Below are 55,554 nucleotides of genomic sequence, written 5' to 3' on the forward strand. Positions count from 1 at the left end.
ATAGGAGAGGTGGTGGAAGTGCGGGAGAAAGCCAGTAAGTCGAGCTTATCCCCCCCTTTCGCTTAGTCAAATCTATTATCAACCTACTAACATTCTCCTAGGGTTTTATGCATGAATCTCTTCTTTTAACCATAAAAATAGACAGACTATTACACTATTTTATTAAAGGGAAAGATAAAGAAAAAATGGTAAGTAAAGTAAAAAAATCAAATAAATTGTAGTCATTTTCCAAAACCTGTGACATAATAAATCATAATATTTTAATAATTTATATTACTCAAATAATAATACATAATGTGCAGGAGGGAATTGTTTGGGGGACTCTGTGGTTTTAGATGTAAGAGAATTGACTATCTCATTTCGGACAGATGGTAAAGAGGTTCCTGCGGTTGAGAAGGTTGATTTTCAGCTAAAAAAAGGAGAAATCCTCGGGATTGTTGGAGAATCAGGGAGCGGGAAGAGTCTGACGTCCCTATCAATTATGGGACTATTGCCTAAGCCGCCGGCAATCGTTGATTCTGCTTCTTCAGTCATATTTAACGGTGAGGATTTGCTTAAATTGCCGGAGACGAAGATGAGAAAGATTCGGGGAAACCAAATTTCAATGATTTTTCAGGAGCCGATGACTTCCTTGAATCCGTTGTTTACGGTTGGACAGCAGATGACAGAAGCATATCGGCTCCATCATGATACGAATAAGAAAAAGGCATTTGCTGAATGTGTGGCGATGTTAAAGCAGGTTGGTTTGCCAAGGGCTGAGAGTATGATGAAAAATTATCCCCATGAGCTTTCAGGCGGGATGAGACAGAGGGTTATGATTGCGATGTCCATGGTGTGCCGGCCGAATATATTGATTGCCGATGAGCCGACGACAGCACTTGATGTGACGATTCAGGCGCAAATTTTGAAATTGATGAAGGATTTAAATGAAAAGACCGATACATCGATTATTCTTATCACGCATGATCTTGGGGTTGTTGCAGAGGTATGCGACCGAGTGCTCGTCATGTATGCAGGCAAGATTGTGGAGAAGGGGAATGTCAGGGATATATTTAAGAACCCGAAACATCCATATACAAAGGGGCTGCTAAAGTCTGTGCCTGATATTCGTCAAAAGGACAGCAAGCTGTATTCCATACCGGGCAATGTGCCTAAGCCAGGTACCATTGATAATGGCTGTGTGTTTGCACCGCGCTGTGAATATGCCATGCCGGCATGCGGTACCGTGTCTCCATCCTTGCAGAAGATATCAAATGAGGGGCAGATGGTAAGATGCCTGTTATATCAAGGAGAGGGAGGGGAAGCGGCTCATGACGGAGCAGTTATTAAAGGTTAATGGCCTGAAGAAGTATTTCCCAATCAATGGAGGAATCCTCAGCCGCAAGCAAGGCGAGGTGAAGGCAGTAGATGATGTTTCCTTTTACGTGAAAAAGGGAGAAACACTAGGGATTGTTGGGGAGAGCGGCTGCGGCAAGTCGACGACAGGACGGCTCCTGATGAGATTGATGGATCCGACCGAAGGAAGTATCGTCTTTGAGGACAAGGAAATTATGAAGATGTCCAAAAGTGAGCTGAAGGCTGTTAGACGTGATATCCAAATGGTGTTCCAAGATCCCTATGCATCCTTGAATCCGCGCCATACGGTGAAGAAGATTTTAGAGGAGCCGCTAATTGTCCATGGAGTCGGTAATAAAGAGGAACGCAGAAAACGCATCCGGGAAATGATGGATGTCGTTGGATTAAGTACATATCATTTGGACCGCTATCCGCATCAATTCAGCGGCGGACAGCGTCAGAGAATTGGAATTGCCCGTGCCTTGATGACAAAGCCGAAATTAATTATCGCCGATGAACCTGTTTCAGCACTCGATGTTTCGATTCAGGCACAGGTTTTGAATTTACTTAAGGATATCCAGGCTGAATTTGGCCTGACCTATATATTTATCGCGCATGACCTTGGAGTTGTTCGGCATATCAGCGACCGCGTTGGTGTTATGTATCTCGGGAAATTGGTTGAATTGGCTGATAGTGAAGAGGTGTATACAAATCCGCTCCATCCGTATACGAAAGCTCTTCTTTCCTCCGTTCCCATTCCTGACCCGGATATTAAGAGGGAGAGAATTGAATTGACTGGTGATATTCCGAGCGCTTCAAATCCGCCAAGCGGCTGTGCGTTCCATACTCGCTGTGTCTATGCAATGGATGCCTGTAAATCCATTCATCCGGTCTATCAGGATGTTGAGAAGGGTCATTATGCTGCATGTCATCTATATGATGATGCCATCAGCAATGATAATAAAATCAAAAAATAGGGGGTTACACGTTTGATGAAAAAGAAGCTATTGCTAGCCATGGTAAGTATTATGATTGCCAGTTTGTTTCTAGCAGCCTGTAGTTCAGGAGATGAGGAAACAAAAGGAAAATCAGGCGAAAGCGGCGATAAGAAGGATACACTTGTATATGGCCGCGGCGGGGATTCTACCTCTTTAGATCCAATCACAACAACAGAAGGGGAATCTTATAAAGTAACCATTAACGTATTTGAAACGCTATTGACGTATGGAGAGCAGGATACGACTCTTCATCCTGGACTTGCAGAGGAGTGGACTCCGTCAGAGGATGGACTGAAGTACACGCTCAAGCTTCGTGAGGATGTTAAGTTCCATGATGGAACTGATTTCAATGCAGAAGCAGTCGTCTTTAACTTTGAACGCTGGATGAACGGGAATGAAGAGCTATTCCCTTATTACACGATGTTTGGAGGCTACAAAGGGGATGAAGGGCATGTCATTAAAGAGGTAAAAGCGACGGATGAATATACAGTAGAATTTACGCTGAAGCGCCCGCAAGCTCCTTTCTTGAAGAACCTGGCAATGAGCAGCTTTGGAATTGCGAGCCCAACAGCGCTTAAAGAGCAGGGCGATGAGAATTTCAGCAAAAACCCAGTAGGAACAGGACCATTTAAGTTTGCTGAGTGGAAGGCAAATGACAGCATCGTTCTAGAGAAAAACGAAGACTATTATGTGGATGGCCAGCCAAAATTAAACCAATTGATCTTCAAAGTTATTCCTGATAACTCTGCAAGATTGAATGCATTATCTACAGGTGAGATTGATTTAATGGATGGTGTAAATCCAACTGACTTGGAGAAGATCAAATCTGACAGCAATCTTCAAGCCATTGAGCGACCGGCAATGAATGTCGGCTATGTTGGCTTCAATGTGACGAAAAAACCATTTGATAATGTCAAAGTGCGTCAAGCGCTCAGCCATGCAGTAGATAAACAATCCATCATTGATTCCTTCTATTCTGGATTAGCGGTGCCGGCAAAGAACCCGATGCCTGACTCCATTGAAGGCTACAATGATGAAATCTCTGATTATGAGTTTGACTTGGATAAAGCCAAGAAATTGCTCGCAGAAGCAGGCTATCCGGATGGATTTAAGGCAGAGCTATGGGCGATTCCAGTTGCACGTCCATATATCCCTGAAGGAAATAAAATTGCTCAAGTTATCCAAGAAAGCTGGGGCAAAGTTGGCGTAGACGTAGAAATTAAAACGGTTGACTGGGCAACTTATCTTGACCAGGCAGCTGATGGGGATTACCCAGCTTATATGCTCGGATGGACTGGTGACAATGGTGACCCGGATAACTTCCTTTACACATTGCTAGATAAGGATTCCATTGGGTCCAATAACTATTCCTACTATGCCAATGATAAGCTCCATGATATCTTGATTGAGGCACAAACAGAAGTTGACCAAGAAAAACGGAATGAACTATATAAGCAAGCACAAGAAATCATTCACGAAGATGCTCCATGGATTCCACTCGTTCACTCTACACCATTATTAGCTGCCGCAGCGGATATCTCAGGCTTTGTGCCGCATCCAACTGGCTCTGATTATTTCAAAACCGTAGAGTTTAAGTAAAAGTTTATGAGGAAGGGGCACCCGATAAGCATGACAATCTATTGGGCTGTCCCTTTCATTATGGGGGTAAAGTGACATGCTATCTTACACGATTAGGAGATTATTATCCGTTATACCGGTTTTGATTGGCATGACGATCATCGTCTTTGCAATTGTACGGGCGATTCCAGGTGACCCTGCTCAGGTCATTCTCGGTCAACGGGCGACGGCTGACGCGATTGCCAATTTGACGAAGGAGCTAGGGCTTGACCGGCCTTGGTATATCCAATATTTCGATTACATAAAACAATTATTCTCCGGTGACTTGGGAACCTCTTTAAGGACGAAGACACCAATTGCAGAGGAAGTGTGGCCCTATATCGCCGCAACATTGGAGCTGACGTTTGTTGCTATGCTGCTTGCAGTGTTTATTGGCGTCAACGCCGGTATTATCAGTGCATGGTTTTCAAATTCTTGGTTTGATTACTTGGCGATGGTATTGGCATTGATTGGTGTGTCAATGCCAATATTTTGGCTGGGACTAATGGAGCAGTGGGCGTTTTCTATCCAATTAGGATGGCTTCCGACCTCTGGAAGGGAGAATGTCCGTGATCCGATTGATTCGATTACCAATTTGTATTTAATTGATACGTTGATACAAGGCAATTTTGGGCAATTTGTTACAGCTGTTAAGCATTTGATATTGCCAAGCTTTGCACTTGCAACGATCCCAATGGCCATAATTGCCAGAATGACCCGTTCTACGATGCTGGAAGTGATGAAATCTGATTTCATCCGTACAGCAAGGGCGAAGGGGGTTAGCATGTTTTGGGTGGTGTACAAGCACTCCTTAAAAAATGCGTTCATCCCTGTCCTGACCGTTATTGGACTGCAGACAGGCCTTCTTCTCGGGGGAGCTATTTTAACTGAGACGATTTTCGCTTGGCCTGGGATTGGAAGATACTTATATGATGCGATTAATTACCGGGATTATCCGGTTATACAATCAGGCATTCTTTTGATTGCGACAGCCTTTGTATTTATTAATTTAATCGTCGATCTTCTCTATGCACTAGTGGATCCAAGAATAAAATACTCCAAATAGAGGATGTGAATATAGTGGCGGAGTTGGCTGGAAAGACAGAATTACAGCTTGATACAAAACCAAAATCTCCCTGGGTTGAGGCCTGGATTATTTTTAAGAGAAACCGCTTAGCGCTTGTTGGTCTCGGCATTGTTCTCTTCTTCGTGTTATTGGCGATATTTGCCCCGTTCATAGCGCCTTATGGCATCAATGAGCAAGATTTAACCAAGCGATTGCTGCCTCCATCGGCCGATAATTGGTTTGGAACAGATGACTTTGGGCGGGACATTCTGTCTCGTGTCATCCATGGGGCAAGAATCTCGCTTTGGGTAGGATTCTTTTCCGTTTTAGGATCCGTTATTATCGGGGCTATGCTTGGTCTTATTGCGGGCTATTATGGAGGCTTGATCGATACGGTCATCTCCAGGTTCTTTGACATCCTGCTTGCTTTTCCAAGCATTTTGCTCGCGATTGCGATTGTATCTATTTTGGGACCATCTCTTCAAAATGCCCTTATCGCGATTGCGGTAATTAATATTCCGACCTTCGGAAGGTTAATCCGTTCGAGGGTGCTAAGCGTAAAGCAGGAGGAATACATATTGGCAGCGAATGCACTGGGCATGTCAGATGGCAGGATTATCTTCCATCATGTCTTGCCAAACAGTATCACACCGATTATTGTTCAAGGAACATTGGCTATAGCGACAGCCATTATTGAAGCAGCAGCACTAGGGTTCCTTGGGCTTGGCGCTCAGGCTCCTACACCAGAATGGGGGAAAATGCTGGCGGATGCGAAAGGATATCTCGTTCAGGCACCTGGTACGCTTTTCTTCCCAGGTCTTGCCATCATGCTGACTGTACTTGGGTTTAACTTATTAGGAGACGGACTGAGGGATGCTCTCGATCCGAAAATGAAGCAGCAATAAAATAAGAAACGCCTCGTGTATGGGACTGTCATGCCGGGCGTTTTTTTCGTTCTTTGCAGCTTGGAAATATTCCTAGGCTTTCGCGCATATGAATGAGTAGGTAAAGTTCGCGGGTCAGGAGGGTATATGATGAGCAATAAACATGAGCAAGAAGGGATACTGCCGGCCAATGCCTGGCTTGATAAAGAACAATTAAAATTACGCATAATGGAAGAAGAAATAGTGGAGATTGATGATTTTTTTACGAATTTGGCAGCAAAGGAGATGATGGAACGAGCTGAAGGCGATTCGAAAGTGGAGGAGGTGCCATTTGATGGGGGAGAGGTGCCGACAGTGCTAAGTTTCGGTGTAGAGAAAAAGAAGGATGAACGTACTGAACTTTTGGATGCTGATGAGGCGACTTCTTACCTGAATGGTACGAAGCGCAAGAAACTAGAGGATATGACTAAGGATGAATTGGTTCGTTACTTGGCTCAAATACCAGCCTTGATGCCGAGACCCATCTGTGATTTCTTTATTGAGGGGAAGACGCTGAGGGGAACGGTTGAAAAGGTTAAAGGAGAATTTGTCTATATAAAGGTGGCGTTCGGGAAGAAGTGGATTAAACATCCGATTAAACAAATCAAAGGGATCAAAATCGTCCGTTTCTAGCCATCTGACGAGTGAGGACATTTATAATAGACAAACCTCCTCCCTTTTTCATAAAGTATAACATCTGGGGGAGGAAGGAGGACCTGAATAGTGAAAGGACAAAGAAAAGTCATTCAGCCGGTACCTAAGGTAGGAACCTCCGCGGTAAAGAAGAAAGGCTGCGGATGCGGGAAATGGAAGAAGGCGGTCCGCCAGCAAGGATAAATGAAGTGAAACGTCGCTAATGCGGCGTTTTTTTATTTGTAAGCCTGCGGATAAAATTTCGAATCAGGCAGAGAATAAAGTCGAGTGAGTTTTATAGTAGGGGTGAAAAAATAGTGAGGAAAATCTATCTGGTATCAATAACCATGCTTCTTTTCTCGATTTTTTTAGGGGGATGTGCTGGTGATTCGAGCAGCAAGGAAGCCATTCGGTCGCTTATCTCATCAGTAGACATGGACCCTGTGTATTTGGGCGGGGATAAGGAAGCACCGCTCGAGAAAATCAAAAAGACCGTTGCCGATCATGATGAAATATATGATGTGGCGGTCGTGCAGAATGGAAAGGACATATTGGTTGCCTATAAGGTGAAGCATTTGAAACGCTTCAAGATGGCATCAATCGATAAAGACTTGACTAGTGATTTGAATAAGAGGTTTAAAGGTTATGACATTGTCATCTCGAGTGACATGAAAATATTTCTTGAGGTTGTCGAACTAATCGTTCAAGTACAGGATAAAGGTTATTCAAAAGAGAAGGCAAAGAAATGGTTTGGAAAGATAGAAAATCTTGAAAAAGAAATGACTTAGGTAGGTGAAGGGCAATGGCTAAAAACAATAAAACACCTGAGCAAAAACAATATGAGAAATTGGAACAAAAATATGAGACGAAACGTCCGGTTTTAAAGAATTGCTTAAAGGCCTTTTGGGTGGGAGGATGCTTCTGTTTAGTCGGGCAATTGATTACGTACTTTTATATTTTTTTCTTTAATTTCACAGAGCAGACGGCAGGGAACCCAACGGTTGCTACGATGATTTTCATCGCGATGCTTCTGACGGGCTTTGGTGTATATGACCGGATTGGACAATATGCCGGCGCAGGAAGTGCTGTTCCGGTGACAGGCTTTGGAAACTCAGTGATTTCAGCTGCGATAGAGCACCGTACAGAGGGGCTCGTCCTTGGTGTGGGAAGCAATATGTTCAAACTGGCAGGGTCGGTTATTGTATTCGGTGTATTCTCTGCCTTTGTCGTTGCGCTGATCAAGCAAATATATCAAATGATAATAGGAGGGTAATTATGCTGAGTGGCAAACAATCTTGGCTTTTTCAGAATCATCCTGTGATTACATCCACGGGTGTCAGCGTAGGCCCCTTTGAAGGTCAAGGGCATCTTCGAGATGATTTTGACATTATTCATGATGATTTATGGCTCAATGAGGATTCCTATGAGAAAGCGCATCGTGTCCTCCTTGAAGAGGCGGCCAGCTGTGCGATAGAGAAAAAGGGCTTGAAAAATGAGGATATTCAATTCCTGTTTGCGGGAGATCTAGTGAATCAAATTACCCCGACAAGCTTTGCGGCAAGAACAATGGCGATTCCGTATCTAGGGCTGTTCGGTGCATGCTCAACATCGATGGAGGGGCTGGCACTCGCAGCCTTTGTCGTCAATTACCGAGGGGCGGAGAAGGTGCTGACAGGTGCATCGAGCCATAATGCGGCCATCGAGAAGCAGTTTCGCTATCCAACAGAGTACGGGGGGCAAAAGCCGCCGACCGCCCAGTGGACCGTGACTGGTGCAGGAACTGCCCTGCTTGAGCAGAATAAGAAAGCTGCTTCGAATCAAATTGTTGTGAAGAGTGCGACAATCGGAAAAGTAATTGATTTGGGGATGGCAGACCCGTTCAATATGGGAGGAGCGATGGCACCGGCTGCGGCAGATACCATTGCTGCTCACTTCAGCGATTTCAATTTAAAGCCCGACCATTATGATTTAATTGTGACGGGGGATCTTGGGAAAATCGGCCAAGCGACAGCTCAGGATCTATTAGAGCAAAAGGGTCTGAAGTTGAAGGAAGGGCGGTTTCGTGACTGCGGTCTTATGCTTTATAAGGATGACCAGAACGTACAATCTGGCGGGAGCGGGGCAGGCTGCTCTGCAACCGTCCTTTACGGCCATTTACTGAATGAGATGAAAAAGGGCACCTATAAACGGATTTTACTAGCGGCAACCGGGGCCTTGCTTTCGCCGCTAACGGTACAGCAGAATGAATCCATTCCATGCATAGCACACGCTGTGTCTATTGAGATGGAGTAGGGAAGGGAGGAAAGCTTATGCTAGCTATGTTTTTTTGGGCTTTTGTCGTTGGCGGGCTGATTTGCGTAATTGGCCAGCTTCTTTTTGACATTGCCAAGCTGACACCTGCCCATACGATGAGTTTATTGGTTGTAACTGGTGCGGTCCTTGGGGGCTTTAGGTGGTATGAACCACTTGCCAATTTTGCTGGAGCAGGAGCAACGATTCCGATTGTCAGTTTCGGCAATTCCCTTGTAAACGGGGCAATGCAGGAGGCAGGCCAGCATGGACTTGTAGGTGTATTGACTGGAATGTTTGAGATTACATCTTCCGGGATCTCTGCTGCTGTTGTTTTTGGTTTTCTTGCAGCCTTAATTTTTAAACCAAAGGGATAAATGAAATAAATGCTGGAACAAAAAAGACAAGGTTAAGCGCCTTGTCTTTTTTAGGGTTGCAGGCAAAGCTCAAGCTCTTTCGAAGAGATTTGGTTTACCTTATTATATTTCTCTTTATACAAAACCTCGATGGTATCCTCAGGTGTCAAGGATGCCGTCTCATCTAGAATATTCATTTGCAGATACAGCGGGACGGGAATCTGCCCGTGGAAAAGGGGAGGCTGTACATATTCTACTTCGGCAATCTGGAAGCCTAAGCTCTCAAAGAACTTTAGTCTTTTGAGGTTGATGGCATATTCCTCCTCATCATGGGCCGTTGTTTCTTTTTCTGTCTCCAGGACAACAGCGCTAAGAGATGGGTAGCCGCTTGCTTTTGCGTCTAGTTGAAGCCGCCTGCGCATTTCCTCAATCGTTTTCTTCCCTAATCCTATCCCGCGCTTTTCTGGGTGGGCAGCTAAATAGACGATGTATCCGAAATTGGCTCGAGCGAAATAATGGGCTGTTGCCATCGAAATCACCTTCCCATTCTCTAGGCCGACGAGAAAATGATAGACATTCTCGCTTGAGCTAAGGGTCAGGCTGCGTCGGAAAAGATCGTGGCTTTCACGCACTTCCTCTGGAAAAGATTCATCATATAAGTGAAGTGCTTCATTAAGTAATGAATCTGAATCATGTAAGTCTAACTCTTTCCATTCAATATCCATAATGTCTCAATCCTTGCTGTGTTTTTACCTTAATTGTAGTGGATGTCTCAAGGGTGAGACAAGGGCAAATTAAAATAGGTATTTGAAGCTGTAATTTAGCCCAGACAGGGAGACCGCTTTTCTCATATGTTATGAGTGTACTAAGCGAAAGCGAGGTGACTTACATGTTTGGATGTTACGGCTACGGTGGCGGCGGCTACGGCGGCGGCTACGGCGGCAGCTGCGGCGGCGGTTATGGCTACGGCGGTGGAGGCTACGGTGGAGGCTACGGTTCTACTTTCGTGCTAATCGTTGTTCTCTTCATTCTGTTGATAATTGTCGGCGCAAGCTTCTGCTAATCTGAATATGGTTGTAAAGAAGAGATCCTGTTGTCTCTTCTTTACTAACAAAGTACGATGGAGGGTTCAGTCCAGCTGGACCCTTTTTATATATAAATTCTTAAACACATCTTCAGGCTGGGCATCATATGATGGCATTATCGAGAAGGAGGCTGAAATATGGATAACGGGTTCTTTAAAAACATGGAGAAGAAAACAGGCGTAAACATGAAAGAAATTATGGAATTGGCTAATTCCCTGCAGAATGCAAATTTCAAAGATGAGAAAACGGTCCGTTCCGTTATTAAGAAGGTATCCCAAATTGCTAATAAACCGGTTCCAAAAGAGATGGAGGACCAGTTGGTCAATTCAATCATTAAGGACGGGAAATCCCTTGATTTTAATACAATCTCAAAAATGATGAACAAAAAATAAAAAGGGAAGGAGCCCCTTGCCCGCATGATGGAAACGGCCGCCGTTCTCCCGAATAAATCCGGGATACATAGGGACCCTTCCTTATTTTGCGGTCATGGCGGCTCCTTTTTTCAAGCTATTTAAGAAACGGGAAGGTTTGGCTGATTTGCCGCGCCTTTTTGATGAAATGGACATATAAAGCTCGGAGCATGCCCGGGTAACAGCTACATATAATAGGCGTCTTTCCTCCTCAATAGGCTTGCGGTCTCCATCACGCCATGCTTCCAGTGCATAGTCATGAGGCATGCAGCCTTCCACACATCCTAAGAGGTATACATATTTATACTCCAGCCCTTTGGACCGGTGAATCGTGCCAAGCTGTATGGCGAATGGCTCATCCTTGGAACGTTTCTTGACCTCCTTAGACATCGCGACCATATGGGTAGCATGATCGACAAAGTCCTGCACAGATGTGAATTTGCTTGCGGCTACTTTCACATCCTTGATTTCATCAGATCCTTTATCCATCTTATTGCCCTCATTGCCGCGTTTTTTTAAATAGTTTTGGAAGCCGAGCTCTTTCTCGATTATTTCAATCGCGACATCTGGGCGCATCTCTTTCAATGTGCGGATAACGGATACAGCCTTCTCGATGGTTTTCTTTTGGAACGGCTTTAATCCGCCAATATGGGCTAAAGCGTCAAGCAAGGTGCAATCATTCAAGATGGATAGGGCCTTTGCATCCTGGGCTGCTGTTTTTCGCAAATAAAGGGGCGGGAGTAAGTCATTTAACATACTAGGATCATCCGGGTTCAGGCTTGCCTTCAGGAAAGCGAGGATGCCCTTAACGGCCCGGCGATTATAAAAGGAATCATAATCAGCATCTACTCTGAAAGGGAGGCTTGAGACAGCTAGGCGTTCAAAGATGGCTCGACTCATCACATTTGTTCTATAAAGAATCGCAAAATCATTTGGCGAAGCACCATTTCGAATCTTTTCCATGATATCCGTCATAATCATCACACTTTCCATCTCCTCATCATGTGGATAAAACAGGACAGGAGCCGGTGATTGATCATGAAGAGCCCTCATTTTCTTTGGTGTGCGGACATGGTTTTGAGCAATGATTTGATTGGCGGTCTGGACGATCTTATGACCTGAACGGTAATTAGCGGCAAGATAAACCGTTTCAAGATCAGGGAAGTCAAGTGATAAATTCAACAGGAAGGATGAATCACTTCCGCGGAATGAATAGATGGCCTGATCATCATCACCTACGAAGCAGATGTGTTCGGCTCTGTCCGTCAGCAATCGCATAATTTCATATTGCACTCTATTAATATCCTGAAACTCATCCAAAAGAAAATAGCGGAAACGGTTTTGATAGGCTTTCAGAAGAGCTTGGTCAGATTTCAGAAGCGTATAGCAGCCAGTCTGCATATCATCAAAATCAAATTTATCGTGTGTTTCTTTATATTGCTCATATTTCTTGTAAAGCTCTAAAGCAGAGTGTTCGAAATCACCTTCTGGGCGGACATCGCTCGGCAGGTACAGGTCATTCTTCCATTTGCCAATTTGCTGTATGCAGGCATCAAACGCAAATTCCCGTTCATCAATTCCAAGCTCAGAAGCTGCCATCTTAAGAATATATTCTTTTTCTCCATCAAATTTAATTAGTTTTGCAGAGTTCCATTTATGCGGATCATGGTGCATGAGAATCCGATAAAAAATCGCGTGAAACGTACCGGTATACAGCGACTGCAGCATGGAAGGATTCATGCCTGGCATCTTTTTAAGTCGTTCCTTCATCTCAAGGGCAGCCTTAGAGGTGAAGGTGACAAGCATGACGGACTTAGGATTGACCTCCTTCTCAAGCAGAAGATAGGCGGTGCGGGAAGTGAGCACCCTAGTCTTACCGCTTCCGGCGCCGGCAAGGACCAGCAGATGGCTGGCATCGGTTGTTACGGCTTTAGATTGCTCCTCATCGAGCGGCCAGCCATGTTCCTTCAGCATCTCTACAAAGGGATGGGAGCTAGCGAGATGGCTGGCTGCCAACTGAACGAATGGAGGCAGGTTTTTAATGTGAAAGGATGGCTGCCAATCGTGATTCCGATTTGATTCAACAGCTGTGATGGAACGAGACTGAGGCAGTCGGAATCCTCCGTACTCGACACTTTCCTTTGTTGCAGGTACAGCACCGCTTTTTGCTTTTGGCTTTTCAGGGCATGGCGGGACTGACGCATCTTTATGAATAAAGTGGGGATTATCATGAATCCCCAAATAGAAAATAACTGCTTGATGGCATGAGGGACAATGCAATTCACCGTTCTTACCGGCCTCATGAACACGTGTATAAGCCTCTTTCGGCCAATCTTCCAATGTAATATATTCATTCTTCCAATAAGCTGTTTTCATTATCAGATTCCTCATTTATATCTTTTTTGGCTTTCGACAGACAAATATAATCTTAACAAAACGTAAGGTAGATTACAAAGAGGGATGACGGTTTCTTCTAGATAGAAATGGGGTATGTTAATAGATGGGAAGAGGTGATACCGATGAGCTATATCATGCCATTCACGCAGTTTGAGTATGTTCAATATACGAATAGAACGGTATCTGCAGAGAGTATGAGGAAGAATGGCATCACCGGCTTAAAGGCTGTCCAGCCGATTCTTTTTCTTCGCAGGAATGAAAACGGAGTAACCCATACTGAAGAGAACAAAGAAGACCTGATTTACCCGATGTCTGGCTTAAATACAGGCAGCAGAAGCCACCGTATTCCTGAAGCATTAGTCAACCAGACGATGAGTGATCTTATCGGTGTTGGGAAGTTTATTAATTTGAGCATCTAATACTAAAAGCCTCTTGAGAAGATAAGAGGCTTTTTCTTGTGGAAAGAAAAACGAGAGACAATCTCCCGCCTGCTGGCAAGGGAGATTGTCTCTCGTTGTCGTTACAGCCGTTTTTTCATTGTTCGATGAGGGATTCCGGCATCAAGAAATTCCTCAGATATAATGCCATAGCCAAGTGATTTGTAAAAAGGAATTGCCTGTACCTGCGCATTAAGCTTCGTAATCTCCAGTCCTTGTGAAAGGGCATGCTGCTCAATGGCTTCCATTAAGGAGCGCCCAACACCGGTTGAACGGGCTTGTGGCAAGACACAAATGCGTTCAACCTTCCCGTAGTTATCAACAATACGGAAGCGACCGGCTCCAATCGGTTCATCATTCTCATTCATGACGAGAAAATGAGTGGATTCCTCCTCAAGATGATCGATTTCTTCCTCAACAGTCACCTTTTGTTCATCGACAAAAACAATCTTTCGTACTTGATAAGCCTGTTGTAATTCTTCTTCGTTCGTGACGATCTTGATGTCCATCAATTACTGGTCCTTTCCAAGTAAGAATGTTTCATATACTGTCCATGTCCCATTTTCCAGCTGATAAAGAAGGTGGAAGCGATCAACGGTTTCTTCATGTTCAAATTTCATTAAGCTCAACTGGCCGAGTACATCATGCATTTCCTTATCAGAAAGGTCTTGGCCAATCGTTAAATGCGGAACAAATGTATAAGGCTTATCCGTGCCAAGCTCTTCCGTGTGAAGGGCTTCATGAAGATTGAGAAGTTCTGGATTCGGGTCAATCTTTAAGTAAATGACGTTATTGATTGGTTGAAAGGTACTTACCTTTAAGACCTTTAAGGTAAAGGGCTCATGCTTGGTTGAAACTTCTTTTAGTATAGTTGAAATTCGTTTGATGTCTTCTTCTTCGGTGGATGAAAAGGTTGACTTGAGCGTTACATGCGGCGGAATGAATTTGTAGTGTGCATCGTAGCGTTTTCGATATGAATTAGCTAGGTCCTGCAGCTTTTTTGAAGGAAAAATGGCAATGCCAAAGTTCATGATTGTACCTCCCCGAATGGTTAATGATAAGGTGATTATATTATAGCAAAAGTTTAAAACATTCACTATTCAGGTTAATTCCCGAATAGCCATAACAGTGTTCGTTCCATATCTGCCTGCCAAGAGCGCCAAGTGTGATCACCGCCGTCTATTTCCTCAAAGAAAGAGGGGAATCCTTGACTTTCAATAAGCAGGTTCAATTCCCGGTTAGGGGTTAGAAAATCAATGACCTCCTGCCTGGTCGTTTGAACCGCTGTTTCCTTATTGCCAATCACATGGTAAATATGCATGAGATGCGGATAAGAAAACTGTTCGACAGCCTCTAGAACGCTCTCGTTGACGAGAGGCGAATGGAGGGCAGCCTTTCCGAAGGTGTGCGGGTAATCAAGGGCGGTCATTAAAGAAACGGTTGCTCCGAGGGAGTCACCGATAAGCGCCCGGCTCATGCCAATATGATAGGTTGGATACTCCTCCTCTAGGTATGGCAGGAGCTCGCGGGCAAGAAACCGCTTATAGGCTTCAAATTTATCACCGCCAGGGTAGTATTTATCCCAACGGTCTTCGCTGTTACGATAAGGAATACCCACTATGATAATATTTTCGATTTTCCCCTCCTCTAGTAAACGGTCTGCTACTCTCCCAATCTTGCCCATTTGGAAATAATCCTTCCCGTCCTGTGCGATGAGAAGGGAATACTTATAGAGCGGAGAAAATGACGCAGGGAGATAGAGGAGTAAAGGGACCTCTTCCTGCAAAGCCTCGCTGTGAAACATCTTATCGATGATGGTGCCTGTTTGTCTGGACATTTATTTCACCTCATGTAATCGTATACATGTCTATTCTAGCATAAGATGGTAAATTTAATATATTTGAGATTTCAAAATGCTCTGAACCTTATAAATGGTATAATTAGAGAAAGCAAGTAAAGGAGTTATGAAGAGATGAAAAAAGAGCATGTACACAGTAAAACCGTCACGAAAGCCGCAAAGCAGGCTTTGCATAAACGTGGTGTCAGTATTGATTCTATTGCTAAAATTGTCTATCAAATGCAATTACCCTATAACGATAATTTAACGATGGAAGATTGTATATACAGTATCGAACGTGTTCTCATGAAGAGGGAGATTCAGCATGCCATTTTAGTGGGAGTGGAACTGGATATGCTTGCGGAGAAAAAGATGCTGTCTGAGCCTTTACAGTCTATAGTGGAATCGGATGAGCCGTTATTTGGCGTTGATGAAACCATCGCCTTTGGAGCAACCCTTAGTTACGGCAGCATTGGGGTGACGACATTTGGTCATCTCGACAAAAATAAAATAGGAATTATCCGCTATTTAGATACGAAGAAAGAAGGGAGCGGCGTTAACACATTCCTTGATGATTTGGTGGCAGCCATTGCTGCTAGCGCTGCATCGCGATTAGCTCATCGTGAACGTGACATAGAGGAATCCTTGACAGAAAAAGAAATAAAAGATATCGATCATGAAGAGTTGATAGGCTGAAGTGAAGAGGTACTTGCCGTACTATCCGGCAGGTGTCTCTTTTTTTTATAGCGGGAGTATGGCAAGTGACAAGCCGCCATTTCATATGCTGTAGGGGAAACTTACACCCCCCGAGAGGAAGTGGATCAAATGAGCAATGGCTCACTGGCTTATCATGAGGCACTTGAGCTCCATGAATTAGTCGCAATGGAATCGAATATGCTAATGACGTTGAAGAAGGAAGTCGGCAATGTACCTTGTCAAGAATTAAAGAATCTTTATACTGCCACGATAAAGGTGATGCAGCGCTATTTAAAGGATTTGCTCGCCTTCTTTCCAAAGGCACCAACAAGAGAGGATGCCGAAGAGCGTGCCCAATTGGATAAGGGATATTATGCAGGAAGTATCTTGATTCAGGTCAAGACGCTAATCCGCTCATATGCCATTGCCATTACGGAAACAGCAACACCGGTATTGAGAAGAACCTTGGTGAATCAGCTGAATGGATTGATTGACCTGCATGCGCAAATCTTTCATTATATGAGCAAGAAAGGGTTGTATCATGCATTTGATATGCAGAAGCTGATTGATTCAGATATCAAGAACGCCAATAAGGCGATTGATATGAAGTACTAGTGAAAAGCTCCTGATGAGGGGCTTTTTCGCTTGTTTGGGAATCAACGTTCTCCCTGCTATAATGGGGGTAAAGAGGTGATTGTATGTGCGGGAGATTTACCTTATTTTCGACGTATGAAACAATCATTGAACGATTTGCGATTGCAGCAGGAGCAATCGATGAGGCAGACTTTGAGAAGAGCTATAATATTGCCCCTTCCCAGCAGGTGCTTGCCGTTATCAATGATGGCTCACAAAATCGGCTGGGCTATTTGCGGTGGGGATTTATTCCTTCCTGGGCAAAGGATGAACGGATTGGCTATAAAATGATTAATGCCCGTGCGGAGAGCTTGAGTGAAAAAAGGAGTTTCCGGAATGCGTATCAAAATCGCCGCTGCCTCATTGTTGCGGATGCCTTTTATGAGTGGAAAAGGATGGAGGAAGGGAAAACTCCCTATTGTATTACGCTGAAATCCAATGAGCCATTCGGATTTGCGGGACTATGGGAGACGTGGAAATCGCCGGATGGGAGTTCAGTCCATTCCTGTACCATCATTACAACTGATGCAAATGAAGCAGTTTCTTTCGTGCATGACCGTATGCCTGTCATTTTAAAGCAAGAGGCTGAACAGCTGTGGTTAAATCCGAGCGTTCATGATACAGCCATCTTGGACAAGGTGTTAACTCCGTACAATACGGATGAGATGGAAATCTTTGAGGTATCAAAAGAGGTAAACTCGCCGAGGAATAATTCATCCAAGCTGATTGAACGGATAGGCTGATCATCTTAGCTCATCCCTACTATACTTAGAACGATTGCAAGAAAAGAAAGGATGAGAGCCTTGCCCGCAGCAAAGAGAGAAGGCCTCTTTTTTGGCACAATGATGTGCTTTGGAATGGTACTTGTTATGACATTTTATAATATGTGGCTTAATGGGGTCTTAACGACTGTTACGTTTATGGAGCTATTATTAAGCTTCGCGGCTGGGTTTGTCATTGCCCTGTCACTTGATTTATTTGTCGTTGGTCCGCTTGCCAGAAAGGCTGCGTCAAAGGTATTTCCGACTAAAACGAAAAAAATTCACATGGTATTGAAAATGTCTGCATTTATAGTGTTTGGGATGGCGGCCACTATGTCTGTCTATGGGCTGATTACCGCTCATCTGCACGGAGGCACTGCCGGGGTATCTTGGCTAAGCGCGTATTTGTCCATCTTTTTAAAGAATTTCATTGCAGCCTTCCCATTACAATGGCTGATTATGGGGCCAATTGTTAAGTATTTGTTTGTGAAATTCATTAAAGAAGACACTTTGTCGGCATTAGAGGCAGAATGAATAGAAAAGACCGTCAACTTTATGGAGTTGACGGTCTTTTTTTGACTAATCGGCCGCTCATTGGACATTTCCCTATGGCCGGTTGATTGTCATCCGTTATCATGTACTGTTTCCATTCCCGCTTCTCTCCATCACCATAAGCACCTAAATCGGGATGGATGGGCATTCCTTCAATTGCTTCCACTTTACGGCGAATGGCATCAATGGCTCGTTTCCCTTGGGGAGTCTCATAGCTGATATCCTGAAAAATTCTCCTTGGCTGAAAAATCAGCACAAGGCATGGACCGACATTCCTGGTTGTGTGCTTTTCGTAGATTGGCGCATTCCCGGAAATGAAAATCGGTTCACCCCCGAAGGAAAATTCCCATAATGGGTCATCTGGGTTGAGCGGAATGTTCTCTGGCCAAGGGAGTGGATCCTGTTCATGCAGGAAAGAAAGAACTTCCCAGAAATAATCATGGTAATCATCAAAGCTATTCCAGGTCTGACCTGGTTTCACAAAAAGAACGAGGGCATGGCGTTTTTCGGGGTGATTCCTAGAGAGTGTAAGAAATTGAATTAATGCCTCTGGCAGATGGGAGAGTTCCTGTTCCTCTGCAAAGCAGTAACGCAGATGATCTGCTTTCTCTGCCTGCACCCCAAAATGACAGGGGAAATGATAATCTGATACGATCTCATGCCATTTCTTGTAAGCTTCCTTGCCCCATGATGGAATGGCTGATTCGTTTGCAATGTCGGTCCGTTTATACATTCGGTCGGGTCTTTCGCTCATGACAGTATGCACCTCAAAGCTGATTGTTATGGGTTGATGTTCAAAGCATATGAGCAGGGGAATGGAACGGGAACATGTCTTCATTCATTTGGTATAATGGACAATAATGAAAGCTGTACATAAGGAGTAATACGTATGGGAAAACAAACAGGATGGCTGGTCTATAACGGGGCATTGAATTCAGCCAAATTTAACGAAATTCATGAATGGTATCGGCAGACTGCCAAGAGAAAGAACCTTGCCCTAGAACTTGTGGCAAACCAGGAATTACTGAGTGTAATAGAGAATGGACAGGCTGTCGTTAAATGGGATAAACGGATTCCCTATCCTGATTTCATTCTATTCCTTGATAAGGATATCCGGCTTGCGAGGCAGCTAGAGAGGCAAGGGTTCCGGCTATTCAATCGTGCTGATGCGGTTGCGGCCTGTGATGATAAGATTGCTACCTTTCAGAGGCTGGCAGGCAAAGGCATACGTATGCCGAAAACCATTTTTTCTCCGCTGATGTACGAGGGAACGAAAGAAAAGAATACTTCCTTTATTGACTTGGTTGAACAGGAGCTGAGTTATCCAATCATTATTAAAGAGGCTTATGGTTCATTCGGTGAACAAGTATACCTCGTTCGGAATCGAGAAGAATTGGCAGCAAGAAGAAATGAGCTTTTGTATTTGCCCCATTTATATCAAGAATTCATTGAAAGCAGTTTTGGACGGGATTGTAGAATTCATGTGGTTGGCAGCAAGGTGGTTGCGGCGATGATGAGAGTTTCCGAAACAGATTTCCGGGCGAATGTGACCAATGGAGGCGTGATGAGGCCGTTTCAGCCGCCCGCTGATTTTTGTGAGCTGGCGATAGCCGCAAGCGAACAGATTGGGGCAGAATTCTCTGGAGTGGATCTATTATTTGGACAGGAGGGTGAGCCAGTCTTATGTGAGGTCAATTCTAATGCCCATATTAAAAATATTTATGACTGCACAGGAATCGATGTTACTGAGGCCATCTTTGACCATATCATCCAGGCGGTAGGAAAATGATAAAAGGAATCATTCTTTATGAACGTGAGGACTATGAGAAGAATCAATGGTTTGCGAATCGTTTTATTGAGGAGGGGCCGAAGCATGGGCTGGAGCTGCAACTGATTTTGACAGATCAACTTGCTCTTGGTTCTGAGGAGGGCCGTTTATTTATTCAACAAGGAAAGGAAAAATGGGAGAGTGCACCCGATTTTGCCATTAACCGGAGCCGCAACAGCCGCCTTGCCCTGCAGCTTGAATGGATGGGCTGCAAAGTGTTCAATTCATCAGCTGTAACGGATATATGTAATGATAAGGCCAAGACACATCAGCTCATAAACGCACATGGCATTAGGTCTGTTAAGACCCTTTATGGGCTTTCAGACTGGGAAAACCACGGAATGGAATACCCGCTCATAGTGAAGACATTAGCTGGCCATGGCGGAAGTGAGGTGCATAAGGTTGACAATAAAGAGCAATTGACTGAATATGTGGACCAGTATGGGGTTGAACAAATCCTCATTCAGGAAATGTGCCTCAATCCGGGTACTGATATCAGAGCCTTTTGCATGGGCGGGGAGATCGTCGCTTGCGTGAAAAGACAGTCAACAGAAAGCTTTAAGTCGAACTATTCCTTAGGCGGGAGGGCTGACGCCTACTCCTTATCCTCCAAGGAACGAAGGTTGGTCATGAGCATCTTATCCATCATGAAATTTGATTTTGTAGGTATCGATTTCTTGATTGATGAAAAGGGTGAGCTCCTATTTAATGAAATTGAGGATGCTGTAGGGACGAGAACCCTTTATCAAAATTATGATATTGACATTGTACAAAAATATTTAGATTATATAAGGAATAATTTGGTAACATAGAGGGTAGTTGTTGAACAAAATCTATTGTGTGAGGCGATGTCGATGTCAAAAAGGGTTGTGTTAGCGGGAGGTACGGGATTCATTGGCCAATATTTCGAGAAAAAATATCGAGAGGAAGGATATGATATTGCCATCATATCCAGGCAAGAGCCCCATATAAATTGGAATGACCGTGAGGGGATATTGGAGGCTGTCGATGGAGCATCCCTTGTCATAAACCTGGCCGGAAAATCCGTAAACTGCCGTTATAATGAAAGGAATAAAAAGGAAATATTGAATTCGCGGATCGACACGACACTGATTATTGGCGAAACGATTGAGAAATGTGAAAACCCGCCTGCGCTTTGGATTAATTCGAGCACAGCAACAATCTACCGTCATGCAGAGGACCGCCCGATGACAGAGGATCATGGGGAAGAGGGCGAAGGATTTTCCGTTAATGTCGGGAAACGTTGGGAGGAAGTGTTCTTCTGCTTCAACCTGCCGTCTACTAGGCAGGCGGCCTTAAGGATTACCATTGCGTTAGGAAAAGACGGAGGAGTGATTCCTGTCTATCAAAACTTGGTGAAATTTGGTTTAGGCGGGAAGCAGGGGTCTGGCGAGCAGATGTTCAGCTGGATTCATATTGAAGATCTCTATCGAATCGTCCGTTTCATTGAAGCAAGGGAGGACTTGAACGGGGTATTCAATTGCGGTTCCCCGAATCCGGTTCAGAATAAGGAACTCATGCGCTTATTAAGGCAATCCATGGGCAGGGATTTCGGAATGCCAGCCACTGATTGGATGTTAAAGGCCGGGGCGGTGGTCATTCGAACAGAGCCTGAGCTAATCCTCAAAAGCCGATGGGTGCTGCCAAGCCGTCTGCTTCGAGCAGGTTTCATATTCGCCTATCCAACCTTGAAACTGGCACTTGAAGAAATTAATTCTGAGAACATGAAAAACACCAATACAGCATAGATTGGTGTTGGTTAGAAAGGCTGCAGGATTACTGGCTGCCTTTGCCGTATTGCTCATTGTAAAAATCGATGTAAACTTGCAGCCTCTTGCTGATTTCAGCAGTACGCTCATGATAAAATCCATGCATAAAGATACAATCAGAATGTTTCCGTTTTAAATCAGTAATGCATTCTTTCAATTCCTCAGCAGACATCATTTTTAGTAGCAACTAAAACACTCCAAATAAATAAATTAGAATAATAATAATACTACCATTCTTAATATAAAATGTAAATTTTTGATTATTTTTACACATAAAAGACTAGATTATTTTAGTGCAGAAATAAACATATTACGTTTTGTATTAATATAACATAAAATCTGGAACGTTTCTCTGATTATACCTACACAAGATAAAAATGGGGCTGAATAACCAAGTATTTGTAAGTTGATGCAGTTGCTAATTGGCGATAAAGGGTGTATTATACTAATACAAGCTGCGTTGTACGTGATGCATAATTAAGTTTTAACCTTTAAGCTGTATTAGGGAGTTTTAAAAATTTATGGAAATGACAAGCCTCTGTCTAGATGACATGGGGGACATGCAGGAACATAATTGCGAACACCCACTTGTTGAAGTGGTGGTTTAAAACTTTCTTATAATGTAACGGCAAAGGCGGCTGTACAAACAACCGTAAACCAATTCCGATGAGGGATTGGTTTTTTTGTGCTTGATTTTTGGAGCGGAGTTGGGGGGCTATGAGACGTTCAATATTCAAACGGTATGGGCGATTCACATAGAAAAACGCTGCCATCATTCTTTGCTCCACTTCATTAAGTACCATGTCTGTACAAATAAAAAACGGGGACAAAGCCCCGCCAATCTTATCGATTATCAATCTTCTCCGGATACATATCATGATTCATCAGGCGGTGCATAGCCATTTCCTCAAATTTTGTACCAGGCTTACCGTAGTTGCAATACGGGTCGATGCTAATGCCGCCGCGCGGGGTGAATTTGCCCCAGACTTCAATGTACTTGGGATCCATTAGCTTAATAAGATCCTTCATGATGATATTCATACAGTCCTCATGGAAATCGCCATGATTGCGGAAGCTGAAAAGATAGAGCTTCAACGATTTACTTTCAACCATTTTGGGTCCTGGGATGTAGCTGATGTAAATTGTTGCGAAGTCAGGCTGGCCTGTAATCGGGCATAGGCTTGTGAATTCAGGACAATTGAATTTCACCCAGTAGTCATTATCATTATGCTTATTGTCGAAGATCTCTAATATGGATGGATCATACGTGTATGGATATTTTGTCCCTTGATTTCCAAGCAAGGTAACGCCATCTAGTTCTGCTGCATCTCTTCCTTCATGATTCATTGTGCATTCACCATTTTCCTTTTTTGATAGATATCTAGTCCGTTTTGTCTCAGCTTACAGGACGGGCATTCACCACATCCATCACCGATTATGCCGTTGTAGCAGGTTAATGTTTTCGTTCGGATATATTCAAGCTTGCCGAAGGTATCAGCGAGCTCCCACGTTTCTGATTTGTCGAGCCACATTAGGGGTGTATGGACGACAAAGGGGAAGTCCATGGCAAGATTCATCGTGACATTGAGGGACTTGATGAATACATCGCGGCAATCCGGATACCCGCTGAAGTCCGTTTCACAGACACCTGTTACGAGATGGCTGGCTCCTTTTGTTTTTGCCAGGATACCCGCGAAGGTGAGAAACAGCATGTTCCGTCCTTCCACAAAAGTAGACGGCAGTCCATTTTCATCTTCGGTTATGGCAATATCCTCTCTCGTGAGGGCATTTGGAGCAAGCTGGTTTAATAGGGACATATCTAAAATGTGATGTTCAATCCCAAGCTCGCGGGCGATGTCTGAAGCACATTCCAGCTCTAAATGATGACGCTGTCCATAGTCGAATGTAACGGCAATCACTTCATCGAATTTTTCCAGCGCCCAAAACAGACAGGTCGTTGAATCCTGGCCTCCGCTGAAAACAACAATAGCTTTATTACTCAATTTCATCCACTCCAATCAATTAAATCCTTACACTCCTCGCATATCCTTTGGCCAAATTACCTTATGAACCTGGACTTGCAGCCTGACATCATGCCATTTATGGTCAATCATGAAATCAACAATCCTTTTTGGCTCAATGGATTCAACAACAGGACTGAGGAAAACCTGGCATTTCTTTGTTAGCTCATGCTCGCTGACGATTCTCCATGTTTCCTTTAGATCCTCTTCAGAGGCGATGACAAATTTATAAACATCCTCTTGTTCGATATGCTTGAAATTAGCTTCCTTCATTGTCATCTGCATCCCGCTGCCAGGTAGCTTGTAGTCAAGAATGTAATAAATATTTGCGCCGTGATATCGTTCCTTATACTTGCTAATATCCATAGCACCGTTTGTTTCAATATGAATTCTTAGTTCCGTATCGGCTGATAGAAGGTCCAATAATAGAAGGATATCCTTCTGCAAAAGGGGTTCCCCGCCAGTCAATGTCACATTGCGGGCACCGCTTTCCTTGATGTATTGATAAATTTCCTCTGCACTTTGTTCCTCATAGGCACATGAGCCGTCCCATGAATACTTCGTGTCACACCAGGTACAGCGAAGATTGCAGCCCTCAAAGCGAATAAAGGCCGCAAGCTCGCCGGATGTTGGACCTTCACCATCAATCGAAATAAATCGTTCAATCACCCTAAACATATGGAACCCTCTGAATATGTACAGCTATTAGTAGGCGTTTCGAAAACCTCAACTTCACAGACTTGTATATTCATTTTTTTCAAGAGCTGATATATATGACGGCTCATTTCCTCTGCTGTCGGGCGATAAGGAACCATGTATAAGTCAAAGTCAGTGGGGCCTTCCTGCAGTTGACGGGCAACCTCCTGACCTTCCGCGTTATCTTCAATCAATAGCTTATGGTCAAATAATTTCTCGATTTCTCTTAAGGCTTGCTTAATTGTCCCGAAATCTTCTACCATGCCCCTAAGCTGTCCCTCTGCATGTAAGCTTTCACTTGCCACCTTGGCGATTACGCGGTAACGGTGGCCATGCAGATTGGCGCATTTTCCGGTATAGCCGCTTAAATAATGGGCTGTGTCAAACTGGATTTCACTCTTTAGGATAAACATTGTTTTCCTCCTCAATATACACAAAAAAAGGATTTGCAGGCTAAACGTTTTTCAGCATGCAAATCCCCTGGAGTGCAAAAAAAGGGCCTAAAAAGGCCCATCTTACACTGTAGTTCATGTGTATATGCCTAGTTTTGTTTAGCGACAGGATGGTCTAACGAACTGTCGTATTTAATTCTTGCTAACTTTAGCACAAAACGTGACATTGCGCAATTATGAAAAGTGAAAAAAATACAGATTATTCTAGTTGATTATCTTTAAGGAAAGGCTATTCATACTACGGTAATGAGGAATACATTTATGAGCCGGGGTAATGGTCAACAAAGGGTGATTATGGCTATTCTCCATTGAGAGTGAGATGTTTTTGCCAAGGAGGCGGGCAATCCTTTTCATGAAATTCAGGATGGCTATTAGCCCGTCAACATCTTTAATCTCCCTTGGGCACACATCAAATTCTATTTTATTCAGGTGTATGAAATGGAGGGCAAACCGTGCACCCTCGTAGGTAATATAAAGATAAATATGCTTATTGTATAGTTCTGCAAAAAGTCCATGGATCCTCTGCGGAAGTTTATGAGTTTCTTGTCCATCCACGACAAGGACTGAGCTGGAATTCTGAAGGATAAAATCCCACAGTTGGTTCCAGTCCTCCTTAGAGGTTCTTGTGACAAAAATGTCTCTTAATTTTCCATCATCCTTGAAAAATTGATAGAAAATATCCGTCGCAATGCTAGCCATTTCCTTCAGCTCCCTATTAGATGGTGATGTTCCAGAGATGACAATCTATTTCTCTCTAATCTTTACTTCGGCAGTTTCTTCGCAATATCAAGGGTGAAATGTAGGGTGGTTGATAAATAGGGCTATATAAGCACTGTAGAGGACTGACGAATGGAATGGTGATATGATGAATGAGAAGGAAAACGATAAGATGGGGGCAAGGAAGAACGTGAATATCGTAATTATTGGGGCGTCGGGAAAAACAGGGCAATTGGCTGTTCAACAAGCATTAGATGCAGGCCATAACGTAACGGCATTTATGCGCACACCAGAAAAGCTCAAGCTGACTCATGAGCGGCTGACAGTCGTGCAAGGGGACGCAACAGATAGTGAAGCTGTTAATTCTGCCATAAAGGGACAGGAGGCGGTAATCTCCTGTGTAGGATCTAATAGTGGATTGGCAAAGACGACTATTCTGCGTGAAATGGCTGGTACGGTAGCAGAGGCGATGGCGCGTAATGGAGTGGACAGGATTGTTTACATGGCTTCTGCTGGAATTGACAAGGAAATACCAGGCATGATGGGGAAAATGACAATGAAGCTGCTAGGCAATGTCCTTGAAGACCATCGCCACGCAGTCGAGGTTTATAAGTCCTATGATTTCAAATGGACTATTGCTAGACCAATGGGCTTAACGGATAAGCCGCATACAGGGCGATATGAAGAGACAACTGAAGGTATTCCGAGCGGTAGCCGCAGCATTTCCCGCGCAGATGTCGCAGATTTTCTCGTGCGTGCGGTATCGGATGATCGTTATATCTTCCAGTCTGTCGGACTCGCTTCCAAGGAATAAAAGGGAAAGGTACAAGCTGCTGGCTTGTACCTTTTTTATTGATAATAATTCTTCAGTACATATTGTAAGGAAGGCTTAAAGGTAACATATAGGCTAAATTTTTCTTTATAAAGGATCTTGGCTAGCCGCGGGTTTGCACCAATAATTTGTACCTTATTCCCATTCATGAGATGAATGGTCTTGAGGAGGTCCATAAACTTGCTGATGCCACTCTCCTTAATATCCGCGATGGAGGTGAGATCTACCAGTACATCGTCATACTCACCAACAAAGATGGAATGCAGGACATTGGCAGAGATCACATGAATCATCTCCTCCGTTAGATCGCCGAATAAGGGGATATATCCCATCGTCGCCGTTAAGGGGATGAAGGGGCCGGATAGTGAGTTCAATCGGTAAATCGTTCTCTCCAATTTCTCCTTTTGTTCATATAGCTCAAAGTTTGTATTGGCCAGGCGGCTTTGCAGCTGCATGATTTGGTCGGTATAGCCTTGAGTCGTTTTATCCTTTGAGGCGAAAAGGATGTGAAGCTTATCCTCGTGATCCCATGAGATGAATAAATCAAAGAGGGAAAGGGGATTACTTCGTGTCTTTAATACGACCTCAATGGGCTGCTGCTCATCCTGCTGCCATGTGTTGGTGATTAACTTATTCATGCTCTCCTGGTCGATAATGTCATCAATTTGCTTGGTACGCAGGTCAAAGAGATTGAGTGCCCGTGAATTCGAGCTGACAATTCTGCCATTAGATTCAATTACTATATAAGGGAGGGGAAGCGGGATATCAATAAGCTGCATTTTCTTTTTCTCCCATTTGATAATTTTTCAGCCAATCATTTATGACTGTTAAATCTCCAACAATTTGTGTGTTTCTGCTAATATGACTGGTCAGGTCGTACTTGGCTCCCAATCTGCCTCCGACAAATATTGTGGCAGAAGGGGAGATGGCTTCAAGCTGGTCACAATAGGATTTCAGCTTTGGAAGATTGGTGACGATGGATACAGAAAGGCCAATCGCGTCAGGCTCCCATTCTGCTGCGGTATGCCGGGCATATTCTAAAGGCAGGTTAGGCCCGAAATATTTCGTCTCCCAGCCGTGGTCGATGAACAGAAAATTAGCCATTTTCAAGCCAAGAAAATGCTGTTCTCCTTCTAAGCATAAAAACATGGCCCGTTTACGGGGAGCTGAACCATGCCTTGACATATGAATGGAAGAAATCCGTGAGAGGACAAAGTCGCATACAGCGGTTGCTATATGTTCATCCGCGACGGTGATTTCATTGTTTTCCCAGAGTGCCCCTATTTGGTGCATGGCAGGTGTGATAATATTCTCATAGATTGTGAGGATTTCTTCATCCTTATACTTCTCTATATATTCCCACGCGAGAACAGAGTTGCCCTTTAGCAGAATATCGGCGAATTCGGTTGCTTTGTACATATCCTACACCTCCTCTTTTGCTTTTTCAGCCTCCAATAGCTGTATACCTTCCAAAAGAAGAGCTTGATAGGCCTCTCTTCTCTCTAACGAAAGATCGGATTCCGGGACATGGTTTAATTCTTCTTCAAGGATTTCATAGTTATCCAGGAGAGTTTGCGTTCCCATATGGAATTTTTGAAGGATTCCATTCAGCCATCTAGTGTAATCTGTGAAAATGGTTGAATCCTTCAATTCTGAAGCGGTGTGGAGATGGTCTAAGTGATGCTGGTTGTCCGCTTTACATTTTGCAATGCCCTTTTCCCCGTATCGTTCTTTTAAGGAAGGGTCGCGTTCATATATACGAATGGTCACTTGATTGATTAATTGTGTCGTATTCATTAAGTTGCTACCACCTTATATTTTGTCACCTTTGGAATGATAGCAGCTAGTTCTTGATCCGGGTACTTCTTCTCTAAATCATGGATTTGTTTGAATTCCTTGCTTCTTGCCCAATTTAAATAATCCTCTTTCGTCTCGAAAAGAAGCTGGACAGTTAATTCACCTGATCGGCGATCGTTTTGCAGGAGCAGAAAGTCAATAAAGCCTGCAGCTTGGTCAACAAGCTTCGAACGATTTTGGTAGATTTGAATAACCTCATCCGCTTTTTCGTCTGGAACAAGGAAAGTTGAGAAAACAGTATACATGGTATCCCCTCCTGCAAGAAAAGTAATCTGCCTCATTTATGGATGGACAAGAGCAGGTCCGGTTGTTTATATACAGCAGATCATGCAGTGTTGGAACCTGTTTGTTTACCTAGTAAAAAAAGGAAAATGTGAATCTATTATATCATAGTTGATATCAAAGCAAAATTACACGGCTTGCGATTCCCCGCAGCAGTGGTTCTAATGCTTCAGTGGGAAGCTATTTGAATTGAAACAATCAACGATATAATTCTTTGTTTAAGGAGAACACGTTTGATTACGTCGTTATTAGCTTATACGCCCAGCGGTGCCATTAAAACAATTGATTTTAGAAGATACACAAAAGAAAAGCCTGAACACGTAAGGGGTGTTCAGGCTTTTCCTTCCATTGGCTCAACAGGCAGCCGGATTATCGTTTTAAGCCGGTCCGTTCTTGTTCTTCTCGGGTCAGAAAGGTAGATTTCATGATGCTTTCTTTCACACGTCAATGGTCTTTGCAGCTGATGCTCTACCATGTATTCCTCCATTTGTTGGAAGGTTTCCTGTTCAGTATCATAGGATCCTATATGCATCATTTGGACCGTTCTGCCTTCCTTATATACGGACAGATAAACCTTTGTAAAGTCTAATGAAGGTTTTTTCCTGCTGGCTTCCTCCTTCGCCCATTTCACGGCCTCCTCATTAACGAAGCTTGGCTGGCGAATCATAGCAGTCCACAGGAAATGCTTCTTATCTGAGAGGTCATGAGGATTCTCTGTCCACCACAGTCCTTCAAGAGGCGGAACAACGTAGTCAAAGTAATGATCGATCGGATGACTTCCTTTCTTACTCATCTTAATTGTATATGAAAGGGTATAGAGCATCTCGACAGCCTTTTGGTATTCCCCTTTTTCATCATTTGGATCCCCGCTTCCATCAATCATCAAAAAAGACATTTCTGGTACTTCAGCTATTACAGGCCGCGCCGGCGGGTTGTATAAGTTTTTCTCTATCTTCTTGAAGTCCACCTTGTTCATACTCATATTGGTCACCTACTATCTTTTTCTTCTGTTCTTACCCGCTTATTCATCTCTGTAAATACCCACTATTTAGATGTGATGATTTTCCTGTATTAAAATCATTCTTTTGGAGTGTCCTAAGGATATATAGAGTAGATGTGCAGATGATGAAATGGGAAGAACGTTCTGTTTTTTATTAATCTGAGCTAGATTTTTTGTGAATTTTTCTAAACAGTGATATTCTAACTCAGCTAATTCCGGGGTGAATGAGTAGGAATTAAGTAGGATATAAATGAAATGGAGTAATTGGAGGTACTGAATAAATGACAAATGTGTTAGTGGTTAAGGCGAATAATCGTCCGGCGACAGAGGGAATCTCCAGCAAGATGTATGAAGTTTTTATGGAGACCGTGCGAGAAGAAGGGAAACTGAATGTTTCCACTTATGATGTGTATGAAGAGGATACCCCTTATTTCGGGCAGACTTTATTCGATGCATTTGGCAAGACCCAATCAGGTGAAGAGTTAACTGAGGAAGAAAGCCGTCTGTTGAAAGCAAAGCAAAAAGCCATGGATGCCTTTGCTAGTGCAGATATTATCGTGTTTGCCTTCCCTCTTTGGAATTTAACCATTCCGGCAAAGCTGCAAACCTTTATTGATTACATTTATGCCTCAGGTTTTACCTTTAAATATGATGCTAAGGGAAATCTCGTGCCATTAATGCCAGATAAGAAAATTGTTCTTCTCAATGCCCGCGGCGGTATTTACTCTACTCCAGAAATGGCACCTATGGAGATGAGTGTTAACTATATGAGAACTGTATTCGGTTCATTGTTTGGAATGGACATTATTCATGAGGTCGTCATTGAAGGTCATAACGCACAGCCTGACCAGGCAATGGAAATCATTGAAGAAGGTATGAATAGGGTGCGAAGTGCAGCACGTGAGCTTTCGAATGCTTATCAAGTGAAAGCATAAATGGCTAGTATGACAATCGATGCTTTTTGTCGGTTGTCTTTTTTAGATTAAATGAAAAGGCAGAGTGATTTTGATCACTCTGCCTTTTCATGCTGTTCACTATATAACTCGTACTGATAAGCTGCCCATTTGCTGTGTGAATTTGCTTGAAGGTTCTTTAGCAATCCTTGGATAACGGCTTTTGGCAAAGTCATCTCCTCGAGATTTTGGCTAAGTAAGCTAATGGATTGCTCGATGATTTCATCTGTGATCTCGCCTTTCGTTTTCTCAAGCAGCTCGAAAAGCTGTTCCTTTGAAGGGGAGAGGCAGCTCAATAAAGGTGTGTTGAAATACTCTGCTGTGACGAATGGAATGGATGCTTCACGTGCAAGAATGGTCGTTTTCTCCACAAGTGATTGACATAAGGAATCCAGGTCTACCGGGTAATTGGATAGGATGGATAATTCTGGATAGAATTTAGAGAAGCCTTTGATTGTATAGGCTAAATCTGCCCGCATATTTTCATTTAGCTGCGGGAATTGCTGATCGATGATAGAGAAAATAATAGAATTTATGAATTCATCGTACTTATTCAGCACGAGGAAGATTTCTTGGTTCAATGCGGTTAGATTTTCCTTCATGAATATCTTGGCATGCTGCGATTTCCCTTGGAATTGACTGAAAAATGAATAGAAAAAGTTATAGAGCAATTTATCTGAATTCATGGATTGTCTGACTGAACGGTCAATCTCTGCCACAAACTCACTAATGAAATGCTCAATCATCGCAAAAATTAATTCATCCTTTGATGTAAAGGAAAGATAAAATGCTCCTTTTGATATCCCGCATCGATCTGTTATTTGCTTGATGGATGTGGATTCAATCCCGTTTTCAGCGAACAGTTCCAATGCTGTATCCATGATTAGCTGTCTCTTCACCATGTTAACACTCCTGACTAAATCATTGACATATGACCGGCTGGTCATTATTATAAGTAATTGTAGGAATTTAGTCAATTGCACAAAAGGTGTGATTAGACAGAAAACAAGAATGTGAGAAAAATTACATACATGAGGATGGTGTGAACTTGAAAGGTTTAGTCAATTTTGTCCTGAAGAATAAGCTGGCAGTTTGGTTATTAACCATCATTATTACGGCTTCAGGCATTTATTCAGGAACGAGAATGAAGATGGAATCAATTCCTGATATCTCCATTCCTTACTTGATGGTGATGGATGTTTATCCAGGAGCTACTCCAGAACAAGTTATGAATGATGTATCGATTCCGATGGAAAAAGTAGTCGAGGGTTTAGAGGATGTAAAGGCTGTTTATTCAACTTCCTCCTCGAATGTTGCCCAAGTACAAGTGGAATATGATTATGGCGTTGATATGGATGAGAAGAAGAGAGAGCTTCAGTCCGCTCTTGATAACGTGAACCTCCCAGAGGATGCTGAAGAGCCTTCCATCATGTCAATCAGCTTAAATATGATGCCAATCATGGCATTGTCCATAAGCAGTACGGAAGAGGATATTGTTGAATTGACATCAACAGTTGAAGACAGCATTCTTCCGAAAATCGAGAAGATTGACGGTGTTGCGTCAGCTTCCATCACAGGTCAGCATATAGAAGAAGTTAACTTCACCTATGATGAAAAGAAAATGGCTGATCTAGGTCTTGAAGAAGATGACGTGAAACAAATGGTTCAAGCGAGTGATATGGCATTATCACTCGGACTGTACGAATTTGAAGATAAAGAAGAAGCCATCAGTGTAGATGGTAAGTTAAAAACAGTAGATGAGCTAAAGGAATTGCTGATTCCAGTAACGCCATCTGAAGCAAACCCGGCTCCGTTCGTGAAGCTTGGGGATATTGCTAAAATTGAAAAGGTGGGCAAGGTTGAATCTGTCTCACGGACGAATGGCGAGGATGCCATCTCCATTCAAATCGTAAAGGGGCAGGAAGCAAATACCGTAACGGTCGCTAATGCCATCAAGGATTTGATTAAAGATGAGCAAGAAAAAATGGATGGACTTGAAATCGATGTAACTCTTGACCAAGGAGAACCAATTGAAGAATCTGTCTTTACGATGGTAGAAAAAGCTTTGTTTGGCGGTTTGATTGCCGTCTTAATCATTCTTTTATTCCTTCGTGATGTGAAGTCTACGATTATCTCGATTATTTCCATTCCAGTATCTGTCTTCATGGCGCTTCTGCTATTGAATTGGCTGGATATCACATTGAACATTATGACATTAGGAGCGATAACGGTCGCGATTGGCCGGGTAATAGATGACTCCATTGTTGTTGTTGAGAATATATACAGGCGGATGCACCTGAAGGATGAGAAACTCCATGGGCGAGCGCTCATTCGTGAGGCGACCATTGAGATGTTCAAGCCGATTCTTTCATCCACTTTAGTCACGGTTGCTGTATTTGCGCCAATGATCTTTGTCGGTGGAATGGTTGGCGAGTTATTCACGCCGTTCGCACTGACGATGACATTTGCACTTGGTGCATCACTTCTTGTTGCAATCACGATTGTTCCAGTCTTATCCCATACACTTTTCCGCAAGAAATTGTATGGTGAGAAAGAAGATAAGCAGCATAAAGAAGCTGGTAAACTGGCAAACTGGTATAAAGGTGTACTAGAAAAAGCATTGAACCATAAGATTATTACTTCTATCATTGCGGTTGTCCTCCTTGCAGGATCACTTGCCTTGATGCCGTTGATTGGCTTCAGCTTCCTCGGCTCTGAAGAGGAGAAAACGATGTATGTAACCTATACTCCTGCAACTGGCGAGCTTGAGGATGAGACACTTGCCAATATTGAAGAAGTCGAGAAAGAATTAATGAAACGTGACGATATTGATATTCTTCAAGTATCTGTTACAGATAGTGAAAGTGCGGACCCTGCAGCCATGATGATGGGCGGCAGCGATGGTGCGTTAATGTACCTCATCTTTGACCCGGATATGAAGGACTTCCCGGCTGCGAAGGAAGAAGTGGAAGAGTATCTCTTCAACCTCGGCCAATCCGGTGAATGGAAAACACAGGATTTCACATCCATGTCTGTAGCATCCAATGAAGTCAGCTATACACTCTACAGTGAAGACTTAGATGATTTGAATAAGTCCGTTAAAGATATAGAAGCAGCTTTAGGGGATATCGATGGACTTGAGGATATTGAATCCGATGCCGAAGATCCATATGTAGAAAACGTTTTTGTCGTCGATCAGGAGAATGTGCTCCAATTTGGATTAACAACTGCTCAAATTGTTCAGGCACTTAATGAAAACTCCTCGAAGGAAGTATTGACAACTGTTGAAAGCAACGGTGAAGACATTGAGGTAGTCGTTCAGCATGAAGCAAAAGTACAGGCGAAGAACCTGAAGGAATTACTAGAAACAGAGATTCCAACAGCGACCGGAACACCAATGCCATTGTCTGAGCTCGTTGAAGTAGAAGAAGATACAACCTTAAATACGCTTTCTCGAAGCAAGGGAGAATATTATGCGACTGTAACGGCAACCATTACAGATGATGACATCTCTAAAGCTACCTCTGCAGCTGATAAGAAGATTGATAATCTCGAGCTGCCGAAGGGAGTTACGACTGGAGTAGAGGGTGTTGCAGCTGATATGTCTGAAACCTTCACACAGCTTGGAATTGCCATGATTGCTGCCATAGCGATTGTGTATTTCATTCTTGTTGTAACATTCGGTGAGGGTCTCGCCCCATTTGCGATTCTCTTCTCCTTGCCATTTGCGGTTATCGGTTCATTCGTTGGATTGTACTTGACCGATTTGACAATCTCCGTTTCCGTTATGATGGGTCTTCTGATGCTGATAGGGATTGTCGTCACGAATGCCATTGTCCTTGTCGACCGGATTATCCATATGGAGCATGACGGTATGGGCATGCGTGAGGCAATATTAGAAGCGGGTACAACTCGTCTTCGACCAATCCTCATGACGGCCATTGCAACCATTGGTGCAATGCTTCCGATGGCTCTTGGAAATGGCGGAGGCGGCCTAGTATCCCAGGACCTTGCCGTGACCGTTATTGGCGGGTTGATTTCATCAACTGCCTTGACACTTGTGATTGTGCCAATCGTCTATGAAATCCTCTCCAAGATGCTTAAGAAAAATCGTAAGGACGAACGTGAAGATTAAACAATAAAACACCGCTGGAAAGCATAAGGCATATTGCCTTACAGCTTATCCGGCGGTGTTTTTCTTTTAGGAGCGAGCGACGGCGATATAGTGCAAGCCTTCTTTATAAACCTCTGACGGCTCTAAGCAATTCCTCGCATCGACAATTGTATTCCCTCTCATCAGATCCTTCATCTGTTTGAAGTCAGCCTTCTTAAACTCGTCCCAATCTGTTGCGATAATGACGCAATCGACTCCTGTTATGGCATCTTTCATTGTGCTGTATTCTGTTACCTTTTCAATCGGAACAGGCAAATGAGCTTTAGGGTCATAAGTACGTATTTCTGCGCCAAGATCACTCAATTGCTCAATGAGTGCAATGGCAGGTGAATAGCGGGTATCATCTGTATTTGGTTTGAAGGCAATACCAAGTACCCCTATTCTTAACCCAGCCATATCAGGGAAATGCTCTTGAATCTTTTGCAGGTAGAGCTGGACCTGTGTTTGATTGGTTGTTTGTACAGCCTGCAGGATAAGAGGGATGATCTGCTTCTTCAAAGCACTGTGCTCAAGTGAGCGAACATCCTTTGGAAAGCAGGAGCCGCCATATCCAATACCGGATTGAAGGAAATGGGGACTGATCCTTGGATCAAGGCCAATGCCCTTTACGACATCCTCTATGTTGACGTGATATGAATCGCAAATACGGGCGATTTCATTAATAAAGGAAATTTTTGTGGCAAGGAAGGCATTGGAGGTATATTTAATCATTTCTGCTCCGGATAAGCTAGTCACCACAAACGGAGAGGCTAATTTTTTGTAGATTTCCTGCAGGATTGGAAGGGAACGACTGTCATCATCCTTTTTTCCAATGACAATCTTATCGGCATGGAACATGTCCTGTAAGGCAGAGCCTTCACGAAGGAATTCAGGATTAGAAACAACGGAGAAGAGTGCCGGGTCTACACCTTTAGCAATCAATGTATCATAAATCCATTCATTGGTTCCTGGAGGAACGGTGCTTTTCGTGATAATGGTCGTATAGGAGATTAGTGCACCAGCTAATTGATCGATGACAGATTGTACATAGGTAAGATCGGTTTGACCATCTATCATAGCAGGTGTACCAACGGCGATAAAAACAACAGATGATTGTTTAATAGCTTCTATTGGGGAAGAGCTGAAGGACAGGCGCTCCTTGTTCTTTACAACCAATTCCTTTAAGCCGGGTTCATAAATCGGTATCTCTCCTTGTGATAATGATTCGATTTTCTCTTTATTCGTATCCACGCAGCAAACGGCGTGACCTAAATCGGCTAATACGGCTGCCTGCGTTAAGCCGACATAACCAGCGCCGATTACACAAATATCCATAATGCTAACCCTCCCGATGATTTGGTACTCCTTATCTTATTAAGAGAGGTAGATAAGCGTCCCTTGCATTCGCCTAATTTCCACAAATAACGTGTCCTCTTATCATTTTTTGAATATGATGTAGCAATCGTGCCAAGAAAGGGGGAGAGTTATTGATCAAGAAAGCCATCATCCCTGCAGCCGGTTTTGGTACAAGGAGTTTACCGGTTACAAAGGTTATCCCGAAGGAATTGTTCCCTATTCATAATAAACCTTCTATTCAATATGTTGTTGAAGAGGCAGCCGCAGCTGGCATTGAACAAATCCTGATTATTGTTTCACGGTCAAAGAATTTAATCATTGATTACTTCGATCATTCGCTAGAGCTGGAAATGTTTCTGCAGAAGGCTAATAAATCCGCTTTAATGAATAAGGTGAAATTACCCGATGTCAAACTATATTACACAAGGCAGCCACTGGCACGAGGGTTGGGAGATGCTGTGAGATTAGGGAGGGAATTTGTCGGAGATGATCCGTTCGCGGTTTTGCTTCCAGATGATATCGTTGTCGGGGGCGGTCTCGGGGAGCTGATTAAGGTTTATGAAGAGACGAAAAGTCATGTGGTCGCATTAAAGGCGGTAGAAGAAGAATTCCTGAAAAACTATGGTGTTGCTCAAGTGAAACAAGAGCGTGAGGATTTATTTGAAGTGCTGGACATGATTGAAAAGCCGCAAACAAACCCTCCATCTAACTTGGCGGTCATCGGCCGATATGTATTTAACTCTTCCATTATGGATGCACTCGCAGAGCAAAAGCCCGGGGCGGGTGCTGAAATACAGCTGACAGACAGCATCAAGAAGGTGCTTGAATCAGAGAGATGCTATGGCAAGGTTTTAACTGGCCAAAGGTATGACATAGCTATGACGGAGGAATACATCGCCCTGCAGCGATATTTACAGGATAGCGAAGGTTAGTATTTTAAGAATGGACAAGACAGAAAGGCTAATACCACTGGAGCAGCTGCCAAGGGGCTTTGGCAGTTGCTTAAAAATGTCTTTTTTACAGTTTTGGGACAGACGTATATACGGATAGGGAGGAGGCGGCATTTATTATACGAAGAGGATGGTTGTGGAGTAAGTTTAATGCCATATTTAAATACTTGAAGGCAAGGCGTGATTTAAAGGAGGGCAAAATGGAACCTCAGCATGTAAAAACACTACCGGAAGTGATGAGTGAATATAATTTATCTGGATCAGATTATGAGATTATTTCTGAATTAAAGCATGATAAGGTCTGGCTTATCAAGGATAAGAAGTACGGAAGAAGGCTTGTTGTTAAACGGTTAGAACAATCCAGGACTGTATTTCCAATTCTTTTGCACCAAAAATTATATGAAAGCGGCCTTTTAGTACCCCCTGTCCTTTTGACAAAAAATGGTGAGGCTTATGTTCGGAAAAATGACCGCTACTATTATGTGAATGAATTTGTTCAATCATTAGAGAGGATAACGATTGAAAGGCGTATAGAGGCACTTGCTGCTTTTCATAAAACAGCCAGATTTAAAGAATTAAGAGGAATTGATGAAAGTCTTGAAGGGATAAAGCTGGAAGATTTCATGAAGGATTACACCCTAAAGATAAAGGACATTATCCATTGGGGAGATAGGGTCAATGATCCTGCCTTGAAAGCAGAACTAGTGGAAATGACCCGTATGGGTCTGAAGGTTTTTCATCATATTCAAAATATAGATGTTGAAAATTATCTGCAAAAAATGGAAGGAAGGCATATGATCTGTCATGCTGACTTCAACACGAATAATGCCTTCTTAACAAGAAAAGGAAATGTATTGGTGATGGATTTTGACTTTGCGCACTTTGGCCCGCCTATTGAAGATTTTCGTTTCTTGATGATGTCCTTCATGCGTAAAGAAAATCAAAATATGGAGAAATTGCTAGCCAGCTTGTTTACAATCTACTTCAAATTCTTAGAGGAAGATAAACCTTATATGGAGCTCTATCTTTTAGATTCTATGTTTCCGCATGATTTCCATAAGCAGCTCACAAGCATGCTGAAGAATGGGGACATAGGGGTGCTTGAGAAAAATAAAAAAAGCATCATATATTGGGCAGGCCGTGAAAAAGAGAAATACCGTTTTCTTTTAAAGGGGGTATTGAAATGAAGACAATTGCTGTATATATAAAGGAGAAGATTAAGAACCATCAACGATTTATTTACAACCAGATTGTTCATATCAAACGCTACAGAATGATTGTACTTGGTCCCTTTGATCAAACGGAGGATACACAATACCCGTTCGAGAATTTTTATAATATCAATAGAATCTCGGATTTAAAGACATTCTTTCAAGAAATGAATGTGATTGCCATTCATGCGCATCACGGCTCCCATGCCAATGAAATTCTCCCTGTCGCCGTGGAGCATAATATTCCGTTGATTGTCAGCATTAGGGGGAGAGATGGTTCGGCTGAGCCCGAAATCATTGAGCAAAGCATGAAAAGATATGAGTCCTTGAAGGAGCATGGAGCATTGTTCATTCCCGTTTGTGAATACTTGGCAGATGGGTTGAAACAAATGGGATTTCCAGAGGAGAAAATCCATGTTCTCTATGGAGGAATTGAGCTTGACCTTTTCCCCTTTATCGGTCATTCCCTGCCGAATAAAGGGGAAATTCGCATCCTTTCTGTCGGAAGGCTGGTTGAGAAAAAAGGGCACGAAACCTTAATCTATGCTTTCAATCTTATTCATTTCCTTTATCCAAATGCACGGCTCCACATCATTGGGGAAGGGAAAGATGAACAAAAGTTACGGGCGTTGATTGACCGTCTCATGCTGAATAATGTGGTCATATTGAGAGGAGCTTTGACCTCACCAAAGATTGCCGAGGAACTAAAGAAAGCCCATATTTTCTGTCTTGCCAGCCATAAGGCTTCAAGTGGTGATGTTGAGGGGATTCCTAACGCTATCAAGGAGGCAATGGCAATCGGCATCCCAATTGTCACGACAGAGCATGGCGGAATTCCGGAAATGATGAAGCATAAGAAAACCGGTTATTTGACACCGGAGAAGGATGTACTAGAACTTGCGAGAGGATTTCTTTATTACCTCGATAATCCAGAATTATGGGAAGGGATTACATGCAGGGCTCGCTCAGTTATTGAGGAGAAATTTAACTTCAACAAACAACTAAAAGAACAGGAGCGGTTGTATTCACTGCTTGATCCGAGTAAAAAAAAGGGGAAATCGAAGAAATAAAAAGGCTCGAATAAATTTTCGAGCCTTTTTATGCGGACAATTAATCAACGGCTGTGGCTTTGACCGCATGAATGGTGCCTTTTGTGTTAGCGGAAAGATTTCGAATAGCGTCAATCTCTTCCGGATTGATGCAGTTACAGATGGATTGGTCAACCTGGCTCGCAAACTCGGCTGCAGATTTCTCAATTTTCTTAATTTCGCGAGCGCGATCAAGCATGTATTTGACATTCTGCAAATGAAGGTCAAAGATCACATCGATGAGCTGCTGGTCACTGGAGGAAGAAAAAAATGAACCATCATGATATTCTTTGCTTAAAGAATCTATCTCAACATGACAGGAACGAATTTGTTCCAGAAGTTCTAGGCTTACTTCAAATGCGGCTTTTCTCTTTGAATCTTTGCTAACCATGGTAAACACCCCTTGATGTTGGATTCTATTATTATTGTACAATGAACCTTTATCCTCATCATAGGTTTTCCATGATTTACTTGAACATTACGAATATTCCGCTTGGAAATAACAAGTTGTACAAAGTAATAAAAAGACTGTCTGATTGGATCAGACAGCCTTTAAAAACGTTCTTATTTCTTGCCGGATGGCTCACTTTGGAGTGATGGAATGACCACACGCTTTGGATTGTATTTCTTCCGCAGGAACATATTTTGGACGATTAAGAACAAGCCGCTCGTCGACCAGTATAGTGGAAGGGCGGCAGGTGCTGAGAATGAGATGAACATAATCATCATTGGGGAGATCAATCCCATAATTTTCATCTGTGCTTGCTGTTCCGCTGGCATTTGACTCATGGACATCTTGAATTGAAGGTAGTAGACGGCACCCGCAATTAAGGTCATGATAATATCTGCATCGCCAAGACTATACCAGAGGAAGCTATGGGTCGCAATCTCAGCCGAGCCTTTAATGGCAAGGTAGAATCCCATAAGAATTGGCATTTGAATCAGCATCGGCAGGCAGCCCATATTAAGCGGATTGATGCCTTGAGTTTGATAAAGCTTCATTAATTCTTGTTGAAGCTCTGACTTTTCGGCCATGTCTGTTGCTTTTTTCAACTTCTCTTGGATAGCGGCTACCTCAGGTTTGATGGTTTCCATCTTCTGCTTCATTTCTGCCTGGGATTTGTACTGCTTTGCCATTAAGGGAAGCAGCAGGAATCGAAGTAACAGTGTCGCAAGAATAATCCCAAGCCCATAATTTCCGTTAAATATTTGTGCATTAAATTCCAATAGATGTGTCAGCGGTGAAACAACAAGCTGATGGAAAAAGCCATCTCCTTGAGTGTTTGCTGAACAGCCAGTTAACAATAATGGAATAAATAAAAGTGCCATTCCTTTTTTCAATTAAATTCCTCCTCAAAGTTTGTATGGTTTATACAAAAGAGAAGGAATGAGCGTCTTCATTATCCGTCGGCATGACTTTCAATCGGAATAAGGTGAAGAAGCGCTGTGTTTTTCTACGGTCCGCAACATTGCATTTATCATTAACATATAGAATGGACGCTTGAGATAAGCCAATTGTTTGGTCTTCTGCGAAAGATCCGTTATGGTTCGTGAAGTACATAACAGCAATCGGAAAGACAATCGTGAGTAGATAGGCAGCAAATACGGCCTGTCTAATGGCTTGATAATCTACGTCCATGAATAGTTCAAACATGGCACATCTCCAATTATTAAGGTTACATTCAATTCTATTTTTACCATTATATCAAATTGCAGACTGAATGTGGAGAGACTGATTTTGAAGTATCCTGTCTAGGTGAGACGGTAGAATGTAAGATAATGACAAACTTTTATTGATAATGATAATTATTTTCATTTATACTAAGAGTAGCAAATAGGTCATCTATCATAATAATAAGGAGATCATTATGAAAGAATTATTTGATATAACGATTATCGGCGGAGGACCTGCCGGTTTGTATAGTGCGTTCTACAGCGGATTAAGGGAGATGAAAACAAAGATAATTGAATGTCAGAACACCCTTGGTGGAAAGGTGAGAATTTATCCAGAGAAGATGATTTGGGACGTAGGGGGACTCAGACCTGTCCTCGCGCATGAATTTTGTGAAGACCTTATTGAACAAGGTTTAACCTTCCATCCTGCTGTATGCCTGAATCAGAAAGTTGAGCGGATTGAGAAAGAGGGAGACTTATTCGTCATAACAGCAAGTGATGGAGAGGTTCACTATTCAAAAGCAGTTATTCTGGCTAATGGCGGCGGCATCATCTCCCCGCAAAAGCTGGAGGTTGAAGATGCCCACAAATATGAATTGACAAATCTTCATTATACCGTTGGAAGAATAGACCGGTTCCGAGGTAGCAGAGTGCTGATATCCGGAGGCGGAAATACAGCTGTTGACTGGGCTGTAGAACTAATGAATGTAGCGAAGAACGTGACAGTTGTCTATCGAAAGGAAGAGCTGTCAGCCCATGAGGCACAGGTGAAGAAATTGAGGGAGAATGGAGTAGCCATTATTCTAAACGGAATGATTACTCGCCTGTATCCCAATGAAGAAAAGGATGTCATCGCTGCTGCCGCTATTACAGTGGATGGAGTAAATCAGCTTCTTGAAGTAGATGATGTCCTTATTAATCATGGATATCATCGGGAATCTTCTGTGAGCTTCGCCGAAGCCATTGAGCCGAGGAAAACGAATGAAGCTTATTTTGAGAGTACAGGAAAGGGAGTGCTTTCGGTCGAAGGATTGTTCGCTGCAGGTGATAATATTGCGTATGATGGAAAGGTATATATGCTCCTTGGAGCCTTTCAGGATGCAGTCAACGCGGTTAATAGCGCAAAGCAATATATTGACCCATCCTCCCATCCATCAGGCATGGTCTCCTCCCATAATGAAGTATTTAAGACAAGAAATGAAAAGCTCATTAAGGAGCGGCATGCATATGTAAATGGGTGAACTGGTCCAGATTATGGACCAGTTTTTTTGCCGGTTATTTTATGGAATATAGTACCTGTATTCATCCCGATATCTGAAGATTACAATGAATTGATTAAGTCTATAGATTGGACGGATGAAACCATGAATAGAATTGGATTTAGGAAGACAATCATTATCGGATTTACCGTAATCATGTTTGTATCTGCGATTGTTTTCTGTATTCTCATGGGAATGCTGAATAGTACCCGCAAGGATTTTTTGGAAATTGTTAATGAACGGTCCGAACAATTACATATTACACAAGAGATTCAACAAAACTATCAATACATTGATGCGATTCTTTCCCAGGTTGCGATTGAGAATGTACGTGATGTGAATGATGAAATGATAAAGTCAATCAGTGACCGACAAAGCAGGGATATGAGAAGCTGGATGACTTAACAGGCTCAGTCGAAGGACGAGCGTTTCTGATTGAATTGCGGTCGTTGTTAGATGTTTATTTCCAGAATGGGTATGGGATGATTGAAGATTTCTCGGAAGATGAGAGTAATTGAAGGCTATCCGGGCTAATAAGGCATTTGAAACGACTCCCATCTTGGTACTAACCGCAAAGGCATTTAAAGGGGATCAAGAAAAATGTCTCGAATGTGGTGTATCTGATTTACTAACAAAGCCAATCAATCTTGAACAACTATTCTCTACCATTAAGAAATGGCTCGTATAAAATGAGAAGGGCTCCCGTTCCACCATGAACGGAAGCCTTTCTTTATGGCTAATTCTTATCCTGATGATATTTCGTCCAAATGAGGGATGTAAGAAGAATTAACTCGAATGCATTCGTGATGGCTCCGCTTTCTATTGGAAGATCAACCAGGCTGCCGATAAGCATCAGGGCGACACCGATAAACATCCAAAACCATCCTGTCCGCTTCCAAAGAAAAATCGATGCAGCCAAAAGAGCAAGCGTAACCATCAAGATCATGACAGGCGGACCTGAAGGGGAATTTGTCGCTGAATACTTTAATACACCAAATGTGGTTTCTGCTTTTAGGGTAAGACCGAGTACAACCGTAAACAGCTCAACGAGGAAAGCGATAAGCGTATAAATAACCGTGATCCACATGGCGGCAGACGTATTGGCCCAATTAATACGAGCTCTGCGAAGGACATCCAGGGAAAAGACAATTAACAGCGGGGTGAATATGGCATGCAGCCAATAGCGCGCCGCATTTAAATTCTTTAAAAGCTCTCCTTCTCCAATCCATTTCCCAATCCCAAGAATGGTATTGTCATAAATCAATGGTGTTATGACAAGGATGAGAACATTAGACAAGACAGCTAGACCGCTCCGTTTGATGGTTAGAAGCAGGAAGATGAATAGGCCTAAATAGGCGAGGGCAAAAAGTAAATATAACAAAGCATCCATAAATGACCTCCTACTTTCTATACATTTCCTAAAATAAGGGCTATTTAAACATTTATTAAGCTTATGCAGAATAATCGATTGGTATTATTAAACTGGATTTGATGTTCTTATCAAAAAAGAGGCTGGGAAAATGGAGTAAATGATTTTCAAAAACGAATGATTGTCACTTATTCTTCCTATTCGGGTAGCAGTTGGAAAGACAAGTCCGTTCCATTCCGCTAGTCACTAATAGTAGAAGGTCACAATCAACTCATGCATAGAAAACAACAAATAAAGACCCGAAGGATTAGATGATAGATTCATTCATTTATCGTCTAATCCTTCGGGTTTATCATTGGCTGAGATACTTATGTACCAGCCTCTTGGTGTTATTATTTATGCTTGTTCAAATTTATAAGGTGTTTGAAGGTATTCCGCGTAATGGTTCATATAAATATGAAATTCCTTGTTATCGAGCTCAGCGAAAAGCAATTCAATATATCGACTATTGGTTTTGGAAATTCTAGCCTTCAAATAGTTAATACCATCGTAGCTGAACCAAATCTGTTGATGAATACTAAATGGGCAGCGTCCGTAATGGGCGATCCCAGCCTTGTTATCCGCATAATAATGGAGCGGGAATTTCCTGGCTGCTCCATTGGCAGTTGTCTTGATTGCCACATCAATGGGTGCATCTAATGAAATTTGCTCTGGCTTATGTGTGATCGGTTTCTGATAAGCAACATAAATGCATATGATTAACGCAAACAAATTAAAGACACTCCACATCATATTGATGAGGTAGGAAGGAAGCGTAATAATACCATTCTCAAGATAAAGATAGCCAGTATACCAGCTTACTAACGAAAGAACTGCCAGAATAATATGAGGAAGAACAATCCGGAGCTGGAAATATCCCTTCTTATATTCCGTCTCCTTTGGTGTTACATGAAAGGCAATCTTCAGTTTAAATAGTTGCTTAAGGATAGAAACCGTTAGATGAGGAGCCATTGCTGTATCATAAATATGGGACCATCTAATCGACCGTGTTTTCGGCGAGAGAGCTTTGAAGATTAATAATTGCCCGATAATAAACGGAATAAACAACATGATAAGGTCGTAAACCGAAGCATGAATAATAGGGATGGCAAAGATTAAAAAGAGAATTGGCATCATAAGGTAGATCATCTTTTGGATGCTCGAAAACCAATAAAGCAGCCCGTCAAAATAAGCAAGTCTTTGGGCCATGCTGAGACCTTTAGATGCTTTTGGCCAAAGCTTGTACATAATCTGCAGATTGCCGCGGCACCAGCGGTCACGCTGTTTCAATAGGTCTGTGTAGGTCTGGGCACTTATACCATATGCGAGCTCTTCATTGACGAAAACTCCTTTATATTGTTTGGCGTGCAGAAGCAAGCCGACCCCCATATCTTCCGTAATCGAACAAGTGGGATATCCCCCGATTTCCTCCACATACTTCTTTCTGAAGAGAGCGTTGGTTCCAACATGCAATACGGCATTGATTGCAGCACGAGCTTCCTGAACATCCCGCATGAAGAAATCCTGTTCATTTGGAATATCACTTCTGTAATTGTACTGATACATATCCATGTTGTAGAATACTTGCGGAGTTTGGACAAATGCAACATCCTCATCTGCGAAATAACCCAAGGTCTTGATAAGGAATTCCTTTTTCGGAATCATATCAGCATCAAGTACAAGAAACAGATCTCCAGTAGTCTTCGATAAGGCATGATTAATGTTTCCAGCTTTCGCACCTTTCGTATCCTGCCGGGTAATCCAATGACATCCGTACTCTCGACATAAAGATCCAATCTCCTTTCGATTGCCGTCATCACAGACATATACATTCAGCTTATCTGCTGGATAATGCATATTTAAAGCAGCCACAAGTGTTTTCTTGAGCAAGGATGGAGATTCATTATAGGTACAGATAAGTACGTCTACTACAGGTAAATCTTGATCCTTATAACAGTCCCATGATTTTTCCTTTCGATTGTATTTTCTAAGAAATAGGAACTGGAAGGTGAAGAATTGGCATAAGCCAATTAATTCAGCAGCTATAAGCAAAATTCCGAGAATAAAGCTAATAACGGAAGAAAAAGAGATTGTCGTGAATCTCCAAATTATGTAGTTAAGAGCAATCATCGTATTGATGATGATTAGGTACTTCTGGTATTTTTTATTTTTCTTTGCCAGAAGGTAAGACAAACCGAGTAAAATGAGAGCTGAAATACAAAAAATCACATAAACCTCCTGTTTCTTAAATTTTGCTTAATAATATTAAAATAATTCTTTATTCTTGCAAAGTGGTAAAATATCACAGGGGGATACAGCGGCATTTTACGGCAAAATAAGAGACCGGCGCAAAATCCACCATACAGATTTTGCGCCAGCCTTATCAAGTTAGGGGCTTATCCAATGAGAACGTAAATAAATGATCATAATCTCGTAAAACGCTGGCCGTTCCTGTCAGTTTGCTTAAATTATACACAGTGGACCATTGTGTAAAGCTCGTTGATTCCTCTGTTTTCTCCTGGCTGACGAGTTGGAGAAGGGACATCGCCTCGCCTTCCGTGAGCGCCTCTTTTTTGAACTCGAGCACGGACTGCAATATGCGATAACGTTCTACGCCATGACCATATCCATCCATGGAAGGGTCTAGATAGAAATTGGTGACATAATGTTCTTCCACGACAGAGAAGACATCGTGACAATATTCAAGCACGACTGCACGACCACTTGCATCTGCGACCAAGAAGTGGAACGACGATGTATTGCTCGATGCCTGCATATCATAGCCCTTGAATAATTCAATTGCCTCATCTACATTGGCCGCCCGGTCCAGTACGAGACGAATAGCTACGGTTGTTGAGATATTCTGCTTTCCGGTATTCTGTCTTGTTGGCGGTCCTTCCAGCTTCAAGACACTAATCACAAGTCCTTTTTCATTCATTCCATCCATGAGCAAATAAGGGAAGAGGACGGCTGGAGAAAGATCGGTCACTCCGTCGTCAAGGCTGCCCGCAAGATAGCCAATCCAGCCTGCATCCGCCAGGCCGATGGATGCATAGCCATTCTCTGGTCTTGTGCGAACGAGCACAGCGGTCATATTCATCAAATAATCGAAATTCCGCCCATAAATCATTTCCCCTGACCGGGTGGACGCTGTAAACGCACTGCAGCCGCCATTATTCGATCCGGCCTCCGCATTCCCATCATCCAAAAGCTCTCTATTCACAAACTCTACTAAGTGAGGAATATCGGTGATTCCAGCTGCAAGGATTTGATCAAGCTTGTAATCCGCCGTATATTCCATTGAATATAGCTGCCCATTTTTCAGGTTCACGATGGACTCGATGCTAGCTCGCTGGGCATCTGTTCGGAGGTGATTCGCTGGATTTGTTATCCCTGGATTTCTGGAGATATCATCAAATGCTGGGCGAATGTCTAGAAACCTATTCATGAATAATCACTCCTATTGATATATGAAATAATTATTTTAATATAACTGTTTGTTCTATACCCTGAGAGAGAGGGATTTAATCGAAAAGACTGGATCTGCATAAAAAAATGACTCAAGGTGTATACCTCGAGTCATTCATATGGGAGAAATTTTATCAAAGGGAATTTAGCCGGTGCTTAATGAAAAGGAGCAGAATGATGAAAACATGGATGATTGCAAGAATGCCGATATAAACAGAATTTAGAGGAACGACAAATCGATGAACCAAAAAAACAGCCAGACACTCCAGCCCAAAAGCGATGAGAACAGCCCCAATCCTCTTCGCTAATAACTTCTCATCGCGAATGGATCCCTCCTGATATCCGGCAATAAAATTCACGATTCCCTTCCTCGAGACATAGAGACCTATGAGGATGAAGAAGAGACTAAAAGTAACTACGATTAGGATAGACAAATAAACTCACCTGCCTTTTATCTAAAATCAGGTCTTGCTGTGAAAAAGTCCCTGAAGGATAGTTAAGAATGGGATGAGAAAGAAAATACTTTTTTAACTGGTGGTTAATTAAGTATATCAAATGATATGTAATTTTTTTACAAAAGAAATGTATCTGTATACAGGATAAAGAAAATAGTCAGGAGGATGAGCTATTTTGGTATAGCTTGAGAATAGTAATTTAGTGTAATGTGCAAAAAAATTCATAAAATTGGAAATAAATGATTGAAATATTCTGATAAATTATTATAATTAAAAATTGAGAGGTGATTCATATGTCAGAAAAGCTGGCGACAGAGGATAAGAGTTTGACTCCAAAAGGGTTAGAGACAAGGCAAAAAATCATCAATGCAGCTGAAGAGGTGTTTGGTCAGAAGGGCTATTATGAGACTTCCATTGTGAATATTGCACAAGAGGCTAAGGTAGCCCAAGGAACGTTTTATAATTATTTTCCATCTAAGAAGGACATCTTTGATGAGCTGATTCACATGTATAGCAGGGAATTACGAACAGCGATTAAGGAAGAGATGAATCATGCTAATACTTTTGAGGAAGCGCAGAGGGCAGGCTTCCATGCTTTCTTTAGCTGGGTAAAAAATCATCGTAATTTATACAGTATTGTGCAGCAAGCCGTTGTCGTCGATAGGGATTTGTACCGGTGGTATTATAATAAGCTTGCTAATGGATTTCTAAGGAGTCTTTCAGCTGGGATGGAAGCCGGTGAATTTAAGCAGTTAGATCAAGAGACGGTTGCCTATTGTCTCATGTCAATCGGCCAATTCTTAGGGATGAGATGGGTGTATTGGGAACAAGATGATGTTCCGGAGGAAGCTTTTGAAGCAGCCATGACGTTAATCTTTAATGGTCTAAACAAAAGGTGAAAGGGTGATTAGTAATATGAAAGGCATAGCCTACTGGATTGAAAAACGAGCAACCATTACGCCAGGGCGTATTGCCGTCATCACTGAAGAAGAGAAAATTACGTACAAAGCTTTACATAATAAGATAACAGATACGGCAGCTTTCTTGAAGCAATCGTATGGAGTAGAAAATGGCGACAGAGTCGCCATTCTCTCTCAAAATCGGCTTGAATATTTAGTGTTAATCTTTGCACTTGCTAAATTAGGTGCAATTGCCGTCCCGCTCAATATACGGTTAACGTCTAGTGAATTATGCTATCAGCTAAAGGATAGCGACACGTCTGTGCTAATCGCGGAGGGACTATTCTATGAGCAGGCTCAGTCCTTATTGCAAGAGACAGGGATTGACCATTTAGCGAAAATCGAAGCCTTCGCTGCTATAGAAAGTGCTGGGAATTACCCATTTCAAGAAATAAATGAAAGCGCTCCCTTTATTATTTGTTATACGTCCGGCACGACAGGGAAACCAAAGGGAGCTGTACTGACGCAAGCAAATATGTTTTGGAACGCCATTAATAATGTCCTTGCCATTGATTTGACTTCGGCAGATCGCTCGATTGTTTTGTTGCCGCTCTTTCATATCGGTGGGATTGGACTCTTTGCCCTGCCGACGCTTTTTGTAGGTGGAACGGTGATAATTCCAGGCAAATTTGAACCACAAAAGGCAATCGCGATGATTGAGCAATATGAGGCAACGATTGTCATGGGTGTCCCCGCAATTCATAAGGCCTTAATTGAATGTCCTTCCTTTAAAAGAGAAAAAATGAAAGCAGTCCGCTGGTTTTATAATGGCGGGGCACCTTGTCCGCATGAACTCATCCAAACCTTTTTTGACCATGGCTTCTTATTTGGGCAAGGGTTTGGTATGACGGAAACCTCCCCTACTCTGTTCATGCTTTCAAGGGAGGATGCTCCAAGGAAGATTGGTTCGATTGGCAAGCCAGTTATGTACAGCGACTTCAAGCTCGTTAATCAAGAAGGGGATGTCGGAGAATTAGTCGTTAAAGGACCAAACATTATGACTGAATACTGGAGGAAGCCTGCGGCAACAAATGAAACAATTATCGATGGCTGGCTTTATACAGGTGATTTGGCGAGGATTGATGAAGAGGGCTTTGTCTATATTGTAGGCAGGAAGAAGGAGATGCTTATATCTGGAGGTGAAAATATTTATCCGCTGGAAATAGAGCAAGCCATCAGTCAGCATACGGATGTGAGTGAGGTAGCTGTCACTGGAGTAGCCGACCCTGTTTGGGGTGAAGTTCCAGCAGCATTTGTGGTGAAGAAACCATCTAGTGAGTTGACGGATAAGGATATCATTGAGTATTGCCGAGATAAGCTAGCGAAATATAAGCTTCCAAAGGAAATTATTTTTATGGATGAGCTACCTAAAAACGCAACAGGCAAAATCCAAAAAAATCAGTTAGGGAAACTGATTCAAGAATAGGGGAGGAGAGATCAGAGGAATGGCTAATTTCACAGTGGGTCAGCAGGCAGCATGCAGCAAGACGATAACCGAAACAGATGTCGTGATGTTCGCTGGACTGAGCGGCGATTTTAACCCTATCCATATTGACAGCGAGTATGCAAAGAATACAAGGTTTAACGAAAGGATTGCCCATGGCTTATTAACATCGAGTTTACTTTCGCAGCTCTTAGGAGTGCATTTACCTGGGAAAGGATCGGTTTATATGGAACAAACAATCAAATTTAAAGCACCGGTCTATATTGGCGATACAATCACGGCAACAGCGACAGTTCAGGAGTATATCAAAGAGAAGAGAATAATAAAGCTTCTAACAGAATGCCAAAACCAAAAAGAGGTGACCGTCTTAACTGGAACAGCTGTCATGATGGTACCAAAGGAAGGGGAAAGGATATGACGAAGATTGGAATCGAAGCGACAAGCACCTTTTTTCCGGCAGGGATTGAGTCGGCTAGCTTACTCGCAAATAAAACCGGCATCCCAGAAAACATCATAACGGATAAATTCGGATTATACGAGAAACATGTAGCTGATGAAACGATGCATGCATCTGACATGGCGATTGAGGCTGCTAGACCAATTGTTGACCAATACGGTCCAGACACCATCGATGTCGTTATCTATTTCGGGAGCCCCCATAAAGACTACTATGTATGGACCTGCGCTTCGAAAATTCAGCATGAGCTAGGGTTAAAGAAAGCCTATGCATTTGAAATCATGAATGTCAGCTCAGGATTCCCTGTTGCCTTAAAAGTTGCCAAGGATATGATAAAGGCTGATCACACCATTCAATCGATTCTATTAGTAGGAGGATGTAAGGAATCACAAATTGTTGATTATACGAATCCGCGGTCCCGTTTCATGTTCAATTTCGGTGATGGAGGATGCGCAGCTTTAATAAAACGTGATTCACTTGTCAGTGAAATTTTAGAAAGCGCCATCATAACAGACGGATCCTTCCATCAGGATGTTCGTATTCCTGCAGGAGGTTCAAAAAACTTCGCTAGTCATGAAACAGTAGAACAACGTAAGCATTATATAGATGTCCACAATCCCGCTGATATGAAAGAAAGACTCGACCCTGTATCCATTCCTAATTTCGAAAAAGTCATACGAAAATCATTACAAAAAAGCGGGTTATCTTCAGAAAATCTCTCACTATTACTTCCACTTCATACGAAACGATCGATGTTTAACCAACTTCTCTCTAGTTTAGACCTCCCAGAAGAAAAAGCCATTTATCTAGATCATCATGGGCATATGTCCTCACTAGACCCCTGTGTCGGGCTCCACCTCGCCCAAGAGCAGGGCAGATTGAGTCACGGTGATATAGCGGTTGCCGTTAGTGCGGGTACTGGATATACATGGGCTGCAACGGTGATTAAATGGATGGGAACAAAATGAAAGAAATAATTCGTTTTTATATACTCTTAGCCATGCTCTTGATTCTTAGTCTCTTCATTACTGGAATAAGTAGTGAACAACGGAGCTGGAAATTTAGATCCGCTTGAAAACTGGGGAGAAGAACCGGGCGATTTATTCTTGCCGACTGGTATGGCCATTGATAAAGGTAATCGAGTCTATGTAACAGATACCTCAAATAATCGCATGAATGTCTATGATTCGAACGGAAACTTCATTAAGGAATTCGGCCATTTTAGCGGGAGTGCAGGAAACTTCTTTTCTCCGCAAGGGCTTGATATTGGCAAGGATGGCAGGATTGTCATCGCTGATGGTTTATTGCACCGCATTCAGTTTTATAAATAAGGATAATTCGGGGAGGAATGAAAATGCCAGTAAAGCTAAGGATGTGTTTATCTGTCGTATTGTTGGGGTCAATGCTTGTTGCCGCAGGCTGTTCAGATGATGAAGCAAGCTCGAGTGAGGATACGATAAAAGTTGGTGTGCTTGCATCGATGACAGGTCCGCTTGAGGTCTATGGAAAACAAACGGTACAGGGATTTGAGCTTGGTCTTGATTATGCAACCGATGGCAAGATGGAGGTCGACGGCAAAAAAATCGAATTCATCGTTGAGGATACTGAAACGAAACCGGATGTGGCAGTCAAGCAGGCAACGAAATTGCTTGAGGAAGATGAAGTTGACTTCCTGGTGGGATCATCAAGTTCTGGCGACACGCTAGCTGTTTTGCCGCTTGCTGAGGAGTACGAAAAAATCATGGTCGTTGAACCCGCGGTAGCAGATAGCATCACAGGTGAGAACTGGAACCGCTATATTTTCCGGACTGGCCGCAATTCATCCCAAGATTCGGTGGCAGCCGCGGCTTCCATTGCAAAAGAGGGGGTGAAAATCGCAACACTTGCTCAAGATAGCGCCTATGGTAGAGAGGGCGTGCAAGCCTTTAAGGAAGGAGCAGAGAAACTGGGAGCTGAAATCATGAATGAACAATATGTTGATGCGAACGCAACGGATTTCACATCAAATATCCAAAATATCATAAGCTCTAAGCCAGATTATTTATACATTGTGTGGGCTGGATCGAATTCCCCATGGAAACAGCTGAAGGATATGAAAGTAGCAGAGCAAGGCATTAAGCTTTCAGCTGCTGCTCAAGACATTGCCTCGCTGAAGACGATGGATGCTCTTGTTGGGATGAGTGGATTCTCCATCTATTACTATACCCTTCCTGACAATGAGGTGAATGATTGGCTTGTGGAGGAGCATAAGAAAAAATTTGACGGCGAGGTTCCAGACCTCTTTACGGCAGGCGGGATGTCATCGGCGATTGCCATTGTGGAAGCTTTGAAGAACACAGAAGGGGATACGGATAGTGAGGCGCTAATTGAGGCGATGGAAGGAATGGAGTTTGACTCGCCGAAAGGGACGATGAAATTTAGAGCGGAGGATCATCAGGCACTGCAATCCTTATATGCGATCACTCTTGAAGAAGAGGATGGAGTCGATTATCCGGTACCGGTATTGGTTAGGGAACTGACAATGGATGAAACAGAGCCCCCGATTCGGAATAAGAAATAAATTTGAAGGAGGGGATTTTTCCCCTTTCTTCTCTATGAAAAGGAGGGATTCTTCTTGGAAACTATATTATCAACCGAACACCTTTCTGTTTCATTTGGCCAGCATGACGTGATTAAAAATCTGAACCTATCCATACCAGAGAAGAAGTTGATTTCAATCATTGGTCCTAACGGAGCAGGGAAAACGACGCTATTCAATTTATTGAGCGGTCAGCTTAAACCGACAAAGGGAGAGATTTATTTCAAAGGGGAAAATGTGACAGGCTATTCCATCCCGGAGCGGACGAGACTCGGGATAGGACGTTCATTCCAGCTGACAAATATCTTTCCGGAATTACCTGTGATTGAGAATATCCGGTTAGCCGTCCAAGCAGAGCAAAAGGATTTCTTCCGCTTCATACCAACGAAGAAGAAGTATCTGGGTCAACAGGAGGAAGCAAGGAGGCTGTTGAATGAAGTCATGCTTGAAGGAAAGGATGACGTTCTAGCAAAGGATCTTGCCCATGGGGAGAAACGGAAATTAGAGCTGGCCATGCTGATGGCCCTTAAAACGGAATTACTGCTCCTCGACGAACCGACGGCTGGAATTTCGATTGAAGAAGTGCCAGGCATTTTAAAGGTTATCGAAAAGATCAAAATGAACGGGTTAAGTACCATTGTGCTGATTGAACACAAAATGGATATGGTTATGCATTTGTCTGATCAACTAGCTGTCTTATTTCATGGTGAATTATTAGCTGAAGGCAGCCCCAGTGAAATCATGCAGGATGAACGTGTCCAAAATGCATATTTAGGGGGATTATACGATGACTCTCTTAAAAGTGGATGAGATGGAAACCTATATTGGCCAATTTCATATTTTGCAGGGTGTTTCCTTTGAAATTCGAGAGGGCAATATTACGGTATTGTTTGGAAGAAATGGAGCAGGAAAAACAACCACCTTACGCTCAATCATGGGCTTTCATCAAATCACCAAAGGAAATGTAACGTTTAAGGGTGAACAGTTGAATGGACAGCCCACACACACCATATCAAGAAAGGGAATAGGCTATGTTCCAGAAAACCAGGGGATCTTTCACCACTTAACGGTGGAAGATAATTTTTCCCTTGCCCAAGCGGTGAAATCGGATACGCAGGGAGAAAAAGCGGAGTGGATGCTCGCACTCTTCCCTGATTTAAAGAAATTTTGGCGAAAGAAGAGCGGTCTTTTAAGCGGCGGCCAAAAGCAAATGCTTGCGATAGCGCGGGCCTATATTAATAGTGAGCATTTATTGTTGATTGATGAACCAAGTAAGGGCTTGTCGCCGATTATGGTAGAGAAGCTGATGGAGTCTATCCTGGAAATGAAGAGCAAGACAACGGTATTACTGGTTGAGCAAAATTTTATCATGGCCAGCCAGATTGGAGACGACTACGCCATTATGGATGACGGGAAAATCGTTCATAAGGGCGGGATGGAAAGTTTGAAGGATGATACTGATACATGCAGAAAATATTTAGGAATCGCTTAACCGGCGAAAGGAGAGAACAATGGACATTTTAGTCAATTTATTCGTGAATGGAATATCGACCGGAATGCTTGTTTTTCTGCTTGCTTCTGGTCTAACTCTTATCTTTGGCCTAATGAGTGTCCTGAATTTTGCTCATGGGGGGTTGTTTGCCTGGGGAGCTTTTTCCGGGGTATGGATATTTGCTGAAACGGGAAGCTTTCTCATATCCATGCTAGGTGCCGTCGTTATTGGAATGGCATTGGGCTGGGTTTTAGAGAAATTCCTGATTAGGCCTGTCTATGGAAATCACGTCAGACAACTCTTGATTACGCTTGGAGGCATGCTGGTCTTAAGTGAGATGCTTAAAGTTATTTGGGGACCGAATCCGATTCGAGCCCCATTGCCTGAATGGCTTTCAGGAAGCTATCAATTAGGTGGAATCATTTTGATTAAATATCGTCTTTTTGTTATCCTGGTTGGTATTTTGATTTACATTCTCTTAATGCTCCTTTTGAATAAGACTAAGCTCGGACTCATGATTAGGGCAGGAGTGATGGATAAAGAAATGGTGCAAGCGCTTGGTATCAATGTCAAATCACTCTTTTCCTTCGTGTTTTTGCTCGGAGCAGGCGTCGCGGCACTTGGCGGTGTCTTGCTTGCACCCTATTCAGGAGTCGTATTTGCAGAAATGGGGATGCAATATGCGATATTGGCATTTGTCGTTGTCATTATCGGCGGCATGGGCAATTTGAAGGGGTCGGCTGTCGCTTCCTTGATCGTCGGCCTGGCTGGAGCATTTATGGCCTATTATCTGCCTGACTTTTCTCTGGCGCTCAATATGCTGCTGCTTGCTTTTGTCTTATTAGTGAAGCCTTCTGGTTTGTTTGGAGAGGAGGGCGAGGTATAGATGCGGGTGTTATCGAATAACCGATCTTTTGTGATTGGGCTTGTTGTCGTAGCATTCTTGGCTGTTATCCCGTTTGTAAATGATTCGCGAAGTATGCTTATTTTACTCACACAGGTCTTTATTTTTGCCATTTTCGCGATGAGCTTTGATATATTGTTAGGGTATACCGGAATCGTCTCATTTGGCCATTGCCTCTTCTTTGGTATTGGTGCTTATAGCGTGGCATTATTATTTGATAGGCAGGGCGGGGAACTAATGTCATT

64 protein-coding genes, 1 other RNA gene and 1 pseudogene (1 of these 66 only partly in view) are annotated in these 55,554 nt (G+C 42.8%); 40 read left to right on the forward strand and 26 right to left on the reverse strand.

Features of this window, described 5'->3' with window-relative positions; genetic code table 11:
• The first annotated feature begins 313 nt into the window (after positions 1-313).
• The 10 genes from ACI35L_RS06780 to spoVAE all read left to right on the forward strand — a co-directional run bounded on the left by ACI35L_RS06780 (position 314) and on the right by spoVAE (position 9,238).
• A complete protein-coding gene (locus tag ACI35L_RS06780) occupies positions 314-1,336 on the forward strand; it encodes an ABC transporter ATP-binding protein (protein WP_439802512.1) in 1,023 nt (340 codons plus the stop codon).
• On the forward strand, positions 1,311-2,312 hold the full coding sequence (locus ACI35L_RS06785; protein WP_439802513.1) for an ABC transporter ATP-binding protein: 1,002 nt from the start codon (positions 1,311-1,313) through the stop codon (positions 2,310-2,312). The genes ACI35L_RS06780 and ACI35L_RS06785 overlap by 26 nt, the downstream gene beginning before the upstream one ends.
• 15 nt (positions 2,313-2,327) lie before the next feature.
• Positions 2,328-3,932 carry an ABC transporter substrate-binding protein gene (locus ACI35L_RS06790; RefSeq protein ID WP_439802514.1) on the forward strand — a complete coding sequence of 535 codons (1,605 nt, stop codon included), beginning with the start codon at positions 2,328-2,330 and terminating at the stop codon, positions 3,930-3,932.
• 76 nt (positions 3,933-4,008) lie between these two features.
• Positions 4,009-5,016: an ABC transporter permease gene (locus ACI35L_RS06795; protein ID WP_439802515.1), complete on the forward strand. Its 1,008-nt coding sequence runs from the start codon at positions 4,009-4,011 to the stop codon at positions 5,014-5,016.
• 14 nt (positions 5,017-5,030) lie between these two features.
• Positions 5,031-5,921, forward strand: a complete 891-nt coding sequence (locus ACI35L_RS06800; protein WP_049671745.1) for an ABC transporter permease — start codon at positions 5,031-5,033, stop codon at positions 5,919-5,921.
• Between the two features lie 126 nt (positions 5,922-6,047).
• Positions 6,048-6,572 (forward strand): CotO family spore coat protein, encoded by a 525-nt coding sequence (locus tag ACI35L_RS06805; protein WP_439802516.1) that lies wholly within the window; start codon positions 6,048-6,050, stop codon positions 6,570-6,572.
• Positions 6,573-6,889: 317 nt separating this feature from the next.
• A complete protein-coding gene (locus ACI35L_RS06810) occupies positions 6,890-7,360 on the forward strand; it encodes a sporulation protein (RefSeq protein ID WP_439802517.1) in 471 nt (156 codons plus the stop codon).
• A gap of 14 nt (positions 7,361-7,374) precedes the next feature.
• Entirely contained in the window at positions 7,375-7,845 is a 471-nt protein-coding gene (spoVAC, locus tag ACI35L_RS06815; protein WP_049671742.1) for a stage V sporulation protein AC, read from the forward strand.
• 2 nt (positions 7,846-7,847) lie between these two features.
• A complete protein-coding gene (gene spoVAD, locus ACI35L_RS06820) occupies positions 7,848-8,864 on the forward strand; it encodes a stage V sporulation protein AD (RefSeq protein ID WP_439802518.1) in 1,017 nt (338 codons plus the stop codon).
• 17 nt (positions 8,865-8,881) lie between these two features.
• On the forward strand, positions 8,882-9,238 hold the full coding sequence (gene spoVAE, locus ACI35L_RS06825; protein ID WP_049671740.1) for a stage V sporulation protein AE: 357 nt from the start codon (positions 8,882-8,884) through the stop codon (positions 9,236-9,238).
• 50 nt (positions 9,239-9,288) lie between these two features.
• On the opposite strand, the gene ACI35L_RS06830 is transcribed toward spoVAE, so the two are convergent.
• The gene (locus tag ACI35L_RS06830) at positions 9,289-9,942 is read right to left on the reverse strand and encodes a GNAT family N-acetyltransferase (RefSeq protein ID WP_439802519.1); all 654 of its coding nucleotides are present in this window, start codon (positions 9,940-9,942) and stop codon (positions 9,289-9,291) included.
• Between the two features lie 164 nt (positions 9,943-10,106).
• On the opposite strand from ACI35L_RS06830, the gene ACI35L_RS06835 reads away from it, so the two are divergent.
• Positions 10,107-10,280: a YjcZ family sporulation protein gene (locus ACI35L_RS06835; protein ID WP_439802520.1), complete on the forward strand. Its 174-nt coding sequence runs from the start codon at positions 10,107-10,109 to the stop codon at positions 10,278-10,280.
• Positions 10,281-10,439: 159 nt separating this feature from the next.
• Positions 10,440-10,694 (forward strand): stage VI sporulation protein F, encoded by a 255-nt coding sequence (locus ACI35L_RS06840; protein WP_049671737.1) that lies wholly within the window; start codon positions 10,440-10,442, stop codon positions 10,692-10,694.
• An 81-nt stretch (positions 10,695-10,775) separates the two neighbouring features.
• On the opposite strand, the gene ACI35L_RS06845 is transcribed toward ACI35L_RS06840, so the two are convergent.
• Positions 10,776-13,088 (reverse strand): UvrD-helicase domain-containing protein, encoded by a 2,313-nt coding sequence (locus ACI35L_RS06845; protein ID WP_439802521.1) that lies wholly within the window; start codon positions 13,086-13,088, stop codon positions 10,776-10,778.
• Positions 13,089-13,231: 143 nt separating this feature from the next.
• Between ACI35L_RS06845 and ACI35L_RS06850 the strand changes: the two genes are divergently transcribed.
• Positions 13,232-13,528 carry a hypothetical protein gene (locus ACI35L_RS06850; RefSeq protein WP_049671735.1) on the forward strand — a complete coding sequence of 99 codons (297 nt, stop codon included), beginning with the start codon at positions 13,232-13,234 and terminating at the stop codon, positions 13,526-13,528.
• Between the two features lie 101 nt (positions 13,529-13,629).
• On the opposite strand, the gene ACI35L_RS06855 is transcribed toward ACI35L_RS06850, so the two are convergent.
• The 3 genes from ACI35L_RS06855 to ACI35L_RS06865 all read right to left on the reverse strand — a co-directional run bounded on the left by ACI35L_RS06855 (position 13,630) and on the right by ACI35L_RS06865 (position 15,383).
• A complete protein-coding gene (locus tag ACI35L_RS06855) occupies positions 13,630-14,055 on the reverse strand; it encodes a GNAT family N-acetyltransferase (protein ID WP_049672995.1) in 426 nt (141 codons plus the stop codon).
• 3 nt (positions 14,056-14,058) lie between these two features.
• Positions 14,059-14,577 (reverse strand): 2'-5' RNA ligase family protein, encoded by a 519-nt coding sequence (locus ACI35L_RS06860; RefSeq protein ID WP_439802522.1) that lies wholly within the window; start codon positions 14,575-14,577, stop codon positions 14,059-14,061.
• 74 nt (positions 14,578-14,651) lie between these two features.
• Complete coding sequence (locus ACI35L_RS06865; protein ID WP_439802523.1) at positions 14,652-15,383, reverse strand: alpha/beta hydrolase; 732 nt, start codon at positions 15,381-15,383, stop codon at positions 14,652-14,654.
• Positions 15,384-15,518: 135 nt separating this feature from the next.
• Between ACI35L_RS06865 and ACI35L_RS06870 the strand changes: the two genes are divergently transcribed.
• From ACI35L_RS06870 to ACI35L_RS06885, 4 genes are all read left to right on the forward strand, one after another.
• Complete coding sequence (locus ACI35L_RS06870; RefSeq protein WP_049671732.1) at positions 15,519-16,079, forward strand: phosphatidylglycerophosphatase A family protein; 561 nt, start codon at positions 15,519-15,521, stop codon at positions 16,077-16,079.
• 129 nt (positions 16,080-16,208) lie between these two features.
• Positions 16,209-16,694 (forward strand): spore coat protein, encoded by a 486-nt coding sequence (locus tag ACI35L_RS06875; RefSeq protein ID WP_049671731.1) that lies wholly within the window; start codon positions 16,209-16,211, stop codon positions 16,692-16,694.
• Positions 16,695-16,777: 83 nt separating this feature from the next.
• Entirely contained in the window at positions 16,778-17,455 is a 678-nt protein-coding gene (locus ACI35L_RS06880) for an SOS response-associated peptidase (protein WP_439802524.1), read from the forward strand.
• A 60-nt stretch (positions 17,456-17,515) separates the two neighbouring features.
• Positions 17,516-18,007, forward strand: coding sequence for a DUF2798 domain-containing protein (locus ACI35L_RS06885; RefSeq protein WP_439802525.1), 492 nt, complete (start codon positions 17,516-17,518; stop codon positions 18,005-18,007).
• Between the two features lie 19 nt (positions 18,008-18,026).
• Here ACI35L_RS06885 and ACI35L_RS06890 read toward each other — a convergent pair whose 3' ends face one another.
• Positions 18,027-18,779, reverse strand: coding sequence for a YqcI/YcgG family protein (locus ACI35L_RS06890; RefSeq protein WP_439802526.1), 753 nt, complete (start codon positions 18,777-18,779; stop codon positions 18,027-18,029).
• Between the two features lie 135 nt (positions 18,780-18,914).
• On the opposite strand from ACI35L_RS06890, the gene ACI35L_RS06895 reads away from it, so the two are divergent.
• The 3 genes from ACI35L_RS06895 to ACI35L_RS06905 are packed head-to-tail and all read left to right on the forward strand — an operon-like array spanning position 18,915 to position 21,622.
• Positions 18,915-19,814, forward strand: a complete 900-nt coding sequence (locus tag ACI35L_RS06895; protein WP_049671728.1) for an ATP-grasp domain-containing protein — start codon at positions 18,915-18,917, stop codon at positions 19,812-19,814.
• Positions 19,811-20,665, forward strand: a complete 855-nt coding sequence (locus ACI35L_RS06900) for an ATP-grasp domain-containing protein (protein WP_439802527.1) — start codon at positions 19,811-19,813, stop codon at positions 20,663-20,665. Before ACI35L_RS06895 ends, ACI35L_RS06900 begins: the two co-directional genes overlap by 4 nt.
• A gap of 42 nt (positions 20,666-20,707) precedes the next feature.
• Positions 20,708-21,622 carry a TIGR01777 family oxidoreductase gene (locus ACI35L_RS06905; protein WP_439802528.1) on the forward strand — a complete coding sequence of 305 codons (915 nt, stop codon included), beginning with the start codon at positions 20,708-20,710 and terminating at the stop codon, positions 21,620-21,622.
• A gap of 28 nt (positions 21,623-21,650) precedes the next feature.
• Here the strand turns inward: ACI35L_RS06905 and ACI35L_RS06910 are convergent, their stop codons facing one another.
• Positions 21,651-21,830, reverse strand: coding sequence for a hypothetical protein (locus tag ACI35L_RS06910; protein WP_049671725.1), 180 nt, complete (start codon positions 21,828-21,830; stop codon positions 21,651-21,653).
• 262 nt (positions 21,831-22,092) lie between these two features.
• Between ACI35L_RS06910 and ssrS the strand changes: the two genes are divergently transcribed.
• A non-coding RNA gene (ssrS, locus tag ACI35L_RS06915) (6S RNA) lies at positions 22,093-22,288 on the forward strand.
• A gap of 198 nt (positions 22,289-22,486) precedes the next feature.
• Here ssrS and queF read toward each other — a convergent pair.
• From queF to ACI35L_RS06940, 5 genes are all read right to left on the reverse strand, one after another.
• Entirely contained in the window at positions 22,487-22,990 is a 504-nt protein-coding gene (gene queF, locus ACI35L_RS06920; RefSeq protein ID WP_049671723.1) for a preQ(1) synthase, read from the reverse strand.
• A complete protein-coding gene (gene queC, locus ACI35L_RS06925; protein ID WP_197089988.1) occupies positions 22,987-23,652 on the reverse strand; it encodes a 7-cyano-7-deazaguanine synthase QueC in 666 nt (221 codons plus the stop codon). The genes queF and queC overlap by 4 nt, the downstream gene beginning before the upstream one ends.
• Positions 23,653-23,673: 21 nt before the next feature.
• Positions 23,674-24,342, reverse strand: a complete 669-nt coding sequence (gene queE, locus ACI35L_RS06930; protein ID WP_049671722.1) for a putative 7-carboxy-7-deazaguanine synthase QueE — start codon at positions 24,340-24,342, stop codon at positions 23,674-23,676.
• Positions 24,330-24,773: a 6-pyruvoyl trahydropterin synthase family protein gene (locus ACI35L_RS06935; protein ID WP_049671721.1), complete on the reverse strand. Its 444-nt coding sequence runs from the start codon at positions 24,771-24,773 to the stop codon at positions 24,330-24,332. Before ACI35L_RS06935 ends, queE begins: the two co-directional genes overlap by 13 nt.
• 243 nt (positions 24,774-25,016) lie before the next feature.
• The gene (locus tag ACI35L_RS06940; protein ID WP_049671720.1) at positions 25,017-25,511 is read right to left on the reverse strand and encodes a hypothetical protein; all 495 of its coding nucleotides are present in this window, start codon (positions 25,509-25,511) and stop codon (positions 25,017-25,019) included.
• A 163-nt stretch (positions 25,512-25,674) separates the two neighbouring features.
• Here ACI35L_RS06940 and ACI35L_RS06945 point away from each other — a divergent pair, with 163 nt between their 5' ends.
• Positions 25,675-26,343, forward strand: coding sequence for an NAD(P)-dependent oxidoreductase (locus ACI35L_RS06945; protein ID WP_231589540.1), 669 nt, complete (start codon positions 25,675-25,677; stop codon positions 26,341-26,343).
• 35 nt (positions 26,344-26,378) lie between these two features.
• Here ACI35L_RS06945 and ACI35L_RS06950 read toward each other — a convergent pair whose 3' ends face one another.
• From ACI35L_RS06950 to ACI35L_RS06970, 5 genes are all read right to left on the reverse strand, one after another.
• Positions 26,379-27,140, reverse strand: a complete 762-nt coding sequence (locus tag ACI35L_RS06950) for a hypothetical protein (RefSeq protein ID WP_049671719.1) — start codon at positions 27,138-27,140, stop codon at positions 26,379-26,381.
• A complete protein-coding gene (locus tag ACI35L_RS06955) occupies positions 27,127-27,780 on the reverse strand; it encodes a cobalamin B12-binding domain-containing protein (RefSeq protein WP_439802529.1) in 654 nt (217 codons plus the stop codon). The genes ACI35L_RS06950 and ACI35L_RS06955 overlap by 14 nt, the downstream gene beginning before the upstream one ends.
• A 3-nt stretch (positions 27,781-27,783) precedes the next feature.
• Positions 27,784-28,158 (reverse strand): hypothetical protein, encoded by a 375-nt coding sequence (locus ACI35L_RS06960; protein WP_049671717.1) that lies wholly within the window; start codon positions 28,156-28,158, stop codon positions 27,784-27,786.
• The gene (locus ACI35L_RS06965; protein WP_439802530.1) at positions 28,158-28,463 is read right to left on the reverse strand and encodes an antibiotic biosynthesis monooxygenase family protein; all 306 of its coding nucleotides are present in this window, start codon (positions 28,461-28,463) and stop codon (positions 28,158-28,160) included. Before ACI35L_RS06965 ends, ACI35L_RS06960 begins: the two co-directional genes overlap by 1 nt.
• A gap of 368 nt (positions 28,464-28,831) precedes the next feature.
• A complete protein-coding gene (locus tag ACI35L_RS06970; protein WP_049671715.1) occupies positions 28,832-29,482 on the reverse strand; it encodes a GyrI-like domain-containing protein in 651 nt (216 codons plus the stop codon).
• 299 nt (positions 29,483-29,781) lie between these two features.
• On the opposite strand from ACI35L_RS06970, the gene ACI35L_RS06975 reads away from it, so the two are divergent.
• Positions 29,782-30,435 (forward strand): FMN-dependent NADH-azoreductase, encoded by a 654-nt coding sequence (locus ACI35L_RS06975; protein ID WP_049671714.1) that lies wholly within the window; start codon positions 29,782-29,784, stop codon positions 30,433-30,435.
• Between the two features lie 74 nt (positions 30,436-30,509).
• Here ACI35L_RS06975 and ACI35L_RS06980 read toward each other — a convergent pair whose 3' ends face one another.
• Complete coding sequence (locus tag ACI35L_RS06980) at positions 30,510-31,355, reverse strand: TetR/AcrR family transcriptional regulator (RefSeq protein WP_049671713.1); 846 nt, start codon at positions 31,353-31,355, stop codon at positions 30,510-30,512.
• Positions 31,356-31,501: 146 nt separating this feature from the next.
• On the opposite strand from ACI35L_RS06980, the gene ACI35L_RS06985 reads away from it, so the two are divergent.
• On the forward strand, positions 31,502-34,588 hold the full coding sequence (locus ACI35L_RS06985) for an efflux RND transporter permease subunit (protein ID WP_439802531.1): 3,087 nt from the start codon (positions 31,502-31,504) through the stop codon (positions 34,586-34,588).
• Between the two features lie 66 nt (positions 34,589-34,654).
• On the opposite strand, the gene ACI35L_RS06990 is transcribed toward ACI35L_RS06985, so the two are convergent.
• Positions 34,655-35,941 (reverse strand): UDP-glucose dehydrogenase family protein, encoded by a 1,287-nt coding sequence (locus ACI35L_RS06990; RefSeq protein WP_049671711.1) that lies wholly within the window; start codon positions 35,939-35,941, stop codon positions 34,655-34,657.
• 152 nt (positions 35,942-36,093) lie between these two features.
• On the opposite strand from ACI35L_RS06990, the gene ACI35L_RS06995 reads away from it, so the two are divergent.
• The 3 genes from ACI35L_RS06995 (at position 36,094) to ACI35L_RS07005 (ending at position 39,193) form a co-directional block, all read left to right on the forward strand.
• On the forward strand, positions 36,094-36,894 hold the full coding sequence (locus ACI35L_RS06995; RefSeq protein ID WP_049671710.1) for a UTP--glucose-1-phosphate uridylyltransferase: 801 nt from the start codon (positions 36,094-36,096) through the stop codon (positions 36,892-36,894).
• Between the two features lie 218 nt (positions 36,895-37,112).
• The gene (locus ACI35L_RS07000) at positions 37,113-38,099 is read left to right on the forward strand and encodes a phosphotransferase (protein ID WP_439802532.1); all 987 of its coding nucleotides are present in this window, start codon (positions 37,113-37,115) and stop codon (positions 38,097-38,099) included.
• Complete coding sequence (locus ACI35L_RS07005) at positions 38,096-39,193, forward strand: glycosyltransferase (RefSeq protein WP_049671708.1); 1,098 nt, start codon at positions 38,096-38,098, stop codon at positions 39,191-39,193. Before ACI35L_RS07000 ends, ACI35L_RS07005 begins: the two co-directional genes overlap by 4 nt.
• Positions 39,194-39,233: 40 nt before the next feature.
• On the opposite strand, the gene ACI35L_RS07010 is transcribed toward ACI35L_RS07005, so the two are convergent.
• The 3 genes from ACI35L_RS07010 to ACI35L_RS07020 all read right to left on the reverse strand — a co-directional run bounded on the left by ACI35L_RS07010 (position 39,234) and on the right by ACI35L_RS07020 (position 40,865).
• The gene (locus ACI35L_RS07010; RefSeq protein ID WP_049671707.1) at positions 39,234-39,602 is read right to left on the reverse strand and encodes a hypothetical protein; all 369 of its coding nucleotides are present in this window, start codon (positions 39,600-39,602) and stop codon (positions 39,234-39,236) included.
• Positions 39,603-39,775: 173 nt separating this feature from the next.
• Positions 39,776-40,552 carry a membrane protein insertase YidC gene (yidC, locus tag ACI35L_RS07015; protein WP_439802533.1) on the reverse strand — a complete coding sequence of 259 codons (777 nt, stop codon included), beginning with the start codon at positions 40,550-40,552 and terminating at the stop codon, positions 39,776-39,778.
• A 28-nt stretch (positions 40,553-40,580) separates the two neighbouring features.
• A complete protein-coding gene (locus tag ACI35L_RS07020; RefSeq protein WP_049671706.1) occupies positions 40,581-40,865 on the reverse strand; it encodes a hypothetical protein in 285 nt (94 codons plus the stop codon).
• Between the two features lie 214 nt (positions 40,866-41,079).
• Here ACI35L_RS07020 and ACI35L_RS07025 point away from each other — a divergent pair, with 214 nt between their 5' ends.
• The 3 genes from ACI35L_RS07025 to ACI35L_RS07035 all read left to right on the forward strand — a co-directional run bounded on the left by ACI35L_RS07025 (position 41,080) and on the right by ACI35L_RS07035 (position 42,832).
• Positions 41,080-42,126, forward strand: a complete 1,047-nt coding sequence (locus ACI35L_RS07025; RefSeq protein ID WP_439802534.1) for an NAD(P)/FAD-dependent oxidoreductase — start codon at positions 41,080-41,082, stop codon at positions 42,124-42,126.
• A gap of 123 nt (positions 42,127-42,249) precedes the next feature.
• Positions 42,250-42,549 carry a hypothetical protein gene (locus tag ACI35L_RS07030; RefSeq protein WP_439802535.1) on the forward strand — a complete coding sequence of 100 codons (300 nt, stop codon included), beginning with the start codon at positions 42,250-42,252 and terminating at the stop codon, positions 42,547-42,549.
• Positions 42,550-42,658: 109 nt separating this feature from the next.
• Positions 42,659-42,832, forward strand: a complete 174-nt coding sequence (locus ACI35L_RS07035; RefSeq protein WP_439802536.1) for a response regulator — start codon at positions 42,659-42,661, stop codon at positions 42,830-42,832.
• 48 nt (positions 42,833-42,880) lie between these two features.
• Here the strand turns inward: ACI35L_RS07035 and ACI35L_RS07040 are convergent, their stop codons facing one another.
• The 4 genes from ACI35L_RS07040 to ACI35L_RS07055 form a co-directional block, all read right to left on the reverse strand.
• Complete coding sequence (locus ACI35L_RS07040; RefSeq protein WP_049671703.1) at positions 42,881-43,534, reverse strand: hypothetical protein; 654 nt, start codon at positions 43,532-43,534, stop codon at positions 42,881-42,883.
• Between the two features lie 375 nt (positions 43,535-43,909).
• The gene (locus tag ACI35L_RS07045) at positions 43,910-45,781 is read right to left on the reverse strand and encodes a glycosyltransferase (RefSeq protein WP_439802537.1); all 1,872 of its coding nucleotides are present in this window, start codon (positions 45,779-45,781) and stop codon (positions 43,910-43,912) included.
• A 154-nt stretch (positions 45,782-45,935) separates the two neighbouring features.
• Positions 45,936-47,000 carry a linear amide C-N hydrolase gene (locus ACI35L_RS07050; protein ID WP_049671701.1) on the reverse strand — a complete coding sequence of 355 codons (1,065 nt, stop codon included), beginning with the start codon at positions 46,998-47,000 and terminating at the stop codon, positions 45,936-45,938.
• Between the two features lie 154 nt (positions 47,001-47,154).
• Complete coding sequence (locus ACI35L_RS07055; RefSeq protein WP_156185639.1) at positions 47,155-47,454, reverse strand: DUF3784 domain-containing protein; 300 nt, start codon at positions 47,452-47,454, stop codon at positions 47,155-47,157.
• 314 nt (positions 47,455-47,768) lie between these two features.
• Between ACI35L_RS07055 and ACI35L_RS07060 the strand changes: the two genes are divergently transcribed.
• From ACI35L_RS07060 to ACI35L_RS07105, 10 genes and pseudogenes are all read left to right on the forward strand, one after another.
• Positions 47,769-48,374, forward strand: a complete 606-nt coding sequence (locus tag ACI35L_RS07060) for a TetR/AcrR family transcriptional regulator (protein ID WP_049671699.1) — start codon at positions 47,769-47,771, stop codon at positions 48,372-48,374.
• A gap of 16 nt (positions 48,375-48,390) precedes the next feature.
• Entirely contained in the window at positions 48,391-49,860 is a 1,470-nt protein-coding gene (locus tag ACI35L_RS07065) for an o-succinylbenzoate--CoA ligase (protein WP_439802538.1), read from the forward strand.
• Positions 49,861-49,879: 19 nt separating this feature from the next.
• The gene (locus ACI35L_RS07070; protein ID WP_439802539.1) at positions 49,880-50,296 is read left to right on the forward strand and encodes a MaoC family dehydratase; all 417 of its coding nucleotides are present in this window, start codon (positions 49,880-49,882) and stop codon (positions 50,294-50,296) included.
• Positions 50,293-51,303 carry a 3-oxoacyl-ACP synthase gene (locus tag ACI35L_RS07075; RefSeq protein WP_439802540.1) on the forward strand — a complete coding sequence of 337 codons (1,011 nt, stop codon included), beginning with the start codon at positions 50,293-50,295 and terminating at the stop codon, positions 51,301-51,303. The genes ACI35L_RS07070 and ACI35L_RS07075 overlap by 4 nt, the downstream gene beginning before the upstream one ends.
• 75 nt (positions 51,304-51,378) lie before the next feature.
• Positions 51,379-51,666: pseudogene (locus tag ACI35L_RS07080) on the forward strand (6-bladed beta-propeller); the annotation flags it as partial.
• Positions 51,667-51,683: 17 nt separating this feature from the next.
• Positions 51,684-52,895 (forward strand): substrate-binding domain-containing protein, encoded by a 1,212-nt coding sequence (locus ACI35L_RS07085; RefSeq protein WP_049671695.1) that lies wholly within the window; start codon positions 51,684-51,686, stop codon positions 52,893-52,895.
• A 54-nt stretch (positions 52,896-52,949) separates the two neighbouring features.
• Positions 52,950-53,723 (forward strand): ABC transporter ATP-binding protein, encoded by a 774-nt coding sequence (locus ACI35L_RS07090; protein WP_439802541.1) that lies wholly within the window; start codon positions 52,950-52,952, stop codon positions 53,721-53,723.
• The gene (locus tag ACI35L_RS07095) at positions 53,701-54,405 is read left to right on the forward strand and encodes an ABC transporter ATP-binding protein (protein ID WP_049671693.1); all 705 of its coding nucleotides are present in this window, start codon (positions 53,701-53,703) and stop codon (positions 54,403-54,405) included. The genes ACI35L_RS07090 and ACI35L_RS07095 overlap by 23 nt, the downstream gene beginning before the upstream one ends.
• A 19-nt stretch (positions 54,406-54,424) precedes the next feature.
• Complete coding sequence (locus ACI35L_RS07100; protein ID WP_049671692.1) at positions 54,425-55,291, forward strand: branched-chain amino acid ABC transporter permease; 867 nt, start codon at positions 54,425-54,427, stop codon at positions 55,289-55,291.
• Positions 55,292-55,554: the 5' end (the start) of a branched-chain amino acid ABC transporter permease gene (locus ACI35L_RS07105; RefSeq protein WP_439802542.1), read on the forward strand. Its footprint extends 745 nt past the window's final position; the window shows 263 of its 1,008 coding nt (coding positions 1-263); its start codon is at positions 55,292-55,294; its stop codon lies beyond the right edge, outside the window. It abuts the gene before it with no gap.

This window comes from Pradoshia sp., from assembly GCF_051873915.1.
Classification (GTDB): domain Bacteria; phylum Bacillota; class Bacilli; order Bacillales; family Pradoshiaceae; genus Pradoshia.

What these genes read in the sequence shown, in the direction of transcription:
- ACI35L_RS06785 (WP_439802513.1), top strand. Translation starts at nt 1,311, where the DNA reads ATGACGGAGCAGTTATTAAAGGTTAATGGCCTGAAGAAGTATTTCCCA.
- ACI35L_RS06790 (WP_439802514.1), top strand. Translation starts at nt 2,328, where the DNA reads ATGAAAAAGAAGCTATTGCTAGCCATGGTAAGTATTATGATTGCCAGT.
- ACI35L_RS06795 (WP_439802515.1), top strand. Translation starts at nt 4,009, where the DNA reads ATGCTATCTTACACGATTAGGAGATTATTATCCGTTATACCGGTTTTG.
- ACI35L_RS06805 (WP_439802516.1), top strand. Translation starts at nt 6,048, where the DNA reads ATGATGAGCAATAAACATGAGCAAGAAGGGATACTGCCGGCCAATGCC.
- spoVAC (WP_049671742.1), top strand. Translation starts at nt 7,375, where the DNA reads ATGGCTAAAAACAATAAAACACCTGAGCAAAAACAATATGAGAAATTG.
- spoVAD (WP_439802518.1), top strand. Translation starts at nt 7,848, where the DNA reads ATGCTGAGTGGCAAACAATCTTGGCTTTTTCAGAATCATCCTGTGATT.
- spoVAE (WP_049671740.1), top strand. Translation starts at nt 8,882, where the DNA reads ATGCTAGCTATGTTTTTTTGGGCTTTTGTCGTTGGCGGGCTGATTTGC.
- ACI35L_RS06830 (WP_439802519.1), bottom strand. Translation starts at nt 9,942, where the DNA reads ATGGATATTGAATGGAAAGAGTTAGACTTACATGATTCAGATTCATTA.
- ACI35L_RS06835 (WP_439802520.1), top strand. Translation starts at nt 10,107, where the DNA reads ATGTTTGGATGTTACGGCTACGGTGGCGGCGGCTACGGCGGCGGCTAC.
- ACI35L_RS06840 (WP_049671737.1), top strand. Translation starts at nt 10,440, where the DNA reads ATGGATAACGGGTTCTTTAAAAACATGGAGAAGAAAACAGGCGTAAAC.
- ACI35L_RS06845 (WP_439802521.1), bottom strand. Translation starts at nt 13,088, where the DNA reads ATGAAAACAGCTTATTGGAAGAATGAATATATTACATTGGAAGATTGG.
- ACI35L_RS06850 (WP_049671735.1), top strand. Translation starts at nt 13,232, where the DNA reads ATGAGCTATATCATGCCATTCACGCAGTTTGAGTATGTTCAATATACG.
- ACI35L_RS06855 (WP_049672995.1), bottom strand. Translation starts at nt 14,055, where the DNA reads ATGGACATCAAGATCGTCACGAACGAAGAAGAATTACAACAGGCTTAT.
- ACI35L_RS06860 (WP_439802522.1), bottom strand. Translation starts at nt 14,577, where the DNA reads ATGAACTTTGGCATTGCCATTTTTCCTTCAAAAAAGCTGCAGGACCTA.
- ACI35L_RS06865 (WP_439802523.1), bottom strand. Translation starts at nt 15,383, where the DNA reads ATGTCCAGACAAACAGGCACCATCATCGATAAGATGTTTCACAGCGAG.
- ACI35L_RS06870 (WP_049671732.1), top strand. Translation starts at nt 15,519, where the DNA reads ATGAAAAAAGAGCATGTACACAGTAAAACCGTCACGAAAGCCGCAAAG.
- ACI35L_RS06875 (WP_049671731.1), top strand. Translation starts at nt 16,209, where the DNA reads ATGAGCAATGGCTCACTGGCTTATCATGAGGCACTTGAGCTCCATGAA.
- ACI35L_RS06880 (WP_439802524.1), top strand. Translation starts at nt 16,778, where the DNA reads ATGTGCGGGAGATTTACCTTATTTTCGACGTATGAAACAATCATTGAA.
- ACI35L_RS06890 (WP_439802526.1), bottom strand. Translation starts at nt 18,779, where the DNA reads ATGAGCGAAAGACCCGACCGAATGTATAAACGGACCGACATTGCAAAC.
- ACI35L_RS06895 (WP_049671728.1), top strand. Translation starts at nt 18,915, where the DNA reads ATGGGAAAACAAACAGGATGGCTGGTCTATAACGGGGCATTGAATTCA.
- ACI35L_RS06900 (WP_439802527.1), top strand. Translation starts at nt 19,811, where the DNA reads ATGATAAAAGGAATCATTCTTTATGAACGTGAGGACTATGAGAAGAAT.
- ACI35L_RS06905 (WP_439802528.1), top strand. Translation starts at nt 20,708, where the DNA reads ATGTCAAAAAGGGTTGTGTTAGCGGGAGGTACGGGATTCATTGGCCAA.
- queF (WP_049671723.1), bottom strand. Translation starts at nt 22,990, where the DNA reads ATGAATCATGAAGGAAGAGATGCAGCAGAACTAGATGGCGTTACCTTG.
- queC (WP_197089988.1), bottom strand. Translation starts at nt 23,652, where the DNA reads ATGAAATTGAGTAATAAAGCTATTGTTGTTTTCAGCGGAGGCCAGGAT.
- queE (WP_049671722.1), bottom strand. Translation starts at nt 24,342, where the DNA reads ATGTTTAGGGTGATTGAACGATTTATTTCGATTGATGGTGAAGGTCCA.
- ACI35L_RS06935 (WP_049671721.1), bottom strand. Translation starts at nt 24,773, where the DNA reads ATGTTTATCCTAAAGAGTGAAATCCAGTTTGACACAGCCCATTATTTA.
- ACI35L_RS06940 (WP_049671720.1), bottom strand. Translation starts at nt 25,511, where the DNA reads ATGGCTAGCATTGCGACGGATATTTTCTATCAATTTTTCAAGGATGAT.
- ACI35L_RS06945 (WP_231589540.1), top strand. Translation starts at nt 25,675, where the DNA reads ATGATGAATGAGAAGGAAAACGATAAGATGGGGGCAAGGAAGAACGTG.
- ACI35L_RS06950 (WP_049671719.1), bottom strand. Translation starts at nt 27,140, where the DNA reads ATGCAGCTTATTGATATCCCGCTTCCCCTCCCTTATATAGTAATTGAA.
- ACI35L_RS06955 (WP_439802529.1), bottom strand. Translation starts at nt 27,780, where the DNA reads ATGTACAAAGCAACCGAATTCGCCGATATTCTGCTAAAGGGCAACTCT.
- ACI35L_RS06960 (WP_049671717.1), bottom strand. Translation starts at nt 28,158, where the DNA reads ATGAATACGACACAATTAATCAATCAAGTGACCATTCGTATATATGAA.
- ACI35L_RS06965 (WP_439802530.1), bottom strand. Translation starts at nt 28,463, where the DNA reads ATGTATACTGTTTTCTCAACTTTCCTTGTTCCAGACGAAAAAGCGGAT.
- ACI35L_RS06970 (WP_049671715.1), bottom strand. Translation starts at nt 29,482, where the DNA reads ATGAGTATGAACAAGGTGGACTTCAAGAAGATAGAGAAAAACTTATAC.
- ACI35L_RS06975 (WP_049671714.1), top strand. Translation starts at nt 29,782, where the DNA reads ATGACAAATGTGTTAGTGGTTAAGGCGAATAATCGTCCGGCGACAGAG.
- ACI35L_RS06980 (WP_049671713.1), bottom strand. Translation starts at nt 31,355, where the DNA reads ATGGTGAAGAGACAGCTAATCATGGATACAGCATTGGAACTGTTCGCT.
- ACI35L_RS06990 (WP_049671711.1), bottom strand. Translation starts at nt 35,941, where the DNA reads ATGGATATTTGTGTAATCGGCGCTGGTTATGTCGGCTTAACGCAGGCA.
- ACI35L_RS07000 (WP_439802532.1), top strand. Translation starts at nt 37,113, where the DNA reads ATGGAACCTCAGCATGTAAAAACACTACCGGAAGTGATGAGTGAATAT.
- ACI35L_RS07005 (WP_049671708.1), top strand. Translation starts at nt 38,096, where the DNA reads ATGAAGACAATTGCTGTATATATAAAGGAGAAGATTAAGAACCATCAA.
- ACI35L_RS07010 (WP_049671707.1), bottom strand. Translation starts at nt 39,602, where the DNA reads ATGGTTAGCAAAGATTCAAAGAGAAAAGCCGCATTTGAAGTAAGCCTA.
- ACI35L_RS07020 (WP_049671706.1), bottom strand. Translation starts at nt 40,865, where the DNA reads ATGTTTGAACTATTCATGGACGTAGATTATCAAGCCATTAGACAGGCC.
- ACI35L_RS07025 (WP_439802534.1), top strand. Translation starts at nt 41,080, where the DNA reads ATGAAAGAATTATTTGATATAACGATTATCGGCGGAGGACCTGCCGGT.
- ACI35L_RS07030 (WP_439802535.1), top strand. Translation starts at nt 42,250, where the DNA reads ATGAATAGAATTGGATTTAGGAAGACAATCATTATCGGATTTACCGTA.
- ACI35L_RS07040 (WP_049671703.1), bottom strand. Translation starts at nt 43,534, where the DNA reads ATGGATGCTTTGTTATATTTACTTTTTGCCCTCGCCTATTTAGGCCTA.
- ACI35L_RS07050 (WP_049671701.1), bottom strand. Translation starts at nt 47,000, where the DNA reads ATGAATAGGTTTCTAGACATTCGCCCAGCATTTGATGATATCTCCAGA.
- ACI35L_RS07060 (WP_049671699.1), top strand. Translation starts at nt 47,769, where the DNA reads ATGTCAGAAAAGCTGGCGACAGAGGATAAGAGTTTGACTCCAAAAGGG.
- ACI35L_RS07065 (WP_439802538.1), top strand. Translation starts at nt 48,391, where the DNA reads ATGAAAGGCATAGCCTACTGGATTGAAAAACGAGCAACCATTACGCCA.
- ACI35L_RS07070 (WP_439802539.1), top strand. Translation starts at nt 49,880, where the DNA reads ATGGCTAATTTCACAGTGGGTCAGCAGGCAGCATGCAGCAAGACGATA.
- ACI35L_RS07075 (WP_439802540.1), top strand. Translation starts at nt 50,293, where the DNA reads ATGACGAAGATTGGAATCGAAGCGACAAGCACCTTTTTTCCGGCAGGG.
- ACI35L_RS07085 (WP_049671695.1), top strand. Translation starts at nt 51,684, where the DNA reads ATGAAAATGCCAGTAAAGCTAAGGATGTGTTTATCTGTCGTATTGTTG.
- ACI35L_RS07095 (WP_049671693.1), top strand. Translation starts at nt 53,701, where the DNA reads ATGACTCTCTTAAAAGTGGATGAGATGGAAACCTATATTGGCCAATTT.
- ACI35L_RS07100 (WP_049671692.1), top strand. Translation starts at nt 54,425, where the DNA reads ATGGACATTTTAGTCAATTTATTCGTGAATGGAATATCGACCGGAATG.